We start from the raw sequence: 53,376 nt of genomic DNA on the forward strand, positions 1-53,376 counted from the left end.
CGTCGGCGACGGCGCCGTCGCGGGGAATGCGGAAATAGCGGGGCTGCTCGCCGCCGGTAACGTAAAAGGTGCCATAGGCATAGGCACCGTCCTTCATCGGCACCGAGCTGTCGTCTTCCTTGATGCGGCCGCGCATTTCCGAAAACAGCATCTTCTGCAGCGGCTTGGTGTCTTCCATCGCCGCATTCATATAGGCGTTTTCGGCTTCGAGATGCCGGCGGATCTCGGGATCGAGGATCGACGGATCCTTGAACATCGCCTGCCAGTTATCGGCACGCAGCCAAGCATAATCATCCGTGCGGGTAATGCCGTGGCGCGTATCGGAGACGGGCTTCTTCGGGGCGGCGGGCGGCGTCGGCAGGCTCTTGAAAGCGGACAAGGAATGGCTCCGGATCGGGATATCGGGTTGGCAAGAGATAGAGGCGCGCCGCCGCCGGATCAAGCGGCAAGGCTGCGCCAACAGTGCGGGTGACCTTCCACAGGCAGGGAGGCGGCTCGGCTCGCCCTGCCTTGATGTCACCACAATATTTAAGAATGTCCGCTATCACAGAGCGAAATTTACACGTGCCAAGCCCCCGGCAAGCTGCCCGGGGCAGGGTGAAGAATGGACAACAGCAAGGGATTTTCTCAGCAATGCCGAAACGTCTGCTCCTGTTCGTATCCCTCGTCGGCCTTGCCGCCCCCGCCTTTGCCGTCGATCCGGCCATCAAGAAGCAGCTGGAAAAACTCGATCCCTCGACGCGTCTGGAGCAGAGCTGCGACACCGAGGCGATGAGCCGCATCAACCAGGACAGCACCGGTTTCAAGCCCGACAAGGTGATCGCCTATACTTTCAAGGACCCGATCCCTGGCGACAATTCGCTGCAGGCGCCAGGCGCCGTCTTCCGCAGCAAGGGCGACTGGTACCATCTCTCCTACAATTGCATCACCGGCCCGCAGCATATCAACGTGCGCGAGCTCAACTATCAGATCGGCGACAAGGTGCCGCGGGAGAAGTGGGACAAATATTATCTCTACGATTGATGCGCCGGCCTTCGTTCGGAGGTGACATCCGGCCACATGGCGCCACAGAGAAGCAGCCGCTAAAATCGGCCGACGAAATCGTAGAAGTCCCATATGAACCGTATCCTGCTCGCTTCGGCGTTGCTTTTCGCCGCTCTCTCTGCCGCCATGGCGGATGAAATTCCGCCAGCGCCGCCGGCCGCACTTCCGGCAACAAAGACGCCGGCGGTAAAGCTCGTCGAGCCGCATCTCCATATCGCCCGCTCCAACGTAGCAGGTCATGCCCGCATCGCGCTCACCTTCGATGCCTGCATGGGGCAGGCGGATGAGCGCATCCTGTCGACCCTGGTGCGCGAGCGTATTCCGGCAACGATCTTCGTCACCGCCCGCTGGTTGAAGCGCAACCCCGCCGCTCTTGCCGTGTTCCTGCAGAATCCCGATCTGTTCGAACTGGAAAATCACGGCGAGAACCATATCCCGGCCGTCGATACGCCAACGCTGATCTACGGCATCGCCGCTGCCGGCTCGCCGCAGGCGGTGAAACAGGAAGTCGAGGGCGGCGCCGCGGCAATGACCGCGGCCGGCATTCCCGCACCCCACTGGTTCCGCGGCTCGACCGCCAAATACGATCTTTCCGCCATCGGCGAGATCCGCGCCATGGGCTATCGCATCGCCGGTTATTCGGTGAACGGCGACGGCGGCTCGCTGCTCGGCGCCGTCATCACCGAAAAACGCATCGCTGCGGCCAAAGACGGCGATGTCGTCATCTCCCACATCAACCAGCCGACCCATGCGGCGGGCGAGGGGGTGGCGAAGGCGCTGGTCGATTTGAAAGCCAAGGGCACGGAGTTCGTTCGCCTTGAGGATGTCGAGGATATGGGCGACGACAAAACGACGGAGTGAATTCTGTCGCTGAAGTCGTGCCGTGTGAGCCCCCTCTGCCCTGCCGGGCATCTCCCCCACAGGTGGGGAGATTACAAGTGGCCAAACCTTTCCGCCCGTCTACCGTTCCGGCGGGCTGCCACGTTAGTTGTTTGGGGAAACCGTTGCGCCCAACCAATCTCCCCACCTGTGGGGGGTCCGAAGGACGGGCGAGACCCGCGGCTCGCCCCGGGCCCGGCAGGGCAGAGGGGGCTTGCACGGCACAACAGCCAACGCGAAGCCTCTACCGCAACTCATCCCCACTCCCCAACCGATCCTCCCCAAACCGCCGCAACCCCGGCCCATCCCGATCGAGGGCGAAGTCCTCGAACCAGTCGCGATGTATGCCGGCCAGCATCGCGCCGATCATCTGGGCGGCGAGATAGGAAAAGGTGATGCCGTTGCCGCCGTAGCCGTAGGCGGCCAGCACATGCGGCATGTCGGGCACGGGACCGATCAGCGGCAGGCCGTCGGCGGTTTCGCCGAAGGTTCCGCACCAGGCGTGTTCCACCCGTGTATCGGCTTTCGGCCATAGCCGCTTCATCTTCTCGCGAATTGCCATGATCTTTGCCGGCAGCTTGCGGTCGCGGGCTTCGGGATCGGCCGTGCCGTCATCCTCGCCGCCGGCGACGATGCGGTTGTCCTCGGTCGTGCGCATATAGAGATAGGGGTGGCTGTCCTCCCAGATCAGCGCCCGGTCGCGCCAGAAATGTGCCGGGTCCTGGGGGACGGTGGCGAGCGCCCAGCTCGAACTGGTGCGATGCAGCTTCGGCATGTCGATGCCCGGCATCGAATAGCCGGTCGCAAGCACGGCGCGCCGCGCCTCGATAACATGGCCCGCGTCCGTCTCCGCCGTCACGTGATCGCCTTCGCTGTGAAGTGCCGTGACGGAAGCGTTGACCAGCCGCGCGCCGCGCCGAACGGAGATTCCGAGCAATGCCCAGGTCAGGAGCAGCGGATCGGCCTCGGCCGAACCCGGTGAATAGATCGCGCCATCCCGGTCGAGTTCGAACTGGGTGAAGAGATCGGGATGTTCGAGGTAGACGCCGGGCAGGCCGGCTCGGCGGCGCAACTGGCGCTCGTCCAGAAGCTCGCGCGCCCCTTCCTGGTTGGCGGCGAGATAGAGCGTGTTGCGCGACCGGAAGCCGCAGGCAATCCCGTGTGCGGCGATCAGCTTGGAAAGGCCGGCAACCGCTGCTCCGCTGCGGCGATAAATGCCGGCGGCGCGTTCGAAGCCGTAATAGTCCTCAAGCTCGGTCAGCGTGCTGTCGATTTCCCATTGCAGCATCGCCGTGCTCGCCGCGGTGCTGCCGAAACCGGGTCGCTCCCGGTCGATGATAGTGACGGAAAAGCCGCGCGCCGTCAGATGTTCGGCAACCAATGCGCCGGTGATGCCGCCGCCGATCACGGCGATGTCGGTGGAAAAACTCTCCTCGATCGGACGCCATTTCGGCCGAATGCCGCTTTTCCCCCAGAGGGAACGGCCGCTGACCATTTGGTCGTGATCGGATTCGTTGAGATCGAGATCAGATGCCACCGATATCTCCCCGGCTGATCATTTCGGCAATTGCGGCTGCGGCTTTTCCTCGATCAGCAATTCCTCGATGATCGTAATGACGATCAGCGACAGCGGCAGGGCCAGCATCGCCCCGACGGCCCCCCACATCCATGTCCAGAACAGGATGGCGAGGAAAACGATGAAGGGATTGATTTCCAGCCGCCGTCCCATCACTGCCGGGAAGATCAGGTTTTCCATGACGAGGTGCACGGTAAAGAAGGCCGCGGCCGGCATCAGGCCGATGACGATGTCGTCATGGGTGAGAATGCCGGCGACCGCGACGGCAAACGTCATCAGCGTGATGCCGAGATAGGGAATGAAGCTCGACAGGAAGGCGAAAAAACCCCAGAGCACCGGCGCCGCCAGTCCGCCGGCATAGGCGATGATCGTCATGACGACGCCGAGGCCGACATAGATCAGCGAGGCGGTGGCGAAATAGAAGCCGAGCACCTGCTCGACGGCATTGATGACACGGATGGCCGCCAGGCGCTGCGTGCGGGTGCGGAAGGTCATGATGATCGTCTTGCGCAGGTTGACGCGGCTGGCGAGGAAAAGCAGCAGCGCGGCGAAGAAAATCATCCCCTGCACGACAGCCGGCGTCAGGCTTGTCGTCACCACATGCAGCACATTGCCGGTGTTTTCGAGCAGTGCACCGATCGACATCGGCCCGCTTTCGAAGGTCGCCGGCGTGATATGCAGCCATTCGATGCGCTCGAGATAGGGCATGACGCGGTTGATGGTTCGCTCGGCAAAAGCCGGCCCCTCATTGGCCAGCGTCATCAGCGGGCCGGCGAGCGAGTTGATCAGCAGGAAGATCACCAGAGCCACGCTGCTCGACAACATGAAGGCGTTGGCAAGCCGCGGCACACCCATCCGGCTCAGCTTTTCCGCCGCCATGCCGAGGATCATCCCGACGACAACGGCAAGCGTGATCGGGATCAGGATCAGCGACATCAGGTAGACGGCGGCCAGCCCCAGAATGCCGAAGATGCCGATGATCGCCCAGGCCATGCTGATGTCCAGCCCGTCCTTCTCCAGCCGATGCAGCGGTGCCGGCGGCAGCTCTTCCGCTGCCTCCTTCAGGGTCTGCGCCCAGGCGCTGGTGCGGCGTTCGCCGATCGCGATCTTCTTGGCCTGTTTGCGGATGCCATTGGCGATGCCCATGCGGTGAGGTCCCCCGAAGCCCATTGCTTCGTCACGGAAACGCGCCGACGCGGTTCCGGTTCCGCGAGGCCATGATGCCGTCGAGCCGAGAAGCGTCACCGGCAACCGTGCCGATTTGAAATATCCCGGCGGAACAACCTCGCAGCCCCAGGAGTTCGGGCGTTTGAAGGAGTTAAGGCCATGAAGAATGATCCCGATCAGACAAAAGCCGCCGAGAGTTATACGACTGATCCGCCTTATGCCGACGAGGCAGCGCTTGTAGCCGCCGACCAGCGGCGGTGGTGGGGTTGGACCGTCCTGTTGGCCGGTGCAGCGGTGCTGATCATTGCCGGCGTGAGCGTCGCGATCTGGCCTGATCCTGGCAATAACGATCCGACGGCCACCGCCTCGACAAAACCGGACCCGATCAATGCGCAGCCATCCGGTCCCGGCACCTTCAACGACGATCCGGCCTCCGGCGCTTCAAAGCCTCCGGAAGCGGTAGATCGTTCACCCGCGCCGAGCGGAAATGGTGGCGGAACGACCGGGGTCACGAGCCCGGCCGGCACCGAGAAGGTCCAATAGCGTCGCTGCGGTCAAGCCGAAAGCGTTAGCCCAATCCCCCAGGGATCCCTGAGGAACACGCCGCCGTCGCGCGCCTCGCTCTTGATCTCCAGCGCATCGAGCTTGGCGATCGCCGCATCCAGTGTGGCCTTGTCGTTGAACCGGAGCTTATAGTCCGAAAGCCCGGTCATATTGTCGGCGCGTGCCGTAGCACCCCGGCTGTTCCAGATATTGGCGGCGATATGGTGATGGTAGCCGCCGGTCGCAAAGAAACTTGCGCCGGGACGGCTCGCCATCAGCTTGAGGCCGAGCACGTCGCGGTAGAAGGCGTCAGCTTGTGGAATATCGCCGACCTGCAGATGCAGGTGGCCGATCGCCGTCCCCATGGCCATGCCGTCCCAGCGCTCTTCGGGCGCGCTGTCATAGAGCGCCTGCAGGTCGAGGCGCAGCGTCGCCATATCCACCATACCGTCCTGATCGAACTTCCATTGCTGGTGCGGCCGGTCGGCATAGATTTCGATGCCGTTGCCTTCCGGGTCGGACAGATAGATCGCCTCGCTGACGAGATGGTCCGAGGCGCCGTCGAGCACGACATTGTTGTGCGCCGCGTGGCGCAACCAGCGTGCCAACTCGGTCCGATCCGGCATCAGGAAGGCGGTGTGGAAAAGGCCGGCGGCATTGCGCGGCGCGATGGCGGCATCCTTGGCGGTCGTCAGCGTCAGCAGCGGCAGATCGCCAACCCCCAGCACTTGCCCGCTCGCCGTCTTCTCGATGACTTTCAGGCCGAGCATCGACTGATAGAAGCCGGATACGAGATCGAGGTCCGCCACGACGAGATGCGACTGGTCGACATAGGCGGGCCGCGTCAGCGCATAGGAAGTTTCGGTCGTCATGGATTGTTCTCCTGCTCCTGATCTGGCCTGTAGAATGGAAGGCGCGCCGGCGGTGGCGGCAAATGTGCCGCCCGCAGCAAGGCCGAGGAAGTTTCGCCGGTTCATTCGCCACTGTCTCCTCTGGCCTGCCGTACTTGATGCCTATATGGCCGATTGCGATTGTTCACAGAAGTCCCGTTTTTGAGGATGAACTGTTGAGCAGGCGTTGACGATGACTTGCGCCCACTTGATCGCGGTCAAAGCGCCCATATCTTCTTTAGAGGATACTTATACATCTCAGTCATGGAGGGAGCCATGTACAGGAAGATCATCGTCGCGATCGCGCTCGGCGGCATCGAAAAGGGAGAGAAGATCCTCCGCAAGGCCGCGTCCTTGCTCGACGACGGCGGCGAGATCGTCGCGCTCAATGTCATCGAGGATGTACCGACCTATGTCGCGATCGAACTGCCGGCAAATATGGTCGAGGACGCCATGCAGGACAGCCGCGACCAGCTGAACGCGCTGATCGCCTCGACCGGTATTGCGGCCACCGTCGAGATCCGCAACGGCCCGCCGGCCAAAGCAATCATCTCGACCGCCGAAAGTTACGGTGCCGACCTCATCATCGTCGCTTCGCATGTTCCGGATTTTTCCAATTACTTCATCGGCGCCACCGCCGACCGGGTCGTGCGCCACGCCAAATGTTCGGTGCTGGTCGACCGGCAAAAGATTTGATTTGCGTAAGCCGTCTCGCCGCCAAACAGGCTGTTACGAAGATTGACCGCCCGTGCGCTTTGCCGCAGTTGCGCGCCCGTTCGTTCGATGCGACGATTGCAATCGGGGTCTGAAACGGATTGGCGTGCATGGCCGAGTTCAACGGCATTCGCTGGGCTTATGACAGATACGAACTGATCGCCGACGGTATCGTCCATGGCGTCGGTCTCGTGCTGGCGCTGATCGGGGCCACGGTGTTGATCTTCTACGCCACGCTCTGGAGTTCCTACGGCGCGCTCGCCGCCGCCTGGATCTATGGCGTCGGGCTGGTGCTGACGCTTGCCATCTCCTTCTCCTACAATGCCTGGCCGGTCTCGCGCACCAAATGGTACCTGCGCCGCTTCGATCATTCGGCGATCTTCCTGTTGATCGCCGCCACCTATACGCCTTTCCTCGAACGCGGCGCCGACGATCCGCTGCTCTTCTCCATGCTGGTGGCGATCTGGCTGTTTGCCGCCGCCGGCATTGTGCTGAAATGCGTCTTTCCCGGCCGCTACGACCGTCTTGCCATCCTGCTCTATCTCGCCATGGGCTGGAGCGGCATACTGGTGGCGGGACCCGTGGCGGCGCGCATTCCCACCGCCTCGATGCTGCTGATCGTCATCGGCGGCGTCATCTATTCGCTCGGCGTCATCTTCCATGTCTGGGAGAAGCTGCGCTTTCAGAACGCCATCTGGCACGCTTTCGTCGTCACCGCCGCGGCCGTGCATTATTCGGCCGTCTTCACCTGCTTCAGCCTGTCGGCGCCGGGCGTCTGACAAGGGCTGCTCCGGAAGCCGCCGGCATGCCGCATCCGCCGTTTACATCTTCGGGAGCGGGGCGTATGCCATCCCGGCAGTCAATTCGAACCGGGCCATCATGACAGACGCCGTTCTCCTCCGCGACGCGACCGAAGCCGATCTTTCCGCCATCCGCGATATCTACAATCACGCCGTCGAGCACACGACGGCGATCTGGAACGATACGCTTGTCGATCTCGAAAACCGGCGGGAATGGATGCGGGCGCGCAAGGCCCGCGGCTTTCCGGTCATCGTCGCCGAGCTGTCGGGCAAGGTCGCCGGCTATGCCTCCTATGGCGATTGGCGGACCTTCGACGGCTACCGCCATACCGTCGAGCATTCCGTCTATGTCGACAAGGATTGCCGCGGCGCCGGCATCGGCGAGCGGCTGATGCGCGAGCTGATCGTCCGAGCCGCAGCCGGCAATATCCATGTGATGATCGCCGGCATCGAGGCCGAGAACACCGCTTCGATCCGGCTGCACGAAAAGCTCGGTTTCCGCATCGCCGGCAGATTTTCCGAGGTCGGCACCAAGTTCGGCCGCTGGCTGGACCTGACCTGCATGGAGCTTCGCCTGCCTTCGGCCTGACCCGGCAATCTCTAAGGCCCCCCTCGGCAAGCCATTGTGAACGGCGCTCGCCATCTTTTTATTGTAGTCTGAGCTGTGTAAGAAGAGGAGGCAGCCTGCTTCGCGGGTGGCCTCGGAATGGTATGGAGGTGAACAGTTCAATGGCAATGCATGGATCGTCGCCCGGTCTCCTTGCCCTCGTCCTTCTGGCATTTTCGTCGGTCGTCGCCGGGGCCGCCGATTGCGGCAGCCTAGCCTCGCCCAAGCTCGACTGGCAGGAATGCACCAAGAAGAACCTGATGCTGCAGGGCAGTGATCTCGAAGGCGCCAATCTCTTCGGCACCGATTTCTCGCTGACCGATCTCGCTGGCGCCAATGTCAAATCCGCCAATCTCGAAAAGGCGACTTTGGTACGCGCCTCGCTCGAGGGCGCCCATGCCGAAGGCGCCAACTTCGCCAAGATCGAGGCCTATCGCGCCAGCTTCGCCAATATTGCCGCCGAAGGCGCGTCCTTTGCCGGCGCCGAGCTGCAGCGCGCCAATTTCGCCGGCGCCCGGCTTGCCGGCGCCAGCTTCGAAAAGGCCGAACTCGGCCGCGCCGATTTCGACAAGGCGGTGCTGACGGGCGCGAAATTCGCTTTTGCCAATCTCTCCCGTGCCGATCTCTCCAACGCCACTTTCGAAGGCCCGGCGATATTCGAGCGCGCCTTCATGTTCCTGACCCGCATCGAAGGCCTCGACCTCTCGGCCGCATCCGGCCTCGAACAGGCCCAGATCGACCTTGCCTGCGGCGACACCTCCACCAAGCTCCCCGCCGGCCTGTCGGCGCCGACGAGCTGGCCATGCCCTGCCGAGCATGAGTGATCAGGCAAGACTCGCCAGCCGGATCGTCGCGCTGCAGGCGCGGTTTTGCGCCGAAAGCTGCCCCTCACCCTAACCCTCTCCCCGTAAAACGGGGCGAGGGGACGTGCTTCGCGAGAGCTGCGGGGGACGGAGAGGTCACGGCATATCCCCTTCGCCCCGCGTGCGGGGAGAAGGTGGCGGCAGGCGGATGAGGGGCAGGCTGACTCCTGCGCCGAACGCCTATTCCCCCGGCTCGAACACCATGGAATGGCCGTTGATGCAGTAGCGCAGGCCGGTGGGCGGCGGGCCGTCGGGGAAGACGTGGCCGAGATGGGATTCGCAGCTGCCGCAGCGGATTTCGGTGCGCACCATGCCGAAGGCCGTGTCGCGATGCTCGGTCACGGCATCGGGCGAGACGGCTTCGAAATAGCTCGGCCAGCCGCAGCCGGCGTCGAACTTCGTGTCGGAGCGGAAAAGCGGGGCGTTGCAGCCGACACAGCGGTAAAGCCCGGTCTCGAAGGAATCCCAATAGGGGCCGGTGAAGGCGCGCTCGGTGCCGTGCTGGCGGGTGATGCGGTATTGCTCGGGGGTGAGTTGCTCTTTCCATTCCGCATCGGTCTTGTGGATCTTGGCGGTGGTTGCGGTTTCGGACATGCCATGCTCCTTTCGCCGAGGGGCGGTTCCATTTTGCCAGAAAATGTGGTGCACCGTCGACAGTTCATCAAGACTTGGGCACCATCCTGCCCCATTGACCATGTACCGCTTTTTGGGGAGGACGCTTGCTCTTACATCCGTTAGCGGTTTTCTGTTAGGGTTAATGTTACGTGTATTGGGGAATCACTGGTGTTTGAAGCAGCAATCGTCCTGCTCTACGGCCTCGTAGCCGCAGCCGCCATGGCGGTCACGCTCCTGGAGGGCTGGGCCAACCATGACGGCTTGACGTTCCATCGTCTGGCCGGGCTTTTTGCCTGCCTGCTGTGGCCGCTGACGCTTGTGGTCTTTATCCTGCACGGCTGCGTCGTCCGGCTGCTGACGCGTCTTTCCCGATCTGCCGCCTGATTACGTCGAACATCGCCGGCGGCCGAAATCGCTTGAGACGCCCTCCCGTTTCGCCTAAGTCAGAAGACAGCCCGGTTTTCGCTGGTGCTTCGTTTATCGCTGTTGGGGAGGAGACATGGCCGATGTCACGGCTCTGACATTTCTGGCCCTGTGTCTGCCGCTTGCCGGCGCTCTTGCTGCTCCCTTCATGATCCGGATCTTCGGCGCCAACGGTGCCTGGCTCCTGGCGATCGCCCCCTTGCTCGCCTTCCTGCATTTCCTGCGCTTCGTGCCGGTTGTTGCCAGCGGCAAAGTCGTTACCGGCGGTTATGCCTGGGTGCCGAGCTACAATCTGTCCTTCTCCTGGTTCCTCGACGGCCTGTCGCTCGCTTTCGCGCTGCTGATCACCGGCATCGGCACGCTGATCGTGCTTTTTGCCGGCGGCTATCTCAAGGGACATAAGGATCAGGGGCGCTTCTTCGCGTTTATTTTCCTCTTCATGGGCGCCATGCTCGGCGTCGTCGTTTCCGACAGTTTCCTGATGCTCTTCGTCTTCTGGGAACTGACGTCGATCACCTCCTTCCTGCTGATCGGCTTCGATCACGAGCGCGAGGCGGCTCGCCGCGCCGCCTTGCAGGCGCTTGTCGTGACCGGCGGGGGAGGGCTCTGCCTGCTGGCCGGCCTGCTGCTGCTCTGGAATGTCTCGGGCGTCACGCAGCTGTCGCAGCTTATGGGGTTTGGCGATGTTGTGCGCGAAAGCCCGTTCTATCTCGCTGCCCTCATCCTTATTCTGGCCGGCGCCTTCACCAAGTCGGCGCAGTTTCCCTTCCACTTCTGGCTGCCGAACGCCATGGAGGCGCCGACGCCGGTGTCGGCCTATCTGCATTCGGCCACCATGGTGAAGGCCGGCGTCTATCTGCTGATGCGGCTCAATCCGGTGATGGGGGCAACAGCCGCCTGGGAAATCCTTCTGCCCTTCTTCGGCGGGCTGACGCTGGTGGTCGGCACCACGCTTGCCATTCGCCAGACCGACCTGAAGCTCAAGCTCGCCTATACCACTGTCTCTTCGCTCGGCCTGCTCGTCATGCTGATCGGCTTCGGCTCGGAGCATGCGGTGGCGGCGGCCTCCCTGTATCTGGTGGCGCATTGCCTCTTCAAGGGTGCGCTGTTCATGGTCGCCGGCATCATCGATCATGAAACCGGCACACGCGATATCACCCGCCTCGGCGGCCTGGGGCGGGCGATGCCGCTGACATGGGTCATCGCACTTGCGGCGGCTTTCTCCATGGCCGGCCTGCTGCCCTTCTTCGGCTTCGTCGCCAAGGAGGAGATCTATACGGCACTCGCCGGGGCCGATGTCCGCGCGCTCACCTTCACCGCCATCACCGTCTTCGGCAATGCGCTGATGTTCGCCGTCGCTTTCGCGGTGGGGCTGAAACCTTTTGTCGGCCGGCCGGTGAAGACGCCGCAACATCCGCACGAAGCGCCCGTCCTGCTCTGGCTCGGCCCGGCGGTCCTCGCCGCCCTCGGCCTGGTGGCGGCGCTGTTTTCGACCTTCACTCACACGGTCCTGTCGTCGCCGATCGCAGCTGCTGTCCGCCAGACGCCTGTTGAAATCGACGTCTCGCTGGCGCTGCATCCAGGCGTGCCCTTGGCGCTCTCCGCTTTGACGGCGCTGCTCGGCATCGGCGTCTATTGGCAACTCGCCCGCGCCCGTGCGGTGATGGCCATCTTCCTGCGCGCGGCCGGGCGCGGCCCGGATCACGGTTTCGACCTGGCCGTATCGGGGCTTGTGCGCTTGGCCGGCCGCCTCATGCGCGTCCTCCAGCCAGGGCGGCTGCAGATCTATATCACCGGCACATTCCTCTCGGTTGCCGCCATCCTCGTCATTCCCCCGATCGTCTATGGCGAACTGCCGCAGCTTCCCGCCTGGCCCTCCGATGTCAGGCTCCATGAATGGGCGGTCCTGTCGATCGCCGCCGTCGGCCTTGCCGCCGTGCTCGTCGCCCGCGACCGGCTGACGGCGATCGTCTCGCTCGGCATTCAGGGTTTTGCCGTTGCCATCATTTTCCTGCTGTTCGGCGCGCCGGATCTCTCCTTCACCCAGTTCATGGTCGAAACCCTGGCGGTGGTCATTCTCGCGTTGGTTATGACCAGGCTCCGGCTCTCGCCGGCCGATCGGCGCCCGCTCGGCCGCAGGCTGTTCGACGGCGCACTTGCGCTTGTCTGCGGCCTCGGCTTCACGCTTCTGCTGCTGCGGGCAACGCAGGCGCCGTTCAACGATGCGCTGACGGTGTTCTTCAACGCCTATTCCAAGTCGATCGCTCACGGCGCCAACGTCGTCAACGTCATCATCGTCGATTTCCGCGGCACCGACACGCTCGGCGAAATCGCAGTCGTCGCGGTCACCGGCCTTGCCATCCTGGCGCTGATCCGCATCCGCGCCGGTACCGAGCGCCGGCTTGCCGCCAACGATCCCGTGGTGGAGACAGGGGGCTGATGAATACCCTGATCTTTCGCACCGTCGCCCCGTTCCTCACCGCGCTGATGCTGCTTTTTTCCGTCTTCGTGCTGCTGCGCGGCCACAACGAGCCGGGCGGCGGCTTCATCGGCGGGCTGATCGCCGCCTCGGGACTGGCGATTTACGGCATCGCCCTCGGCGTTGCCGCCGTTCGCCGCGCGCTGTTTTTCCATCCGCTGTCGATCGCCGGTTTCGGCCTGCTGCTGTCGACGCTATCAGGTCTTCTGTCCATCTTCTTTGCCGTTCCCTTCATGACCGGCCTCTGGGTCTATCCGAACCTCTTCGGTCTCGAAGTGCCGCTGTCCAGCGTCATGCTCTTTGATCTCGGCGTCTATCTCGTCGTGCTCGGTGCCATTGCCTCGATCGCCCTGACATTGGAAGAAAAGGAAGTGACATTGGAAGAAAAGGAGGTGGAGTGATGGAGCCGCTTCTGGCGATCCTCGTCGGCCTGTTCTTCGCCGCCGCCATCTATCTGATGCTGTCGAAATTCACCATTCGCATCATGCTCGGCATCGCCATCCTCGGCAATGCCGTCAACCTGCTGCTCTTTACATCAGGCCGGCTGACGCGCGAGGTGCCGCCGATCATCCCGGCCGGTCTCGACGCCTTGCCCGCCGGCACCGCCAACCCGCTGCCGCAGGCGCTCATCCTGACGGCGATCGTCATCTCCTTCTCCTTTCTCGCCTTCCTGCTGGTGCTGACCTACCGCGCCTATCAGGACCTCGGCACCGACGACACCAGCGAAATGCGCGCCGCCGAACCCGACAACCGGCCGCTGCCGCCATTGGGGTATTGAGGATGGAGATGCGGAGCTTGGTTGAAGCGCTGTCGGCTGCTTCCCTCTTCTCCCCAGCGGGGAGAAGGTGCCCGTTAGGGCGGATGAGGGGGGCGAGGAGCAATAGCGACGAGCGTCCGAAGCTCAAGCGAAGGGCAGTATTTTCGGCACAACGAAGGATAGCCCATACCGTGCGGCCCCCCTCATCCGACCCTTCGGGCCATCTTCTCCCTGCTGGGGAGAAGAGGGAGCAAGCCTCGCCGACCGGAAAAGAAACCTGATCGCATGGCCGCTGCCACCTCCACCATCGATCTCTCCGCCGCCCTGGTCACCGCCCCGGTGCCGATCGGCCATTGGTTCGCCATCCTGCCTGTCGCTCACTGCATCACGCTCGGCGCCGTCCTGTTGATGCTGCGCGCTCATCTCCGCCTGCAGGCCTGGCTCGCCATCTCGGGCCTTGCGATGCTGGCGCTGATCGATGCGGCGCTGCTTGCCAAAGTCGCAGCCGAAGGCCCGCTCACCATGGTCATGGGGCGCTGGCTGCCGCCCTTCGGCATCGCCTTCACCGTCGACCTCTTCGGAGCGCTGATGGCCTTCACATCAGCCCTTGTGGCGCTCGCCGCCGGCATCTATGCGCTGGCCGATATCGGCGAAAGCGGCCGCCGATATGGTTTCTTTCCGCTGCTCATGCTGCTGATGGCCGGCGTGACGGGCGCCTTTCTCACAGGCGATGTCTTCAATCTCTATGTCTGGTTCGAGGTGCTGCTGATCTCCTCCTTCGGGCTGATCATCCTCGGCTCCGAACGCCAGCAGATCGACGGCGCGCTGAAATATGCGGTGCTGAACCTCATCGCCACGACGCTGTTCCTGATCGGCGTCGGCATCCTCTATGCCGTCTTCGGCACGCTCAACATGGCCGACATCGCGGCAAGGTCGAGGGATTTGCGGGCCACGGCGCCGCTGATGACGCTGGCAAGCCTCTTCCTGCTCGCCTTCGCCATGAAGGCGGCAGCCTTCCCGGTCAATTTCTGGCTGCCTGCTTCCTATCACACGCCGCGCATCGTGGTCTCGGCACTGTTTGCCGGCCTGCTTACCAAGGTCGGCATCTACGCGCTGATCCGGGTGGTGGTCATGCTGCTGCCGGTGGAGCGCCAGGAATTGAGCCCGCTGATCGCGCTTGCCGCCGCCGCGACCATCCTGGTCGGCGCGCTCGGCGCACTTGCCGAAAACGATATTCGCAGGCTGTTCGGTTATGTCGTCATATCGGGCATCGGCAATATGCTCGCCGGCGTGGCGCTTGGCAGCCCCGGCGGCGGCATCAGCGGCGCGGTCTTCTATGCGCTCCATTCCATGGTGCTGATGACGGCGCTTTACCTTGCCGCCGGCGAGATCGCCCGTCGCGGCGGCGGCTTTTTATTGTCGGGCCTCGGCGGCCTCTATCGGCAAAGCGGCGGCTTCACCGCGCTCTCCCTCGTGCTTTTCCTTGCCGCCTGCGGCCTGCCGCCCTTTTCCGGATTCTGGCCGAAAGTCATTCTGGTCAAGGCCTCGCTCGATAGCGGCGCCTGGTGGCTGGCGGCCGTCATCCTCGTCGGCGGTTTTCTGACGACGATCGCCTTCGGCCGGCTGTTTCTGCTCGCCTATTGGCGCCCGGCGCCGACAGCCGCGATGCCGTCGGCAGCCGTCTGGCGCACCGGCCTGCCGCTGGCCGCGCTGACGGCGCTGATCGTCGGCTTCGGCATCCTGCCGGAACGGCTGCTGGCGCTGTCGCAAGCCGCCGCCGCCGGTCTTGCCGATCCGCAGGCCTATCTCCATTCGGTCTTTCCTGGAGGCGCGCAATGATCGCCTTCCTCTTCAACCTGCTGCTCGCCATTGCCTGGGTCGCGGTCACCGGCAGCGCCTCGCTGCACAATCTCGTCTTCGGCTTCCTGCTTGCCGCCCTTTCGCTCGCCGTCATCCGCGAACCCTTCGGCGGCAAGGGATATCTGCGCCGCGTCTGCCTGGTGCTGTCGCTCGCCTTCCTGTTCCTGAAGGAATTGTCGCTGTCGGCCTGGAAGGTGACGCTGACCATCCTCTCGCCGGATATGAAGCTGAAGCCCGGCATCTTCGCCTTCCCGCTGACGGTGACGAGCGACTTCGAGATCACTTTGCTCGCAAACCTCATCACCCTCACACCCGGCACGCTTTCGGTCGATGTTTCCACGGATCGCCGCACGCTCTATGTCCACGCGCTCGATTGTTCCGATCCCAAGACGAGCAAGCGTGACATCGCCAATGGTTTCGAACGCAAGATCATGGAGGCTTTCCGGTGATGACCCCTGCCGCCATCGTCGCCGCCGCATCCTCGGCCGCCCTCGTCATCCTCGGCCTGGCGCTGATTCTGACGGTCTGGCGCGTCGTTGCCGGCCCGACATTGCCGGATCGCATCCTCGCTCTCGATATGCTGACCGGCATCGCCATCGGCTTCATCGCCGTCATCGCGGTCAAAACCGGCTTTTCGCTCTATATCGATATCGCCATCTCGCTCGGCCTCGTCGGCTTCCTGGCGACCGTCGCCTTCGCCCGATTCGTGCTGTCGCGCGGCAATAGCAAAACGCCGGCCCCTGCATCTCCGGAAAAGGCCGGCGCCAAAAGGCGCCATGCGGGAGGGAAGAAACGATGATGGATTATATCCTGGCTGCCGTCACCGCTTTGCTGCTGATATCAGGTGCGCTCTTTGCTCTTTCGGCAGCGGTCGGCCTGCTCAGGCTGCCCGATCTCTATACGCGCATGCACGCGGCCTCGAAGGTCGGGACGGTCGCCTCCGGCCTGCTGCTCCTTGCCGCCGGCCTCTATTCGCAGGATCTGGCGATTCTCGCCCGCGCCATTGCCGGCTTCGTCTTCCTGTTACTGACGGCGCCGGTCTCCGCCCATCTGCTGGCCAGAGCCGCCCACCTTTCGGGATATGCGCTCGGTGCCGTCTCGGTCCGCGACGATATGGGCGAGCGCTGAGCCCCGTGCTATTTCGCTGCTTTACCAGATTTATGCAAAACTTATGCACAGGAAGATGTGAGTAAAGCTTGCTTCTGAGCGCCTTAATTCTTCATCTGTCATTTTTTCTCAAGAAAAACGACAAATAATAATTGGCCTTTCGACCAAACGATGGTATTTGAAAATGCAAGTAGAGTTCTGATTGTGAATCGCAATCGTACTGCTTCCAAGTCCCTCAGTTTTGATTTTTTATGTCTAAACTGAGGCCATCGCCTGGGGCATGACGTAGTGGTTTGCAGGCAGGCAGTATAAGAACAGGTCTCGCTCTTCGGAATCTAGGGGTGGATTTCGCGTTTTTCGAAACAGAAGGTCGCTTCCGGTGCTTTTGCTGTTCGCTTCTACGAGGCGGGTCTTTGACGTAACAGTCAAAGGCCGTTTGAGCATGCTAACAGGAGAAAAAATATGACGGAAATGGCGACCGGCAATGCGCCGGAGCTGCTTGTGGAACTGACAGCCGACATCGTCGCGGCTTATGTCAGCAACCATGTTGTCCCGGTCAGCGACCTGGCAAATCTGATTTCCGACGTGCATTCGGCACTCAGCAACACGTCCGTACCGCAGCCTGCTGCGGCCATCGTCGAAAAACAGAAGCCTGCAGTCTCTGTCCGCAAGTCCGTTCAGGACGAGCAGATCACGTGTCTGGAATGCGGCGGCAACTTCAAGTCCCTCAAGCGTCACCTGATGACGCATCACTCTCTCTCGCCGGAAGAATACCGCGAGAAGTGGGACCTGCCGACCGACTACCCGATGGTAGCGCCCGCCTATGCCGAAGCGCGTTCGCGCCTGGCAAAGGAAATGGGCCTGGGTCAGCGCCGCAAGCGCGGCCGCGGCTGAGCTTTTTCGAAAGCCACCAACGACAAAAGCCGGGTCTTGTGCCCGGCTTTTCTGTCTGTGTTTGCGGCAGGGCCTCTGCTCTATGCTTTCCCGGCCGCCGTAGAATGTATTCCTATACTATGAGCAAGTGTTAATGTACTGATTCGCGGACAGCGGCGCTTGCCGAATCGCTGCGCACGGCATCTCTCAAAGCCCAACAAACGCCAATGCATGTCGCCCGGAACTGCGCGTTCAGGCCGCGGCGCGGAGCTTTGCTTCTTCGCGGATTCTGTTGACCATCGATCGCAGACCATTCGAACGCTGTGATGACAGGTTCTCCACCAGGCCGATCTTCGAGAAAATCTCGAAGGCATCGAGCCCGGCGATTTCGGACGCCGTCTTGCCGGAATAGGTGGCTAGCACGATGGCGACCAGGCCGCGCACGATATGGGCGTCGGAATCGCCCTCGAAACTCATCACCGGATTGTCGGGATCGCCTGTCGTATGCGTCACCAGCCAGACCTGGCTGGCGCAGCCCATCACCTTGTTTTCGCTGGTACGCTTCTCCTCGGCGAGTTCAGGCAGCGCCTTGCCGAGTTCGATGACATAGCGGTAGCGGTCTTCCCAATCGTCCAGGAAGGCGAAGTCGTCGATGATCTGGTCGAGGGATGCCATGGGAAAGCCTTTCAATCTTAAGACTGCATATAGGTGAAAGACCGGCGGATTTGAACCGTTAAAGCGCGTCGCGTCGAACAGCATTCCTGCGACAGGCTTTGTTTCCTTGTTTCTGCATGTCGTTATCCCTCCCGATGACAGGCATAAAAAAGAAACGCCGTGAGGGATGGGCATCCTCACGGCGCAGCAACATGCTGAAGTAAACAGGGCAGGCACGTCAGGCATGGGGCATTTCCGCGTCATGCGGACCACCGATGCAAGGTCGAAAAATTCAGATTGCCGGCTTCGGCGTCGGCAGCGGGATCGCGCCGGTGACAACAGTTTCAGTGGAGGCGTCATCCTCGACCGGCGGGCGGTAAGGCATCGGCTGGTTCAGCGCGGCCTTTGCCTCGCGCACCTTTTCCTGGATGGCGGGCGCTGCCGGCGAAGGCATGGCGAGAGCCACCGGCGTCTGCGGTTCGGCATGCCTTGCGGTCGCCGGCGCCTCGTCCTTGAACTGGCTGTCGAGCAGTTCATAGGCGACGCGGGCGCCTTCGCGGGCACGGTAGCCGAGTGCGGTGACGGTTTCGGCACCCTTGACGCAGACCTCGGGCTTCTCGGAGCACATGCCGGTGAGATAATCATAGGCGCCGCTTGCCGCCGTAAAGGCGTCGGAAAGCTGCAATTGCGGGCCGTTGGCGAGCTTGTCGGAACCCTCCGTGCTGAAGACGGAAAGAAGCACGAGCACAAGGCCAAACCAGAAGGATCCTTTGATCAGAAACCACATTGTCGTTGCCCATCCTGTTTTCCCGTCCGGTTCTTGTCGCCGAATCAGGCCGGTTGTCCGGTGTGTTTTCACCCTACCGCCAAGTTGCGAATGCCGCTTTTCGAAACTCACGCGCATTTGCGGCAAATTTAGTTCAAATTTTAGCGAACGGTATTTGACCGGCCTTTTAGTCGAATGCGAGCGATCGCCGTTAAGCATCAGGGCAGCACCGCGCTGCAATTGCAGGGCTTTTGCCGGCTCGCCTTGCCACAGGAGTTAACGCAATGCTGAAATATGAGGAATATCCGTCGCTTACCCGCTATTAACCACAAAAGGCAAAGAGCCTTTCAGATGCTTCAAAACGGGATTTTCGGCCCTTTCCGGCTGTGAACAGCGCTTTTGCCTTATCCTTTCTTTAAGTCGCCGGGGCCTATTGTCCGGATCGACAGACAGCCTTTTTGGGCGGGTATTGCGTGCGAGTATTGAGTAACATTGGCGGCTGGGTGACGGCGCTCGTAGACCGGGCGGCGACAAGCTGGCTCTCCCGGACGGGCGGCGGTGAAGCCGTGCGCCAGCGCGAGCTCGCGATCCTGCGCCGCCTCGTGCTGCTCTCCTCGGCCGCTCTTGTTGTTGCGCCCATCGGCCTTTCGGCGGTCACCAGTCCGGCCGTCGCCTTGCCGGCGGGTGTCGCCATGGTCTGCGCCGCCTTTCTCTTTTCCGCCGTCGGCAGCATCGCGCTCGCCCGTCAGGGCTCGTCGGCCGGTATCGCGACGCAGTCGGCCGAGGATTTCTTCCTTGCCGCCACCCCGGGCCTGGTCTTCTTCCTCGACCCGCATGGCAGTGTGGCGACGATCGGCGGCCGCGACCGGCGCGATTTTCTCGCTTGGATGCGCGATCCCAAGGGCAGGGGTTTCCTGGAGCAGGTGCATGTCTCCGACCGCATTCTTTTCCTGCAGGCGCTCGATAGCCTGCGCCGGGGAGAGGATGCGGAGTGCGTCGATCTGCGCATCGACCGCCCCTCGGTCGCGCGCGATCAACGCCAGTTCGCCTATCTTAGAATGGACATGACCGCCCGGCGCGACGCCGACGGAGAGCTTGCCGCCGTCATTGCCCAGCTGTGCGATGTCTCCGTCGAGCAGCAGCTGCGGGCCGAAGCCCAGAACCGCGTCGCCGATGCCGAATCGGCAAACGACGCCAAATCGCGCTTCCTCGCCGCCGTCAGCCATGAGCTGCGCACGCCGCTGAACGCCATTCTCGGTTTTTCCGATATCCTGATCGGTGAATATTTCGGCAAGTTCGAAAACGACCGCCAGCGCGAATATGTCGGCCTCGTGCGCGAATCCGGCGCGCATCTCCTGTCGGTCGTCAACACCATGCTCGACATGAGCAAGATCGAAGCCGGCCGTTACGAGCTGATCCTCGAAGCCTTCGATATTTCAAGCTCGGTCAAATCCTGCGAATCGATGCTGGCATTGCAGGCCAAGACCAAGGGGCTGACGCTGACGAGCCGGATCCAGCGCGGCCTCGGCGAGATCGTCGCCGATCAGCGCGCCATCCAGCAGATCCTCATCAATCTCGTCGGCAATGCGATAAAGTTCACCGAAGCCGGCGGCGTCGTCTCGGTCGATGCGGCGGCGCGCGACGGCATCCTCAAGCTGACGGTCAGCGACACCGGCATCGGCATTGCGGCCGACAAGCTGGCATTGCTCGGCCAGCCCTTCGTCCAGATCCAGAACGATTATACCCGCCGCTTCGAAGGCACCGGCCTCGGTCTCTCCCTGGTCAAGGGGCTGGTGGCGCTGCATGGCGGGCATTTCGCCATCGCCAGCCAGCCGGGTGAAGGCACGATCATCACCATCGAGATCGCGGTGGACGGCTCGGGCGCCGCGTGCGCCGAAGACGCCGGTCATGCCGCGACTGTCGAGTTTCCGCCGCGGCTGAAGGGCGCGGTTCACACGGGTGCAGAATTGGGGGAGGGGCGTTTCGATGGCCGCGCGCAAGCGAAAATCGCCTAAGGGAAAAAGGGGACGGCAGCAGCCGGGCCTCCTGATGTCGGGTGCCGCCGCCCTCGGCGGCCTCAGCCTGCAGGGCGCATCCGTGCTCGGCGGCGTCATCGGTCGCAATCCCTCGGTTGCCGGCGGCACGATCGCCTTCGTCGTCATCTTCTCCTTCGTCGCCGCCAATGCCCTCTGGTATCAGCCGGGCCTGCACCCGCACCCGATTTTCCGCACCCGCGATCCGCAGTCTCCCAATGTGCTCGGCGCCCGCCGCCCGGCCGAGGAGCAGCAGGGCGACGTCACTACCTTCCGCATCGAACGGCCGGAGGATGGCGCGACCACCACCAACGCGACGCCGGCGCCCGCCGCGCCCGGCCAGCAGCCGAGCCAGCTTGTCATGGACATCCAGCAGCAGCTGGTGCGCCGCGGCCTCTATAACGGTATGCCCGACGGCATCATCGGCCCGCGCACCAGTGCCGCCATCCTCTTCTTCGAGGAAACCGTCGGCATGGCCCAGACCGGCGATCCGACGCCGGAGGTGCTGGCGGCGCTGAAGACCGATGCATCAGGCCCTTCGACCGTACCCGTGGAAAAGCCGCCCGAGGATGTGAGTTCGAAGGCGGCGGAGGAAGACCCGGTGGCGGCAGCGATCCGCAGCGCCGAAAAGACCGTGAAAACCGCTCCGTCAGCCGCAAAGCAGGTGCCGTCGAGCGAAATCACCAATGTCGACCTGGTGCTGAAGATCCAGAAGGGCCTTTCCAACATGGCCTATGCCAATGTCGGCGTCGACGGCGTCGCCGGCGAACAGACCCGCGCGGCCATCCGCCATTTCCAGAAGCATTACAACCTGCCCGAAAACGGCGAGCCGACCCAGGCGGTGCTGAAAAAACTCAAGGAAATCGGCGCAATTTAGCCGAAAGCCTGTCGCGCAAAAGTGCGTAGCGCTTTTCCCCGGCACAGCGCGCAGCGCCTTAGAAACACCCTACGATAACCGGAAACCCTAGCAGCCTGGCGATGTCGGCTGGAACACCGCCAATCGCATTGCCGCCGGCGGCAGCCCGGTCTATACCGCGCCGATGAGATTACGCGCCGACATCTTCGTTTCCGCCCTCCTGCGCCGCGTCTTCGCCAGCGGCGATTTTGCCGCCGTCGAGAAGAAGGGGGCGGAGGAGGCGGGCGCGATCTTCATCCGCCAGCATTTTCGCGACGGCCTGGAAACCCTTTATGCGCCGGCGCCGCAGACCGCCTTCGGCGAGGGGGAGGCGGGCGGCCGCCTGTTCGAAATCCGCCTGTCGCGCAGCGAGCCGGAGGCGGTGCGCGCCATGCTGGAGCGTGAACGCCGCTTCGACCCCGATCTCTGGATCGTCGAGCTCGAGGCGGAGGAACTGGGAGATATGATCCCGCTTGCGCGGGATGGCTGAGGACGGCGCTCCCGGTCTTAGCCGGATTGGTCTTAGCGGGATCGCCGGCCCAGGATGCGCATGTCGCGCGGCGCCGGCGCCTGATTGAGGAAGCGGTGGTTCGGCGTTTCCTGAGGGACGGGCGCATTGGCCGCCTCGGGCTTGTAAGTGTAGCGATCGGCGCGGCGCCAGGCTTCCACCCTCTCGTGGCACTCTTCCGGGTCGAGCTGGTCGAGCACCATCCAGCCGCGCGTGACATTGTGCTGCTGTTCGGCAAGATGCGGATAGAGCTTCTCCAGCACGAAGACGGCGTCGAGAAAGCCCATGCCGAGGCTCGTCAACGTCGTCGCGAGCTGCTGGCCGGAAAGATCGAGCATGATGCGCTCGGCAAGCCAGCGGCTGGCCGACAGCGCATCGGCAAGCGCGGTTGCGAAATGCGTCGCCTCGCGCGAGCGGGCGAAGCGCACCAGCAGCGCCTCCTGAATATCGGTGAGCGTGCGCAGGCCAAGCCTGTCCTCGTCGGCCCGGCCGAGATGGCCGGCAAGACCGAGAATACGCTCGCGCAGCGCCTCTTCATTGGCAACCCGCTGTTCCTGCAGCGCATCCGCCTCGTTGGTTTCTCCTGGCGCCGGCGACAGCGACACCGTCTGGGATTCCGTGATGGGCGCCGATGCGGCGGCCGAGCGCGGCTGGCTCTGGCGCAGCGCCACCAGCGCATCGATGACCTTCGGCGAGAGTGAATCGCGGCTGACGATCGCCTTGACATGCGCTGCGCCCTGCATGCGCGCGATGGTGATCAGCGTATCGTCGGCGATGGCCTTGGAGGCGGCAAGAAAAGGGGCGGCGATCTCGATCGGCTGGTTGCCGATGAACAATGCCACGGCCGCCGGCATGTTTTCGCATTGGGAGAGCGCCGCGACCGCCTGGCGCTTGGCCTCGTCGGAGGATGCCTGGAAGAGCGGCATGAAAAGCTCGGCAAATTGGCGCAGTTCGGACCGTGTCGGATGAGACAGGTTCTCGAAACTGCTGACGGTCGCCATCAATACCACGTCCTTTTTCCTGACGGCCAATGGGCCCTCTAGGTCTCGAAACCGGTCACGCACAAGAACACCCCGAAAACGCCGAACCAAGGGGAACCACGGGCCGATATGCACTGGCGGAACGCATGCCGGGCCACATGGTTTATGAACAAATCCTACACCGACAGGGTTAATGCATGCTGAAGATTTTATTAAAATGTAGCAGAAATATACACGCGGCGCGTGTTGCCGCGTGATTGGCCGGCAATATAAAAGTCTTGTTGGAAAAGGCCCCTGCAACGATTGCACATTGCTGGCGTGATGGGGAAAGGTTCAGGCGGCCTTGCGATCGCGTAGCGCGTCCAGCAGCTTTTCGCGGCTGTCGTGGCCGGCCTGGTAGAGGTCGAGTGCTGCCGACGCTGCATACTGCGCCTCGACGCTCTTGATGTCGACGCGCCGTTCCGCGCACCAGGCATCGAGCGCACCGCGCAGCACATCGAGATCGTCAGGCGAGAAAGATGAATTCACCAGCAAAGACACCGCTAGCCTCCGCATTCCGGCAAGAGCTTGAATATCCGCGGTCGACCGGGCTCGGAAATCAGCGATCGACTGGGAGTAAACATACGCGCATCCGAGGTGGTCGCAATTAAATATTTTCATGAAGCATTTTTGCAACATCGCCGCTTTCCCCGCGAGTAGGCTTGCAGCATTCATGCCAACTATATGAATTGTTTTTAAATTTATACATCGGCGCCCCGTCGCGGCTTTGCGCGGGCGGCGTGAAACCAAATCAACTCTTTGCGCGTTACAGAGGAAGTGACGTGAACTGTGTTTGGCTTTCGCCGAATATTAGTAAACTGTTAACTGTCATCTGTCTCAATTCGGATGGGAACGACGCGATTTGAGTGTTTGGATCGTTGAAACTCCTGGTCACGGTATTTCAATCAGGTGCCGTGGGAAAGGCGTGAATGCCCTCGGTCCGGTCACTCCGCCACCGCAGGACGCGCCGGCTCGCACATTAGCGGGCAGGGTGAAATCCATCGCAAGTTCATCCGTCTCGGGCAGTGCATGGAGACGAGAATGGCAATTGTAGTCGCATTGGCGGATCGGCAGCCGCGGGCGCCGCGCCGCTTGGACAAAGAGCCCCGCGAAGCCAAGATCCTATGGTTCACCGGCGTCCGCTACGAGCGGCTGGCCGAGAGCCCCAGGCATGGCCCGGCGCCAGCGCCGCGCGTCAAAAAGAAGTAACGTCCGTTCAACTTCAGCGGGCGCTGAATTGCTCGCAGCCGGCTTCCGTCAGGAAGTTTCGCGCCGCCTCATCAAAACTTGTCTGCGGCGCCAGCGTCCGCAGCACGGCATAACCGTCCGGCCGCGCCATCTCCACCAGGATCGCCTGCTGCAATTCCTGCGGCAAGTTCTTGCGCAGGTCGGTCAGCTGGATCGGACCGCCGGCCAAGACGTCGAGCGCGCCGCCGACCGAAGTCCGGTCGTTCATGCTGAAGACCTCGTTGGAGGCGCTGTCATAGATCGCGATCGACCAGAACGGCACCTTGCCCTTGGCGGTGAAATGCACCGGTGCATCCTCGACGTCGAACGAGCAGACGGCGGTGCGCACGAAGGGATCGCCATTGGCGAGGCCCGCCTCGTCATACTGCCTGCCAAGCAGCGTGAAATTGTTGAGGTCGCCCTCCGCCGCCACGCGGGTCGCTGCATCCTTGCCGGTAAAATGCGGCAGCGACAGGATGATGACGAGGTGCAGCAGCGCTGCGCCGAAAAGGCCGGTCAGGATGGCGAAGAAGATTCTAAGCATTGCCGCATCCGGTCTTGGTGAGCTTCGGCATGGCGAGGTCGATCACCCCGGAGCTGCCGGCGGTCGGTGTATCGAACAGCGTCAGCACCAGCCGGAAGGTGCCGGCCTCCGGCAAGGCCAGCCAGTTGCCCGGCTGCGCCGCGGCCGAGATCTCGATGGAGAAGCTGCTATCCGGCTGGCGCAGCACCGTCCAGGAATTGAGCGCGGCGGGATGCCCGGTTTTTACCGCCGCCGGATTGCCGCTATTGTCGGCGGTAAAGAGGGTCCAGAGCCGGGCAGGCGGCGTTTGTCCGCTGATGCGGTAGCGGCAGCCGGCATTCAGCCGCGCGCCATCGTCGTCGACGCTTGCCGTGAAGGTGAGCCCCTCGGCGCTGCCGTAAAGCAGCTTGCCGGCGCGCGCCCGGTGCGACTTGGCGTAAGGATCGGCATCGACCGTCTGCAGCGCCGGAAAGGCCTCCCAGGCGCCGAGCTTGATCCCCCCGAAACCCTGTGTCGCATCCAGCGCATACAGCGAAATCATGATCCCGCCGCCGAAGGCGACGATCAGCGTGACCAGGATGAAGAGGGGGAATCGAAACACGTCAAGACCTTGGAAACCATATCGGGTGAAAGGGTTACCACTGATTCTGGCAGGGTGGAATGCCGTGCGGCGACATGAGCGCTGATCTGTCCGGTTAACGGCGAAGGCTGCCCCTCACCCTAACCCTCTCCCCGTTTTACGGGGAGAGGGGACGTGCCCTGCGCGAGGTCGATGGGAACGGATAGGTCGCCGCATATCCCCTTCGCCCCGTTTACGGGGGTCCGAAGGACGGGTCGAGACCCGTGGCTCGACCCCGGGCGGTGCCGGCGGGCGGATGAGGGGCGGGTCTCGCCGATCTCCCGGGCATCGTTCGACGCCATCCACCCAGAAACTACTCCGCGCTCGCCACCTTCGCTGGCGCAAGCGGAGCGGCATTTTTCAGCTTTTTGCCGAGATCTTTCAGGACATTGGTCGATTGCACCGAGAGCATGCGCGGCCGGATGAGCTGCGGCAATCCGTCCTGCGGTTTGGCGACGACGGTCTTGGCGACGTCCTTTTCGGAGGGCAGGGGGTTTTCGACGCCGGGAATGGCGCGCAGCGTCACGCCCTGATGGGCATAGTCCATGGCGCGCTTGAAGGTCATCGCCGGCAGCGAGCCGCCGGTCATCTCGTTGGTCGAGGTGTAGTCGTCATTGCCGAACCAGACGGCGCAGGTGTAGTTGCCGGTGAAGCCGACGAACCAGGCGTCGCGATAGGCCTGGGTGGTGCCGGTCTTGCCGGCGGTCAAAACGCCGTTGTCGAGAGCCGCCTTGCGCGCCGTGCCGACATAGGGCACGCGCGACAGCATCTGGTTCATATAGGCGTCGGCCTGTTCCGACAGCACGCGTTTGGCCGCCGGCTCGTCGCGGTCGAAATCGTAGAGCACATCCCCCTCGTAATCGAGGATCTGGCTGATGCCGTGGCGGCGCGACTGGTAGCCGCCGGCCGGAAAGGTGGCATAGGCCGTCGCCTGGTCGAGCACCGTCACCTCGGAGGTGCCGATCGGAATGGTGACGTCGTCGCGGATCGGCGTTTCGACGCCGAGGTTCTTCGCCATCGCCCGGATCGGCTGGATACCGAGCTTCTCCTTGGCGAGCCGGACCGGCACGGTGTTGATCGACTGGGCGATCGCAGTCTCGAGCGTGATGCGGCCGACATAGCGGTTGGCATAATTGTGCGGGCTCCAGTTGCCCCAGGAGATCGGCGCGTCGACGATCGTCGTCTGCGGCGTCATTCCGCTCTCCATCGCCAAGGCATAGGTATAGACCTTGAAGGAGGAGCCCGGCTGGCGCAGCGCCCGGGTGGCGCGGTTGAACTGGCTCTCGCCGTAATCCCGCCCGCCGACCATGGCGCGCACGGCGCCGCCGTTCTCGATCATCACCATGGCGCCCTGCTTGGCGTGATAGGCCTCGCCATATTCGCGCAGCGACGTCTCGACCGAATCCTCCGCTGCCTGCTGGATGCCCATGTCGATCGTTGTGCGCACGATCAGCGAATGCTGGTGGAAGCGCGGCGAAAGCCGCTGCACCTCGTCGAAAGCCCAGTCGAGGAAGAAATCCGGCGATTCCACCTCATTGCGGTCGACGACGGTCGCCGGATTGCGCCTTGCGGCGATCACCTGACCCTCGGTCATCAGCCCGCTCTGTACCAGATTGGTCAGCACCTCGTTGGCGCGCGCACGGGCCGCGGGCAGGTTGACATGCGGCGCATATTTCGCCGGCGCCTTGAACAGGCCGGCGAGCATGGCGGATTCGGCGAGATTCACATCGGTGATGTTCTTGCCGAAATAGAACTGCGCCGCCGCGGCTGCACCAAACGTGCCGCCGCCCATATAGGCGCGGTCGAGATAGGTGGAGAGGATTTCCTTCTTGGAAAGGTTGGCCTCGAGCCAAAGCGCCAGGAACGCCTCGGTGACCTTGCGGTCGATCGAGCGTTCGTTGGACAGGAACAGGTTCTTGGCGAGCTGCTGGGTGAGCGTCGAGCCGCCCTGCACGACTTCGCCGGCCTGGGCGTTGGTGACCATGGCGCGGAACAGGCCGATGACGTCGATGCCGAAATGGTCGAAGAAGCGCCGGTCTTCGGTGGCGAGCACCGATTTGATCAGCGAATCCGGCAGCTCGTCGATCGGCACGGAATTCTGGTGGATGACGCCGCGATGGCCGATGACGTTGCCGTAGCGGTCGGTGAAGGTGACGGCGAAATCGCCGCGGTTGCGCCAGTCCTCCTTGGTCGCCTCGAAGGCGGGCTGGGCAAGCAGCAGCATCAGCACGGAGCCGGCCGCCCCGAGCGTCAGCCCTTCGCCGGCAAGTTCGAAGACCATGCGTTTCCAGCCGCGCACGCGGAAGCGGCGGAAGAAGATGGTGATGTCTTCCCAGATTTCAGCGGCGCGGAAGCCGGCGTTCCACACGGTCGAATCGATCCAGGAGTCGATGCGCAGCAGAATGTGACGGCTCTTCGCCAGACGTTTGCCCGCCGTACCGTTCGCCGCTTTTCCCGGCTCGTTTTCCGAGCCGCTTTCTGGGTTGTCCGGGTCCTGCACGTCCTGTATTCCCGCTTGATCGCACTTCGGTCATATCCTGCCGCCGGAAGGCGACGAAAGCGCGAGGCCTGCATATGGCCGCAAAGCTCGCCGATACCGGGAGACAGTTCTCCGGTACCAGGAGCATACTGAAGAATTGATTGATTTTGCGGCTGATAACAAGAGAGATGCATGAGGGTCACGCGAATTTGCGGGCCGCTGTTGCAAGAAACGAACGATGAACGATCTGCCCTTCTGGAAGAGCAAGACGCTGGCCGAAATGACCGTCGCCGAGTGGGAAAGCCTCTGCGACGGCTGCGGACTCTGTTGTCTCAACAAGATCGAGGAATGGGATAGCGGCGATATCTATTTCACCTCGGTCCGCTGCAAGCTGCTCGACGGCGAAAGCTGTCGCTGCTCCAGCTACGGGAACCGCTGGGATTTTGTACCCGATTGTGTGCAACTGACCAAGGAGAACGTGCCCGATATCGCCTGGCTGCCGCCCACTTGCGGCTACCGGCTGGTCAATGAGGGCCGCGATCTCTACTGGTGGCACCCGCTCGTCTCCGGCGATCCCGAGACCGTTCATGCCGCCGGCATTTCCGCGCGCGGCCGCACGATCAACGAAAACGAGATCGATATCGACGATCTCGAGGATTACGTCGTCGACTGGCCGCTGACCGTCGGCGAGGCGAAGGACGAGGAGGAAGCCTGAGGCGGCTGGCGCCCTCGGCTTTCGCCTGCGGGGCGAATGACCCATTCGCACGGCCGCGTATCTTCGGCGCAAAACGTAAAATTGGCGCCGGCCGCTGCTTGATTATTGAAAAGTGAGACCCCACTTGCGGCTCAACCCGCTGGTCCGGGCCCCTCTGGCGAGAGCTTCGGCACTCTTGCGATGTCGGACCTCTTCTCCGACAACCAGTGCCGACAGGGGACTCTCCGTGAATCCGTCTTTTTTGTTCGTCGAGTGGCTGGGAACGCCGCTCTGGATGTGGTCGAGCTTTTTCGTCCTCGTCATCGCCATTCTGTCGTTCGACCTCGGTATTCTTCATAAGCAGAACAAGGAAATCGGCGTCGGCGAAAGCGTCAGGCTTTCCGCCCTCTATATCGCGCTCGGTCTCGCCTTCGGCGGTTGGGTATGGTGGTACCTCGGCTCCGAGGCCGGCCTTGCCTATCTGACCGGCTTCGTCGTCGAAAAGACGCTGGCCCTCGACAACGTCTTCGTCATCGCCCTGATCTTCTCCTTCTTTGCCGTGCCGCGCCTCTATCAGCACCGGGTGCTCTTCTGGGGCATTCTCGGCGTCATCGTGCTGCGCGCCATCATGATCGGCGTCGGCGCCACGCTGGTCGCCGAATTCGCCTGGCTTCTCTATATCTTCGCCGCATTCCTGATCGTCACCGGCATCAAGATGCTGTTCGTCAAGGAGGCCGAGCCTGATGTCTCGAAGAACGTCCTCGTCCGCTTCATGCGCAGCCGTTTCAACGTCACCGAGGAACATCACGGCGAACGGTTCTTCGTCAAAAAGGCAAACCCCCGGACGGGAGCGATGACCTGGTTCATCACGCCGCTCTTCATGGCGCTCGTGATGGTCGAAGTGGCCGACGTCATCTTCGCCGTGGATTCGGTCCCCGCGATCTTCGCGATCACCACCGATCCGTTCCTCGTCTATACCTCGAACATCTTCGCGATCCTCGGCCTTCGCGCCCTCTATTTCGCGCTGGCGGCGATGATCCATCGCTTCCGCTATCTGAAGCCCGCGCTTGCCATCGTGCTGATCTTCATCGGCTCGAAGATCTTCGTCGCCGATCTGCTGGGCCTGGAAAAATTCCCGGCTGCGCTGTCGCTGAGCATCACTTTCGCGATCATCGCCGCCGGCGTGGTCTGGAGCCTCCTCAAGACGCGGGATCCGCAGCAGCCCACCTGAGCGGGCTCTGCGAGGAATACGTTAACAAAGGAAGGAAACAGATATGATTTCGGATTTTATCGGCTGGATTTTTGCTCTCCTGGTTGTCGGCCCGCTGCAAGCTGAGATACAGCAACAGGCTGAAAGCGCCCGGCTTCCCGTGGAGATCGTCCGCCAGTCCCAGGCCTGCCTGACATCCCAGGGGCCGCGGCTCATCGAGCGCGCCGCCGGCGACTACGTCTGGGCGGCGGCCACGGTCGTCAGCATAGCGATCGGCCATACCGCGCCGGCAGAACTTCTCGACGGCAGCGATCCGCAATGCGCAGCCCTCGCCAGTGCCCTGAAGGGAGACGGCGAGGGTGCGTGACGGCAACCAGCTGAAAATGGAGCGTGTGATTGATCACGACGGAAATAGACACCCGCCGCGCGGTGTCGCCACTGCGCGGCTTCGGGAGATGCTGGAAATCGCCCGGGTGAAAGGCGGCCTCTCCATCGGCGAGGCTCTGGAGGCGATGGGCCAGACGAGCATCGCCTTCACCATTCTGTTCCTGGCAATCCCGGCGCTGACCCCGATCCCCGGGCCGTTCGGAATGGTTTTCGGCACCGCGCTGGCGCTGGTCTCCCTGCAGATCGTCGCCGGTGGCCGAAAGGTCTGGTTGCCCGCCATCCTCAGGGATCGCCGGGTGTCGCCCGCGGCGCTTGATCTTATCGTGGGTCACGCGGTTCCGGTGATCGCCCGGGTGGAAAAGCTCGTGCGCGCCGGCCGGCTGCAGGCCCTCACCGGTCCGACGGTGCAGGCACTTCTTGGCGTTCCTGTCTTCCTGCTTGCCGTGGTGATCGCGCTGCCGATCCCCTTCGGCAATATTCTGCCGGTGGTCTCGCTGGTCGTGCTGGCCGTAGCCCTGATGGAGCGGGATGGTCTCGTCACCTTGATCGGACTGCTGCTCACATCGGCGACGATCGTCACCACCGTCGCCTCGCTTTATTTTATCAAGGCGATGATCTTCACGGCCTCTTAAGCCGAATGGACGGGGACCGCGGCGAGGAACCGCCGCAGCTCCGTCTCCACATATTCATCCACTCGGCCTTCTGCGCCAAAACCCCACCAGGTGAGCGAGCCCTGCCATTGCGACAGCATCAGCCGGGCGATGGTCTCAGGCGCGCTCGCCGATCCGAAACAGCGTGCGATCGCCGCCGTCAGCGCTTTGCCCCAGGCAGCCCCGCGGGCCCGCAGCACCGGATCACGAAAATCCTCACGAAGCACCAGCAGTCCCTCGCCATAGGCGGCGGCATTGTCGCCGTAATCCTGCGACAGGCCGACGAGCAGCGCGATGGCGCCATCCGGCGTTTTCGCCACGCTGCCGGCAAGCCGTGCCGTTTCCGCATCCAGCCTGTCCCAGGCATAGAGCAGTGCGGCGCGCAGCATCGCCGCCTTCGTCGTAAAGCGCTGCACCAGCGTCGAGCCTGAAAGGCCGCTGGCTTTGGCCACCGCCGCAAAGGTTGCCGCATCCGGCCCCTCGGCCTGGATCAGCGCTAGCACCATGGCGAGAAGCTGTTCATCGGAGAGCGTGCGGCGGCGCGGCATATAATTCCTCTTGCATCTGCCTTATTTGTAAACGATCATTCGTTTATATACAATAGGCGGTTTCGGTTCGATCGGGGAGGATGGAGACATGACAGCGGACTTGCGGGAGAAAGTGGCTTTGGTGGCCGGTGCCACACGCGGCGCCGGCCGCGGCATCGCGGTGGAACTCGGCGCTGCCGGCGCCACCGTCTATGTGACGGGGCGCACGACACGCGCGCAGCAATCCGAATATGCCAGGCCGGAGACGATCGAGGAGACGGCCGAGCTGGTAACGGCTGCGGGCGGCAGGGGTATCGCCGTTCGGGTCGATCATCTCGTCGCGGACGAAGTCGAGGCGCTGGTTGCCCGCATCCGAACGGAGGCCGGCCGGCTCGATATCGTCGTCAACGACATCTGGGGCGGTGAAAAACTGTTCGAATGGGACAAATCCGTGTGGGAGCATTCGCTGGAAAAAGGCCTGCGTATGCTGCGGCTCGGCATCGAGACGCATCTGATCACCGCCCATTATGCGCTGCCGCTGATGATCGAGCGGCCGGGTGGGCTGCTGGTGGAGGTGACCGACGGCACGGCCGACTACAATGCCACGCATTACCGGCTGTCGCCCTTTTACGACCTCGTCAAGACGGGTGTCACCCGCATGGCTTGGGCGCATGCCCAGGATCTGACAAAACACGGCGCCATGGCGGTTTCGATCACGCCCGGCTGGCTGCGCTCCGAAATGATGCTGGATGCCTATGGTGTCAGCGAGGAAGACTGGCGCGAGGCGACCAAGGTGCAGCCGCATTTCGCCATTTCCGAAACGCCGCGCTTCGTCGGCCGGGCGGTGGCCGCCATTGCCGCCGATCCCGACCGCGCCCGCTGGAACGGTCAGTCGCTGTCGAGCGGCGGCCTGGCCAAACTCTATGGCTTCGACGATATCGACGGGTCGCGGCCGGATTGCTGGCGTTACATCGTGGAAGTGCAGGAGCCGGGCAAGCCGGCCGATGTCACCGGCTATCGCTGAGGCTGCCGTTACCGCGCAGCTGCAAGCCGCGCCGCGTCGCGAAACGACACCAGCCGCTTCGTCTGTTCGTCCCACAGCACCAGCTTGACGCAGCGCAGGCTGTCCATGAGCGTGATGCGGCCGAGGTCGGCAAGCTCGGGATGGTCCCGCAGCACCTCCGGAAGCCGGTAGTAAGGCACCCGGCTCGACAGGTGATGCACGTGGTGAATGCCGATATTGCCGGTGATCCAGCGCAGCACCGGCGGCAGGTCGTAATGCGAGGCGCCGTGCAAGGCTGCATGCTGGAACTGCCATTCCGGCTTCTTCGACCAATGCGTTTCTTCGAATTGATGCTGGACGTAGAACAACCAGACGCCGGCAGCACCGGCCAAAAGCACGGTCGGCAGATGCACCAGCAGGAAGGGAACGATCCCGACCGCCCAGATGAGCAGTGCGGCGGCGAGTGCGATGGCAAGGTTGGTCGCCATCGTGGAGACCCAGGGCAGGGCGCCGGAGCGCATCATGCCGAACGGCAGGCGCTGCTTGAAGATGAACAGCCATGCCGGCCCGATCCCGAACATTACGATAGGGTGCCGGTAAAGCCGGTAGCCGAGCCGGCCCCAGCGCGACAGCGCATTGTATTCGGCGATCGTCAGCGTCTCGATGTCGCCCACCCCGCGTTCGTCCAGGTTTCCGGCCGAGGCGTGATGCTCGGCATGCGCCCGGCGCCAGTAATCGTAAGGCGTCAGCGTCAGGATGCCGATGATCCGCCCGACCCAGTCGTCGAGGCGGCGGCGGGCAAAAAATGAGCCGTGGCCGCAATCATGCTGGATCATGAACAGCCGCAGCAGGAAAGCGGCGGCGGGAATGACGAGGATCAGGCCGGGCCAGAAGCTGTAATGAACCGCGGCCCATGCGGCGGCCCAGAACAGCGCGAAAGGCACGACCGTGACGGCAAGCTCGAAAGCGCTGCGTCCGGCCCGTGGCTGGCGATATCCGGCAAGGATCTTCAACCAGTGCTTTTCAGCGAAGGCCTCCTTATGCGCATCGGATGGTGCCGGGTTTTCATCGGGCTGGGCCGAAGCGGCAATCTGCATTTCCTCGCTCTCGTTGCGGCGCGCGGCTTCGATCACAGAATGACGCCGTGAAAAACAGCGATGCTCGAAAGGTCGAGGGCGTTCACCACGGCCGAGCGAAGGAGGAGGGGCGGATGATCCAACGGGTGCATTCTTTCAAGAGAGGTCATGGTCGCAGCACTTCCCGTTTTTCTGAAAGCATGTCAATGGGTGATTGTGCCGCGCCGGAGCGCGGCGCGTCCGGCGGCATGTGCCAAAGACGCTCTATCGCTGCGAGGCTGCCGACGATCCATTCCGGAAAATCGATTTCGCTTTGAGGAATTATGCCGTCCTGCCGGCAGCGGGGGCGCAAGCCGTCCCCGCCGCGCAGATGCGAGGCGCTACTTCTTCGGGGCGCTGCCGTGCGGCGCACTATTGGCGGCCGTCTTCATCTGGTTGGAGAATGTGCTGTCCGTCTTCGCCGCCTGCTTGTCCTTCTTCGGCTTGCGGACTTCGCGGTTGCTTCTCATTTGCCCTTTTGCCATGGATGAAATCTCCTCTCTCATTGCAATGGAAAGCTGCGGGCTGCGCCGCAATCGCCCCCGTTTGTCGGTCGCGATCGACGTTCGCGAGATGATAACGAAGGCAACCCGGCAGCGGCGGACCACAGGGAATGGAATGAAAACGCAGGCTCGAACCCGATGCCGGGGCTTTATCCCGGGAAACAGCCGTGCCGGAAACCCCGCCACCGCATATTTCGGTCAATCATCAATGACTTCTTATGGCATGAAAATGAGACGCCATTAAGGCGCTGCCGCAAGAAAGCCATATTTCAGCAGCGCCCGGTCTGCCCGTCCGGCAGAGGCTTCAATGAAGGAAAAGCTTCATCGGTGGAAAATTACCTTTCCAGCCGGCAGATACCAATCAGCCGGCGGCGCGTTTTTCGCGCGGCAATCCCTGTATCGCATATCGGTTGCAGATGGGAGTGATCGGTTTCGGCGGCGCCTTCGGCTTGCCGAAATGGTATTCGAGAGCCTTTGAGAGCAGGACCGGCGAGGTGACGCCCTCCTGGAACAGCCTGATCAACAGGACGGCTGCCACGTTGAAGACGCATTCGTCGTCGGTCGGGATTCTGGCGTCGTAGCCGGCCTCGTCGAGTACGCCCTGCAGCATGTCGAGATCGGACGAGGTCAGATGCGGCTTTGCGGAAGTGGAAGACATCGGCCCTCCTTTCGTCGGGGCGAGGGTATGGAAAACCCTCCGTCGGCAGCGCCCGTACAATGGCTGCCGAAGGCGAGACCATGCTCCTTTCACCGAGGCAAGGCAATGGGATTCTGCTGCTTATATGCGTTTTATCTTATGAAAAGCCCGCACCGGTTCGGGGTGCGGGCCGAAAGCCTCATTCCGCTGCCTGATAGGCCGACGTCCGCGCGGCCGATGTCCGCGGGCCGGCGGCTGCAAGCAGGGTGATCGCGATTGCAAGCAGCGCCACGAAGGCGATGCCGGCGACATAAGGATCCCAACCGAAATGCGGTGCGGCGCCGAATACCGCCGAGGCGGCTGCGAGCACGATGCCGCCGCCGATCTGGAAGGAGGCAAAGAGCAGTCCGGAGGCGAGCCCCGACTTGTCATCCTCGACGTCGGAAAGGGCTGCGACCTGCACGGAAGGGTAGGTCATGGCGTAGCCGAGACCGAGCGGGATCTGCGAGAACAGCACCAGCAGGATCGGGTCGACATGTCCGAGTGCGGTCACCCAGAAGATATAGCTGAAGGCCTGCAGGCCGACACCTGCGGCCATCAGCCCGGTGGCGCCGCGATTTTGCGCAAGGCTCGCAAAACGCGGCGCGAGGAACATCACGAAGACGCCGCCAAGCGCAAAGCAGAAGCCGGTGGTGAAGGCCGACCAGCCGATGACGTTCTGGTAATAGAGCGTCGCCAGGAACTGGAAGCCGACATAGGCGCCCTGGAACAGCGCGGCAATTGCATTGGCATGCCGGAGCTTCGCCCGGCGGAACATGCCGAGCGGCACCATCGGATCGGTATGGCGGGCTTCAACCGCGAGGAACAACAGGATCAGCACCAGCGACGCGGCGAGCGAAGCCCAGGTCGCAAAAGCCTGCCAGCCGGCGGCCGCGGCATTGGTGATGCCGAAGACGAAGAGCAGCAGGCCGGGGGTGATCGTCAGCGCGCCGGCCCAGTCGAAGCTTGGCCGCGGTCCTGTTCGTTTCGGATCGGCCGGCAGCGCCAGCGGCGCAAGCAGCAGCGTCAGGATGGCGACCGGCGCGCCCATCACCAGCGTCGCCCGCCAGCTGAAGATCGTCGCGGCACCGCCGAGCACCATGCCGAGCACGAAGCCGGTGGCGCCGGTGGAGGCGAAGACGCCGAGCGCTTTCGCCCGAGCGGCCCCTTCGCCGAAGACCGAGAGCAGCAGGGCGAGCGCTGCCGGCGCGGTGAAGGCGGCGGCGATGCCCTTGATCAAGCGGGCGGCGATCAGCGTCGGGCCGCTATCGACGAAGCCGCCGGCGATGCTGGCGGCGGCAAAGATCGCCAGTGACCAGAGGAAGACGCGGCGGTGGCCGAAGACGTCGGCGACCCGGCCGCCAAGCAGCAGAAAACCGCCATAGCCGAGCACATAGGCGCTGACGGCCCATTGCAGCGAAGTCGCCTCCATGCCGAGTTCGGCCTGGATGGCGGGCAGCGCGACACCAATGGTGGAGACGTCCATGGCGTCGAGAAAGTTGGCGGCGCAGAGCAGCAACAATGCCAGCCCCGCTCCGCTTTTCGATTTGGAAAGTGTCATCGAAACGTTCCTTCTTTGCTGCCGCCTCGTCGAGGGAGGATGCGCGGACGGCAGGGAACGAGAAAATGTACAGCTTCCTGACCTATTGCAAATTGATAGTAGCCATGCCAGGTATTACTCACGATGATGAATGATGCCACGCTTCGCAAAATCGACCTGAACCTGCTGCTCGCCTTTTCGGTGCTGATGCAGGAGCGCAATGTCAGCCGCGCCGCCGAACGGCTGCTGCTCGGCCAGCCGGGCCTGTCGGCGGCTTTGCGAAGGCTGCGCGAGGCGCTGGATGACGAACTCTTCGTGCGCGTCGGCCGCGGCCTGCAGCCGACGCCACGCGCCCTTTCGATTGCCCCGGCGATCGAGGATGCGCTGTCGGGCATCGAACGCGCCATCCGCCCGCAGGCCGACTTCGATCCGGCGAGCTGGCAGGGCGAGTTCCGCATCGGCATGTGCGACAATCTCGAATCCGCCTTCTTCGGCCCGCTTGCCGCCCGCCTGCTGCAGTTTTCGCCCGGCGCCCGGCTGATCGGCATCGCTTCGGAAAAGCGCGAGGCCGCCCGTCGGCTGGACGAGGGGGTTTTCGATTTCAGCGTTTCCGTGCATGACGAACCGGCCTCCTGGCACATCCGCGCGCCGCTGTTCAACCAGGCCTCGATCTGCATCTACGATGATGCTCAACTCAAGCTGAAGGCGCCATTGAGCCTTGAGGATTTCGCCGCGGTCGCCCATCTCACCGTCTCGTTCGAAGGCAATGCCGCGACCAGCATCGATGCCGCGCTGAGCCGCACCGGTCATGTCAGGCGCGTGGTGGCGACGGTGCCGCGCTTTTCCGCCCTGCCGACGGCGCTGCGGGCGATGCCCGCCATATCAATCGTGCCGGAATCGATCGGCCGCTGCATGGCGCAATTGCATGGCCTGACGATCGCTGCGCCGCCACTTTCGCTGCCGGCCGATCCGGTGACCATGCTCTATCGCCGGGTCGACCAGGCCGATGGCCGGGCGCGCTGGTTCCGCCGTCTGTTCCTCGACGTCGCCGGCGAGGCGCTCGTAGCCTCCGGCTGCCGCGTCTCGATATCGAGAGCTGCGGCCTGATCCTTATTATAGCTCGCCCTTGTGGAAATAGGCTTCGAGGCGGTAGCCGTCCGGATCGATGATGAAGGCGGCGTAATAGAACTGCCCGTAATCCGGCCGGATGCCCGGTTCGCCATTATCCGTGCCGCCGGAGGCGATAGCTGCCGCATGAAAGGCGTCGACCGCGGCTTCATCAGGCGCGACGAAACAGAAATGCAGCCCGGATCGCAGATCGGCAAGAACCGGCTGCTCGACCTGCATCACCCAGAGCCCGACCCGTTCCGGGCCGTAGCCGATCATGGTGTCGGAATTCGACAGGCGCTCATAACCGAGCGGAGCCAGCGCCGCATCGTAGAAACGGCGGGCTCTTTCCAGGTCTTTGACGCCGATGGAGACATGATCGAACATGGGCCGCAAAACTCCTTATATCGCTCGTTCCAGACGGATTTTTCACCTCAACATGGCGCGACCCCACCATCTTTCAACCGCCGTCGCAAGTCAACGAACGGCGCTGGCCGTTGCTGCCTGGAGACTCAGGCGATCCTGTTCGGCGGAAGTCGGTCAGCCGTCCAATCCGGCGATAGGAGTGACTGGCCCCGCATCGGCGGGACCAGTCGCAATCTCAGCCGTCGATCGCAGCCCATTTCGGAGCAATGCCCGTACCGCGGCCCAGGCCGTAACCAAGGCGGATATTGAGCATTCCCAAGGGTTCGAGCAGGCGAGCGGCATCGAGCGAGCCGGTTTTGTCGACAGCAAAGCCGGCGTCCTTGACCAGCGCTGCGGAGGTTTCGACAGCATCATCGTCGCCGGCCAGGAAGACCGGTATGGTGGAGGTGTGTTTTGGGGAGGCCGCGAACAGCTCGGCAAAGATGGTATTGAAGGCCTTGACGACCTTGGCGCCTCTGGCCCGGTGCTGGATTTCCTCGGCTGCCGACGTGTCGTGACCAAACAGCAGACCGGAAAAATCGGGCTTCAGCGGATTGGTGATATCGACGACGATTTTGCCCTGCAATGCCGTCGTTCCGGCAAATTCGAGCGCCGAAGCATAAGGCAGCGCGAGCACCAGAAAATCGGCTTCGGCCACGGCCGAAGAGATCGGTGCGCTCGTGGCGCCGATCTCCTCGGCAAGCGACTTTGCCGCGGCCTCATTGCGCGACGCCAGGATCAGATCGCGCTTGCCTGCCAGGCGACGCGCCAAGCCGGCGCCCATGTTTCCAGTTCCGATAATCGCGGTTTTCATGTGGTCGGTTCCTTTATCGAGTTGAATGACGTCGATATAGCCGACCGCGATCCCATCATGAATGGCATTGAATGGCGGAATATAATTGCATAAAAGTATCGAATGACCGATCTCACCAATTTGAAGACCTTTATAGCCGTGGCGACGGCCGGCAGTTTCGCCAAAGCTGCCGCCAGGCTCAACCTGTCGCCCGCCATGGTGGGCCGGCGCATTCAGGCTTTGGAAACCGACTATGGTGTCAAGCTGATCGAGCGCACCACGCGAACCCAGAGGCTGACCGAGATCGGCCTCCGGTTTCTGGAAAGAGCCAGCAGGGTCATCGATGAACTGGAGCAGTTGAACGACCTCGCCGGCCCCGCCAAGCACGAAATATCCGGCCACCTTCGCATCAGCGGCCCGACGACGCTCGGCGTCAAGCGCTTGGCATCGTCCATTGCTCGCTTTGCCAATCAGCATCCCGCTGTCAGTCTGGAGCTTAATCTGACCGACCGGAACGTCGATCTGATCGCCGAAGGCTATGATCTTGCCATTCGGGTGGCGCATCTGCGGCCATCTTCCTTGATCGCAAGAAGGATCGGCACCTATCGCTTCGTCTGCTGCGCCTCTCCCGGTTATCTCGGCAAGAACGGCGTGCCGACACATCCCGAGCAGTTGCAACAGCACCGCTGCATCCTGAGCCTCAACCTCGTCCCGCGCGATCAATGGCATTTCGAAGATCAGGAGGGACGGGCGCTGGCGGCAAAGATCAACAGCAATATCGGGATCGACAATGGCGAAGCCATGCGCGTTGCCGCGGTGGAGGACGCCGGCATCGTCTACGCGCCGCTGGTCCTGGTCGAGGACGACATCGCCGCCGGGCGGCTGACCGAGGTGCTCGCCGATTGGGAAAAGTACAGCCTGCCGATCCACGCGGTGCACCCGTCGCGGCAATTCGTGCCGCGCCGGGTAAAGGCCGCGATCGGCTGGATCGCCGGGGATCTCCGCCGCTAGAATCGTGCAAGCAGCCGCGGCGCGACCCTACTGCAGTTGCGGCTTCTTGAGAAAGCTGTTGCGGTCGGCGGACTTGATGCGCAGCCAGGCCTCCCGGCCGTTCCTGAGAATCCGCATCGGAATTTCGGCGCCGGCCGGGCCGCTGCTCCAGACCTTGCGGTAGAAATCGGCCAGGCCGTCGACCTCCTCGTCGCGGATCTCCGAGATGATATCGCCCTGCCGCAAGCCCGCCTGGGCGGCCGGACCGCCTTCGGCGACGCTCATCACCACCACGCCGCCATTACTCTCGGCGGAGAATGCGCCGAGCCAGGGCCGCGGCGGCTTGTTGACCTGGCCGCGGTTCAGCAGATCGTCGAGGATCGGCGTCAAAAGGTCGATCGGCACGACCATATTGATATCGGCGACCTCGTCGCCCTGGCTCATTTGCAGGCGAAGCGAACCGATGCCGAGAAGCTTGCCGTCCGAACCGATCAGCGCCGCACCGCCCCAGGAGGGGTGGGCCGGCGCCGTGAAGATCGCCTCGTCGAGCAGATATTCCCAATAGCCGGCGAATTCCTGCCGGGCGACGATGTTCGCCTCGACGAATTCGCCGACGCCATCGGCAAGCACGACGGCATCGCCGGGCTTGGCGCTTGCCGCGTCGCCGAGATCCACTGCCGGCGCATTCAGAACCCCGAGCGCCTGCACCAGGCCGAAACCGGTTTCCTGATCATAGGCAAGCGCATGCGCGGGGACGACGCGCCCGTCACGGGTGGTCAGCCAGACCTCTTCGGCCTCGGTAATGAGATAACCGATGGTCAGCACCAGCCCATTGTCGCGAATGACCACGCCGCTGCCCTCCCGGACGGTGCCCAGCGTCTCCGCTGTGAAGGCATCGTCCGGAATGGAAGAACGAACGGCCACGACTGACCGCAAAATCGGATCGATATTCATGCTTTCATCCCGATAGGCGCCGGCGCGAGAGACCCAAAATCCGGCGCACCCTGTCTTGAATAGGTAAGAAGATGAGTGGGCGGCGGCAAGGCTAAGGCCGATGGAATTTCCTACCTCCTGGAAGCCAAGGCGCCATACATTCAATGGGCAATCAAATCGCTCGGAAAAAGCCGCACCATGCCATCCGCTGCCAGCACCAAAATCCTAGGCGCGATATTTCTGGTGACAGCGCCAATGTGCAACAATATACGGTCAATCCCATCAGGCTCAGGCTGACACGGATTTGCGACATGAAAGACTGGCATCCCGATCTCGGCCGCAGCAGCAGCCCCCGTTACATGGCCATCGCCGATGTCATCGAAATGGATCTGCGCAGCGGCCATCTGGTGGCCGGCGACCGGCTGCCGCCGCAGCGTGAACTCGCCAAGCGGCTGAACGTCGATTTCACCACGGTGGCGAGAGGCTATGTCGAGGCGCAGAAGCGCGGGCTTGTCGATTCGCATGTCGGCCGCGGCACCTTCGTCACCGGAGGCGCGGACAGGGAGCGCCAGGGTTTCGCGGCTGGCGCCGCAGCCGATCCGCGCCGCGCATCTGTCGTCGATTTCTCGATGAACATGCCACCGGAGCCGGATGATCCGGAACTGATCGCCCGCATGCGCGAGGGCATGGCGGCGGTGGCCGCAAACCTCATTCCGCTTCTGCGCTATCAGGGCTTCGGCGGTTCCGGTATCGACAAGGAGGCCGCCGCCGCCTGGCTCAGCCGTCGCGGGCTCAAGCCCTCGCAGGAGCGGATATTCGTCACCCCGGGCGCCCATCCGGCCCTGCTGGCGATCTTCGGCCTGCTGGCAAAACCGGGCGAAACCGTGCTTTCGGAAATCATCACCTATCCCGGCATGCGCTCGATCGCTGCCCAGCTGCGACTCAATCTGGCCGGCCTGGCGATGGATGAGGACGGTGTGCTGCCGGGCGCCTTCGCCGAAGCCTGCGAGCGGCTGAAGCCGAAGGCGCTCTATCTTAATCCGACGCTGCAGAACCCGATGACGCTGACTGTCCCGGCCAGGCGCCGCGAGGAAATTGCGGCGGTCGCCCGCAAATATCACGTGCCGATCGTCGAAGACGATGCTTACGGCTTCATCCCGCAGCAGGGCCCGACGCCGCTCGCGGCAATAGCCCCCGATCTGACCTGGCACATCGGCGGCCTGGCGAAATGCATCGGCGCCGGTCTGCGCCTTGCCTATGTGGTGGCGCCGGATAGCAAGGCGGTCTGGCCCTTCGTCAGCGCCATGCGCGCCAACAATGTCATGGCCTCGCCGCTGACCCTGGCGCTCGTCACCCGCTGGATCGAGGACGGCACCGCCGATGCGATCCTGCGTTTCATCCGCGACGAGACCGCCGCCCGCCAGCGGATGGTCGCCGCCATCCTGCCGGCCGGCGGCTTCCGCGCCGACCCGATCAGTTTCAACATCTGGCTGCCGCTTTCCAACGGCTGGACCCGCTCCACCTTCGGCAGCCATATGCGCTCCGCCGGCATCGGCGTCGTGGCAAGTGATGCCTTCACGGTCGAGGGCGCCGCACCCGAGGCCGTGCGGGTCTGCCTCGGCGGCCCGATCGGCCGCGAGAAACTGCAGGGCGCCCTGGAATTCATGGCCCATGCACTTGAGGGGCCACCGGAAATGGCGGCTTCGTTCTTCTGACCCGGCAACGCCGCGCCGTGCCTTCAGGCAATTACAAGTCCTTCTTCATCATGTCCGTGCAATCCGCGGTCGGCTCGACCTGCGGAAATCTGCGGCATTCTGACGAGTTGACTGGCAATGTCCCGGCAATGTATTTATATTGAATGCATACATTGTTGAGCATTGATTGGTTTAATGCTCGCGCAGAATAAGGTGTGATCATCATGGAGACCGAATATCCCCCGCTTCCGCCGCTGCAGACCGGCATCAGGGGGCGCTGCCCGCGCTGCGGCCAGGGCCATATGTTCAAGGGTTTCCTGACCTTGCAGCCGCAATGCGAGGCCTGCGGTCTCGATTATTCCTTCGCCGATCCGGCCGACGGTCCGGCTTTTTTCGTCATTTGCTTTGCCTGCATCCCGAGCGTGCTGCTCGGCGTCTGGCTGGAGGTGGCTTTCTCGGCGTCGATCTGGGCGCAGCTCCTGATCACCGGCCCCTTCATGCTCGCGACCTGCATTCCGCCGCTCAGGCCGCTGAAGGGCTGGCTGGTCGCCAGCCAGTATTTCTACAAGGCGGAAGAGGGCAAGCTTGCCTAAAGCATTTCGCGCAAAAGTGTGCAGCGCTTTTGTCAGGCAAAGCGCGGAGCGCTTTTGCCGCAACGACATGCGTAAAAACAAAGGGCTAAAGCGCAAGGAGCGAATCTGAAAGATCGCGACGCGCTTTAGGGCTTGTTGAGCGTCGCGCGCAGGCGCGGCGTGGCGAAATCGATGAGCGCCCGCAATTTCAACGGCACCATGCCCTGCGCGGGATAGACGAGATGCACCGGTGCCGGCGGCGGTTCGAAATCGACAAGCAGCGGCGTGAGCAGCCCGGCCGTCTCGGCACGGGCGGCCTGGTAAGACAGCACCCGAGTGATCCCGAGGCCGGCGACCGCCGCATCCACCGCCGCCTCGGCGGTGTTGACGGCAAGCCGTGAACGGATCGGCACGGTGAGATCGCGTTTTCCCTCTGTGAATGTCCAGTTCAGCGTCGAGGCCATGCTCTCGAAGGTGATGCAGTCATGTGTGGAAAGATCGGCTGGGTGCGGAGGCGTGACGTGCCGCCTCAGATAATCCGGGCTGGCATAGGCGGTCCGGCGGATCGCGCCGAGCCTGACGGCGATCAGGTTGCTGTCCGGCAGATTGCCGATCCTGAGCGCCACATCGATATGATCCTCGACGAGGTTCGACAGCCGGTCGCCAAGCATCAGCCGCAGATTGATATCGGGATAGGCTTTGAGGAAATCCACCACGACGGGCAGTACATGCAGCCGCCCGAAGACGATCGGCGCGGTCATCGTCAACGCGCCCTTCGGCGCGCTATATTCACCGGCCGCCGCCCGTTCCGCCTCTTCCACCCGATCGAGAATTTCCCGCGCCGCCTCCACATAGGAACGGCCGGCCTCGGTCAGCGTGACCTTGCGGTTGCTTCGCTGCAGCAAGCGGGCGTTCAGATGCGCTTCCAGTTCGGAAATCTTGCGGCTGACGGTTGCCAGCGGCGTCCGCAGATGCCGTGAGGCGGCCGACAGGCTGCCCTGTTCGACAACGGCGAGAAGCACGGTCATGGCGTCGAGGCGGTCCATTCTTTCCTTCCGAAAATCGGGAATATGCCTTCCAGATTAGCATTCTACTACAATCAAGTGGAAGGCAATAGATTAGCCGCAGATGGCAAGCGGCCATCGTCAATCGCGGCCCGTCGTTCGGGAAGACTAAAGGAAACTGCCAATGAAACTCTACCATCACCCGCTTTCCGGCCATGCCCACCGGGTTCACCTGTTTCTGTCGCTGCTTGGCGTGCCCTATGAACTGGTCGAGGTCGACATGGCGGTGGGCGCCCATAAGGCACCGGAGTTTCTGAAGCTCAATCCATTCGGCCAGGTGCCGGTGCTCGACGACGACGGCACGGTCGTCACCGATTCCTCTGCCATCCTCGTCTATCTCGCGCGCAAATACGGCCGCACCGATTGGCTGCCGGAAGGAGCCTTGGCCGCGGCGCGAATCCAGAAATGGCTGTCGGTTGCTGCGGGTGAGATCGCATATGGGCCGTGCGCTGCGCGATTGGTGGCTGTCTTCGGCGCCGATTTCCGCGCGGACGAGGTGATCGCCCGGGCGCACCGCATTCTCGCGCTGATCGAGGCGGAGCTCTCCGACCGCAGCTTCCTGCTCGGCGACAATCCGGTGATCGCCGACATCGCGCTCTACAGCTACATCGCCAATGCGCCGGAGGGCAATGTCGACATCGCGGCCTATCCAAGCGTCCGCGCCTGGCTTGCGCGCATCGAGGCGCTGCCGGGCTTCGTCGGCTTTCGCAAGACGAAGATCGGCCTTGCCGCATGAGACGCCGCTGGGACGGATCACCGTCCCGGTTTCCCAAATGGTGGCCTTAAGGAGGTCGTGATGCCGGAGCAGACAAGACAAGACGCGACGTCACCCTGGCATCAGGGGGAACTCGCCATGCAGCGCAGCGTCGGCGTCGTCGAACGCATGGATGGGCCCGGACGCAATTTCGTCCGCAAGGCGATGCTGGAGCAGCACCGCGCTTTCTTTCCGATGCTGCCTTTCATAGTGCTCGGCGCCGTCGATGCCAAAGGCGATGTCTGGGCAACGTTGCGGGCCGCGCGACCGGGATTCCTGTCCTCGCCGGATCCGGAAATCCTCGATGTCGACCTACCGCGCGACCGGGTCGATCCGGCCGAGGCCGGCATGGAGCATGGCGACGCGATCGCCATGCTCGGCATCCAGCTCGAGACCCGGCGGCGCAACCGGCTGAACGGCGTCATCCGCAGAACGGATGCCGAAGCTTTCCGCGTGCGCGTCGGCCAGAGCTTCGGCAACTGCCCGCAATATATCCAGCCGCGCTCTTGCGTCTTTGCCCGCGATCCCGACAGATCGACAACGGCGGCGCCGCTGCATTCCGCTCAACTTGACGATCGCATGCGTGGGATGATCGAGGACGCCGATACCTTTTTCGTCGCTTCCTATGTCGACCGCGACTATGGCGAGCGGCAGGTGGACGTGTCGCACCGCGGCGGTTATCCCGGCTTCGTGCATCTCAGCGCTGACGGCGTCCTCACCATTCCCGATTTTTCCGGCAATCGGTTCTTCAACACACTCGGCAATTTCCTGGTCAACCCGAGGGCCGGGCTGGTCTTCATCGATTTCGAAACCGGCGACATGCTGCAGATGGCAGGGAAGGCCGAGGTGGTACTGGATTCGCCCGACATCACAGGTTTTCCAAACGCGGAGAGGCTGTGGCGTTTCACGCCGGAAAAGATCGTGCTTCGCCCGGATGCCCTGCCGCTGCGATGGAGCAAGGGAAGCGCCGATCTGCTGCGCCGTTCCCGCGGGTGACGGGGGCGCCTGGCTGCCTCTCGACCTCCGACGTAAAACGCTGCGGCTGCCTTGCAAACAAATGTACCGATAGGTACAATGATAACTGTTCAGTACAGGAGCGCACCAATGTCCAGCCTCGTCCCGCCTTTCACCCTTGAGGCCGCCACCCGGAAAGTCCGCCTTGCCGAGGACGGCTGGAACAGCCGCGATCCCGAGCGCGTCTCGCTCGTCTATACGCCGGACAGCCGCTGGCGGAATCGCGCTGAATTCGTCAACGGCCGTGCCGAGATCGTCGCCTTCCTCACCCGCAAATGGGCCAAGGAGCTGGATTACCGGCTGATCAAGGAGATCTGGGCCTACACCGATGATCGCATCGCCGTGCGCTTTGCCTATGAATGGCACGATGACAGCGGCAACTGGTTCCGCTCCTATGGCAACGAGAACTGGGAATTCGATGCTGCCGGCCTTATGCAGCGCCGCTTCGCCTGCATCAACGATCTGCCGATCCGCGAATCGGAGCGTAAATACCATTGGCCGCTCGGACGGCGGCCGGATGATCATCCCGGTCTGACCGAGCTTGGCCTCTGACGCAAGCGAGCCCAAGGAACTCCGCCGGTGAAGACCGTCCACGAACGCGCCGACATCGTGCCGCTATTGGCGGAAATTTTCCGCGAACTCGGCTATGAGGGCACGTCGCTCAGTCGCATCACCGAACGCACCGGCCTCGGCAAGGGCAGCCTTTACCACTTCTTTCCCGGCGGAAAAGAGGAGATGGCAAGCGCCGTGCTTGCCGATATCGACGCCTGGTTCGAGCAGGCGATCTATCGGCCGCTGAGACAGGGCGACGCGCACCAGGCGATCGCAGCGATGTGGGTCAATGTGAATGATTACTTCAGATCAGGCCGCCGCATCTGCCTTGTCGGCGCCTTCGCCCTTGACGACACAAGGGAACGGTTTTCGGCGGCGATCGGCGACTATTTCATCCGCTGGATCGCTGCCTTGCATTCGGCGCTGAGCCGGGCAGGCTGTTGCGAGGCGGAGGCGAAAGCGCTGGCCGAGGAAGGTGTCGCCGGCATACAAGGCGCGCTGGTGCTGGCGCGGGCGCTGGCAGACGAAACGATCTTCACACGCTCGCTGGAAACGCTGGCGAAGCGCTTTGAGGCAGCGACGCGATGAGGACTGGCCTTACATCCGCGCCGCTTTGCCTGTATCTCTCAGCGCTGTTGTTGGGGCTGCGGGGCCGGGCGCGGATTTTCCCGTTCAAGGCGAATCTGGCGCCACTCGTTTTCCATCTGGTCGACGAGGTGCTGGGGAATGGTGGTTTGCGTCGTGGCGGGCGTCTGCATCGGAAGTCTCCTCAAGGCTTCAGGGCAGCTAAATGCATTGCACAAGACAAAAGCTGTGTAAATCAGTGGCTTAAACACTTTAAACGATTAAATCAATTTTAATCGATTAAGACTGTTTTAACCATGACATTTCTGGGAAGCGCGGAATGGTTGTCCACATGGACCGAAGTTTCTTTTTCGATGCGGTGAGGGGCGATCTCTTCAAGGGAGAGATGACGCATCCTCAGGTAGTGGGGATCACGGCGATTCTCGATGCCTGGGATGAGCGGTTTTCGCAGGCCGACCGGCGGTGGCTCGCCTATATCCTGGCGACCGCCTATCACGAGACCGCCTATACGATGCAGCCGGTTCGCGAGACGCTGGCGCAAAGCGATGCCCGTGCCGTCGAGATCCTGGAAACGGCCTTTTCCGCCGGCCGGCTTTCCTGGGTAAAGACGCCCTATTGGCGGCCCGATGAAGATGGCCGCAGCTGGCTCGGGCGCGGCCTGGTGCAGCTCACCCACAAGCGGAACTACGAGGCGATGAGCGTGCTGACGGGCATCGACCTCGTTGCCGATCCTGACCGGGCGATGGAGATGGATGCGGCGGTGACGATCCTGATCGACGGCATGCTGCAGGGCAGCTTCACCGGCCACAAGCTTGCCGATCACCTGAACGCGGCGAGCGAGGACTGGGTGAATGCGCGGCGCATCGTCAACGGCACCGACCGGGCGGAAAAGCTCGCGGCTTACGCAATGGCCTTCCATGCGGCGATGCGTCCCAATGCTGCGCATGGCGTGATCGCGCGGTTGAAGGCCTGGGGTTCGCGTGTTATCGCGCGGCTGACCCTCTGAAACTTGACAGGAGCTTCGCGTGATCCGCCATATCGTCTTCTTCACCGTGCAGGAGGAGCATCTGCAGGAGGTGAGGGCCGGGCTGTCGATTCTGACCGCCATTCCGCATGCGCGGCTCCTGGAAATCGGCACCAATGTGAAGACCGATCAGCTGGGCACCGAGATCGATCTCGTGGTCTATGGCGAATTCGACGACGAGGCAGCACTTGCCGCCTACAAGGCCCATCCGGATTATCAGCTCTCGATCGAGCGGGTGCGGCCGCTCCGGGAAAAGCGCATTGCCGCCGATTACGACAGCCGCACGGCGGTGACGCGGCCGCTTTGAATTTCAAAAGCATTCGGCTGTCACATTCCGTTGAAATTTCAAGCGGATGACTGATTTTCCGGAGCGGGAGCGCGCCGCAGCTCAATCAACTTCCGAGCCGCCCGACTCAACTTTCGAAAAAGCGGCGGCAAGCGATTCAAAAGATTCGGCAAAAGCGGCCGCACCGTCGCGATGCGTGGACGGAAAGCCGCTCTCGTCCTGATGCCGATGATAATCAAAACCTATTAAGAAGGGCTGACCTGACTGCCGATTTCTTGAGCGGCGGCCGGACTGGGCTGGGGCGTGTGGGCGCGCACCATCGCCATCAACATCAGCACGAAGGTTAGCGACAAGGCTGCGAGAATGGCACAGGCGATGAGTGCCGGCCCGGTGCCGGCGCGGTCGAGGATGGCGGTGAAGATGACCGGGGCGATGGCATTCGCGAGGTTTTGCGGCAGCGATAGCCGGGCCGATTGCAGGCCGTATTCGCCCGGTGAAAACACTGCCAGCGGCAGAAGCGCGCGGGCGACGGTCATGACGCCGGCGCCGAAGCCGTAAAGCAGAACGAAGGTGACGAGCAGCGGCGGCGACGAACCGGCGACCAGCATGATCGGGAAACTGACCATCATCAGGCCGATGCCCATGGCCGCGCTGAGCATGGGATTGCCGCGCCGGCCGAGCAGCATGTCGAGGAAACGCGCCGAGATGCCGAGCAGGCCGCGTGCCGAGCCGAGCTGCAGCGCGAAGGCCGGCGAAGCGCCGGACTGGCGGAAGATCTCGAGCAGCGATGGCGAGATGCCGAAGGTGATGAAGGTCGAGATCGTCGTCGCAGCCGCAATCAGCAGGAAGGCTTTGCGCCGCGCCACTTTGGACAGCGGCAGCGGCGCGAGGTCCAAGGCGGCGCCTTCGACATGCGTTACGATCGGTTTCGGCAGAGCGAAAAGATGCAGCGGCAGGCAGATGAAGAATTGCAGGCCGGCTGAGATGAGAAAGGTGACGCGCCATCCCACCGTTTCGTTCAGCAGGCTGAGAATCGGCCAGAAGATGGTGCTCGATAGGCCGGTGAACAGCATGAGAATGGCGATGACCCGTTTGCCGTTCGCGCCTTCGCGCTCGACGACGGCGGTATAGGCCGGTGCCGAAAGACCGAACGCGCCGCCGATGCCAATGACGACCCAGGCGGTGGCATAGAGCAAGACGCCGTTTGCCGCGGCAAGCAGAGAGAGGCCAAGCGCAAAGGTGAGCGATGAGGCCGAAAGCACCCGCGCGGCGCCGTAGCGGGCGAGCCAACGGCCGGTCGCGGGACCAAGCATGGCGCTGATCATCATCATGATCGTCAGGCCGGCAAACACCACCTCGTTCGCCAAGCCGAGAGCGGGCGCCACGATGCGGCCCATGACCCCGAGCATGTCGAAAGTCGTGCCCCAGCCGATCAGTTGGGTGACGGCAAGCACGCTAACCGTCTGCGCCGAGCGGAAGCGGTGGAAATTTGGCATGGGTGCTGAAATGGCCTGAATGCGGGACCCAAGGACATAACAGTTTCAATCGGCCGGTAAAAGCTGCGATTGCAATTCCCGCAGCATTCACCAGCAGCCGTGGCATGGATGCTCGGGTCAAGCCTGATGCTCGGGTCAAGCCTGATGCTCGGGTCAAGCCCGATGCTCGGGTCAAGCCCGAGTAGGTGGGGAGCCCAGGGAGAAAATACCGTAAGTCGCAGCGGTTTTGTCGAAATTGCCATCCTTTGTTTTGCGCAAATCCGCTTCCGCGATTTTGATGGAATTCCTCCAGACGTCCCGCCTCTTGCCGGTCGTTACCCCCACTCTCCGTCCTGCTCGGGCTTGACCCGAGAATCCACGCCCAGCCCCCCTGCGCATCTAGCGCCGCAGACTTTTCCCACACGGAGAAGGCCGCTGAACCTGCCACGGCAGCAGCTGTCGCCAGCAGTCGAGAATGGTTCTAAACGACCTGTATTACAGCGCATTCATTTGCCATTCAGGTCGCGTGAGTACATATTCGGGGCACGTTGGCATTACCTTGAAAGCATAGCACATGGCCTTTCCTTTGAGCGTCGCAGCATTGGCCGCCGGACTGGTGGTATCGGCGCCCTCACCGGATGGCGCGGGCACCCTCATTCATAGCGTGGCGGGCGATTGCAGTGCCGCCGCGGCCCAGGTCGTCGAGCAGACGGGCGGGCAGCTGCTGTCCGTGCAGCCGGTGGGCGATACCTGCATCATCACCGTTCTGGTGTCGGGCAACGGCCAGCGTCCACGCAAGGTGACGGTAAAGGTTCCGATGTAGGCGGAATCGGTCTATTCAGGACATAACCGATTTGAAGCGGACGAAGGCGGACCGATGCGCATTCTGGTAGTCGAAGACGACGTCAATCTGAACCGGCAGTTGGCCGACACGCTGAAGGAGGCGGGTTATGTCGTCGACCAGGCGTTCGACGGCGAGGAAGGCCATTTCCTCGGCGATACCGAGCCCTATGACGCCATCATTCTCGATATCGGCCTGCCGGAGCTGGACGGGGTCTCCGTTCTTGAGAAATGGCGCGGCGCCGGCCGCGGTGTGCCGGTGCTGATCCTGACGGCGCGCGACCGCTGGAGCGACAAGGTCGCCGGCATCGACGCAGGCGCCGACGACTATGTGACCAAGCCCTTCCATGTCGAGGAGGTGCTGGCGCGCATTCGGGCGCTGATCCGGCGTGCGGCCGGGCATTCCTCATCCGAGATCGTCTGCGGGCCGGTGCGGCTCGATACGAAATCTTCGAAGGCGACGGTCAATGGCACGACGCTGAAGCTGACTTCGCACGAATACCGTCTGCTCGCCTATCTCATGCATCACATGGGTGAGGTCGTCTCGCGCACCGAGCTGGTCGAGCACATGTACGACCAGGATTTTGACCGCGATTCCAACACGATCGAGGTCTTTGTCGGCCGTTTGCGCAAGAAGATGGGCGTCGATCTGATCGAAACGGTGCGCGGTCTCGGTTACCGCATCCAAGCGCCGAAACATGCGAATTAAGTCGCTCACCGCACGTGTTTTGCTGCTGACCACGGTCTGGTCGACGGTGGCGCTCGTGGTGATCGGCCTCTTGATCTCCACCCTTTACCGCAAGAGCGCCGAGCGTGGTTTCCAGGATCTGTTGCGGGCGCAGCTCTATAACGTCATCAACTCGGTGACGATAGGCGATCAGGGCGCGCTCAGCGGCAGTCCGCAGCTCGGCGACCTGCGCTTTGCCCAGCCGAAGACCGGCTGGTACTGGGTGGTGGAGCCGCTCGGCACCTATACGACGGCGCCGCTGGTGTCGCCCTCGCTCGGCTCGGCGCTCATTCCGGTGCCTTCGGTCGTCGAGGCGCCCTTCGACAAGAATTACGAACGCTACTACCAGGTGACGGATGCCTCCGGAAACCGCGTGCAGGTGGCCGAAACCGAAGTGGTGCTCGATACCGATGGGCGCGCGGCGCGGGTCCGCGTCACCGGCAATGTCGATGTCGTCGAGGACGACGTGCGCACCTTTTCCCACAGCCTCTATCTGGCGCTCGCCGGCTTCGGCGTCGGCAGCCTGATCGTCAATGCGCTGGCGATTCTCTACGGCCTGAAGCCGCTCGACAAGGCGCGCGCCGCCTTGGAGCGCATCCGCGCCGGCGAGAGCGAGCAGCTGAAAGGCGATTTCCCGCGGGAGATTCTGCCGCTCGCCAATGAGGTCAACGCGCTGATCGACAGCAACCGCCGCATCGTCGAGCGGGCCCGCATGCAGGTCGGCAATCTCGCCCATTCGCTGAAGACGCCGATCGCCGTTCTCCTTAATGAGGCGCGCGTGCTCGAAAAATCCCATGGCGAACTGGTGCGCAGCCAGGCGGAATCGATGCAGGGCCAGGTACAATCTTATCTCAACAGGGCGCGCATCGCCGCGCAGCGCGAATCCGTGCTCGCCCGCACCGATGCCGAGCCGGCGCTGGAGCGGCTGGTGCGCGTCATGCGCCGGCTGAACGTCGATACCGAATTCGATCTCGTCGTCTCGCCGCCGCATCTGGCCGTCGCCATGGAGCAGCAGGATCTCGAGGAGACCGTCGGCAATCTCCTGGAGAATGCGGCCCGTTTTGCCAAGAGCAAGGTCCGGCTTTCCGCCGTCGAGGCCGGCGACGACGTCAGGGGGGCTGAGGCGAGCGCGCGCCGCCACTGGGTGGAGCTCGCCGTCGAGGATGACGGGCCGGGCCTGGAGCCCGACCAGATCCGCGAGGCGCTGAAGCGCGGCCGCAGGCTCGACGAAAGCAAGCCCGGAACCGGGCTTGGCCTGTCGATCGTCACCGAGATTTCCGGTGAGTATCAGGGGCGGCTCGAGCTCTCCCGCGGCGAATGGGGCGGGCTCAAGGCGAAGCTTATCCTGCCGGGCATCACAAAGGATGTTGCATGAGCAACTGCTTGATGTCACAAAGATACTGGCAAGCGTATAGCATGCTTTGCCTTAATGCTGACACGGGGACGCTGCACTTCGATCGGCTGAATTTGACCCCTGATCGTGGTTCGACGCAATGATTTTACGCTCGCAAGGCATGATCGCTTCCGCTCTTCTCGTCGCCGTCGCGCTCTCCGGCTGCACGACGACGAAAGGTGCCGCTTCACGCGGCATTTTTTCGAGCAAGCCCTCGGCCTCGGCCGCCTTCCTCACCGCGTTGCAGGGCGGCCTTGCCGGCCGCAGCGGCGTGACGCTGAACGATAGCGACAAGCAGCGGGCGCTGGAGGCGGAATATCGGGCGTTGGAAGGTGCGGCCGTCGGCCAGCCGGTGCTGTGGACCGGCAACGACGTCACCGGCAAGGTGGTTGCCGCCGCACCCTATCAGGTTGGCTCGCAGAACTGCCGGCAATATACCCATACGCTGACCGTCGACGGCAAGGACACCGTGGTGCGGGGCGCTGCCTGCCGCAACGAGGATGGCAGCTGGTCGCCGCTCGGCTAAATCAGGTGAATTGCGGCTTATAGCCTCAAATCTTCGTCATTCCGGCTTTGGCAGTTGGAATGGCGACGCGCTTCACGTATTTGGGCCGATATGCTGTTCTGGATTCTCGTTGCCGTTCTGACGGCAGTCGTCGCTGCCATCCTGCTCTACCCCCTTCTGCGCGGTGCGAAGGCGGCGGAAAACCTCCGTGCGGGTGAGGCGGCGGTCTATCGCGACCAGCTGCGCGAACTTGACCGCGATCTCAACGGCGGGCTTATCACGCCTGAAGAAGCCGACTATGCCAGGGCCGAAATCGGCCGTCGGCTGATCGCCGTTTCCGCCGGCGAGCCGGAAGAGGCGCCGAAGCCCGCGCGGCATCACCGTTTCACCGAGGCCTTCGTGCTGCTCGTGCTGCCGCTTCTCGGGCTCTGTCTTTAT

62 protein-coding genes and 1 pseudogene (2 of these 63 running past the window's edge) are annotated in these 53,376 nt (G+C 62.9%); 40 read left to right on the forward strand and 23 right to left on the reverse strand.

What is annotated here, in order from left to right; translation table 11 throughout:
* Positions 1-379: the start of a S9 family peptidase gene (locus AMK05_RS06530; protein ID WP_064837621.1), read on the reverse strand. Its footprint begins 1,730 nt before the window's first position; only the first 379 of its 2,109 coding nucleotides appear in the window; it begins with the start codon at positions 377-379; its stop codon lies beyond the left edge, outside the window.
* A gap of 254 nt (positions 380-633) precedes the next feature.
* On the opposite strand from AMK05_RS06530, the gene AMK05_RS06535 reads away from it, so the two are divergent.
* Both AMK05_RS06535 and AMK05_RS06540 read left to right on the forward strand, forming a co-directional pair.
* A complete protein-coding gene (locus AMK05_RS06535; protein ID WP_064837623.1) occupies positions 634-1,023 on the forward strand; it encodes a DUF930 domain-containing protein in 390 nt (129 codons plus the stop codon).
* A gap of 93 nt (positions 1,024-1,116) precedes the next feature.
* Entirely contained in the window at positions 1,117-1,905 is a 789-nt protein-coding gene (locus AMK05_RS06540; protein ID WP_064837625.1) for a polysaccharide deacetylase family protein, read from the forward strand.
* A 262-nt stretch (positions 1,906-2,167) separates the two neighbouring features.
* On the opposite strand, the gene AMK05_RS06545 is transcribed toward AMK05_RS06540, so the two are convergent.
* Together AMK05_RS06545 and AMK05_RS06550 are read right to left on the reverse strand one after the other, a co-directional pair.
* Positions 2,168-3,460: an NAD(P)/FAD-dependent oxidoreductase gene (locus tag AMK05_RS06545; protein WP_064837627.1), complete on the reverse strand. Its 1,293-nt coding sequence runs from the start codon at positions 3,458-3,460 to the stop codon at positions 2,168-2,170.
* An 18-nt stretch (positions 3,461-3,478) separates the two neighbouring features.
* Positions 3,479-4,645, reverse strand: coding sequence for an AI-2E family transporter (locus tag AMK05_RS06550; RefSeq protein WP_064837629.1), 1,167 nt, complete (start codon positions 4,643-4,645; stop codon positions 3,479-3,481).
* 180 nt (positions 4,646-4,825) lie between these two features.
* On the opposite strand from AMK05_RS06550, the gene AMK05_RS06555 reads away from it, so the two are divergent.
* A complete protein-coding gene (locus AMK05_RS06555) occupies positions 4,826-5,209 on the forward strand; it encodes a hypothetical protein (protein WP_064837631.1) in 384 nt (127 codons plus the stop codon).
* An 11-nt stretch (positions 5,210-5,220) separates the two neighbouring features.
* On the opposite strand, the gene AMK05_RS06560 is transcribed toward AMK05_RS06555, so the two are convergent.
* Positions 5,221-6,186 (reverse strand): VOC family protein, encoded by a 966-nt coding sequence (locus AMK05_RS06560; RefSeq protein ID WP_171899752.1) that lies wholly within the window; start codon positions 6,184-6,186, stop codon positions 5,221-5,223.
* 189 nt (positions 6,187-6,375) lie between these two features.
* Between AMK05_RS06560 and AMK05_RS06565 the strand changes: the two genes are divergently transcribed.
* The 4 genes from AMK05_RS06565 to AMK05_RS06580 all read left to right on the forward strand — a co-directional run bounded on the left by AMK05_RS06565 (position 6,376) and on the right by AMK05_RS06580 (position 9,044).
* On the forward strand, positions 6,376-6,795 hold the full coding sequence (locus AMK05_RS06565; RefSeq protein ID WP_064837635.1) for a universal stress protein: 420 nt from the start codon (positions 6,376-6,378) through the stop codon (positions 6,793-6,795).
* Positions 6,796-6,923: 128 nt separating this feature from the next.
* Positions 6,924-7,592 carry a PAQR family membrane homeostasis protein TrhA gene (trhA, locus tag AMK05_RS06570; RefSeq protein WP_064837637.1) on the forward strand — a complete coding sequence of 223 codons (669 nt, stop codon included), beginning with the start codon at positions 6,924-6,926 and terminating at the stop codon, positions 7,590-7,592.
* A 100-nt stretch (positions 7,593-7,692) separates the two neighbouring features.
* On the forward strand, positions 7,693-8,202 hold the full coding sequence (locus AMK05_RS06575) for a GNAT family N-acetyltransferase (RefSeq protein WP_064837639.1): 510 nt from the start codon (positions 7,693-7,695) through the stop codon (positions 8,200-8,202).
* Between the two features lie 140 nt (positions 8,203-8,342).
* A complete protein-coding gene (locus AMK05_RS06580) occupies positions 8,343-9,044 on the forward strand; it encodes a pentapeptide repeat-containing protein (protein WP_064837641.1) in 702 nt (233 codons plus the stop codon).
* Positions 9,045-9,263: 219 nt separating this feature from the next.
* On the opposite strand, the gene msrB is transcribed toward AMK05_RS06580, so the two are convergent.
* Positions 9,264-9,677 carry a peptide-methionine (R)-S-oxide reductase MsrB gene (gene msrB, locus AMK05_RS06585; protein ID WP_064837643.1) on the reverse strand — a complete coding sequence of 138 codons (414 nt, stop codon included), beginning with the start codon at positions 9,675-9,677 and terminating at the stop codon, positions 9,264-9,266.
* Between the two features lie 189 nt (positions 9,678-9,866).
* On the opposite strand from msrB, the gene AMK05_RS06590 reads away from it, so the two are divergent.
* The 9 genes from AMK05_RS06590 (at position 9,867) to AMK05_RS06630 (ending at position 17,218) form a co-directional block, all read left to right on the forward strand.
* On the forward strand, positions 9,867-10,082 hold the full coding sequence (locus AMK05_RS06590) for a hypothetical protein (protein ID WP_049734444.1): 216 nt from the start codon (positions 9,867-9,869) through the stop codon (positions 10,080-10,082).
* A 115-nt stretch (positions 10,083-10,197) separates the two neighbouring features.
* On the forward strand, positions 10,198-12,561 hold the full coding sequence (locus AMK05_RS06595) for a putative monovalent cation/H+ antiporter subunit A (RefSeq protein WP_064837646.1): 2,364 nt from the start codon (positions 10,198-10,200) through the stop codon (positions 12,559-12,561).
* Positions 12,561-13,001 (forward strand): Na(+)/H(+) antiporter subunit B, encoded by a 441-nt coding sequence (locus tag AMK05_RS06600; RefSeq protein ID WP_064837648.1) that lies wholly within the window; start codon positions 12,561-12,563, stop codon positions 12,999-13,001. Before AMK05_RS06595 ends, AMK05_RS06600 begins: the two co-directional genes overlap by 1 nt.
* Positions 13,001-13,378, forward strand: coding sequence for a Na+/H+ antiporter subunit C (locus AMK05_RS06605; protein WP_064837650.1), 378 nt, complete (start codon positions 13,001-13,003; stop codon positions 13,376-13,378). The genes AMK05_RS06600 and AMK05_RS06605 overlap by 1 nt, the downstream gene beginning before the upstream one ends.
* A 264-nt stretch (positions 13,379-13,642) precedes the next feature.
* Complete coding sequence (locus tag AMK05_RS06610; protein WP_064837652.1) at positions 13,643-15,196, forward strand: Na+/H+ antiporter subunit D; 1,554 nt, start codon at positions 13,643-13,645, stop codon at positions 15,194-15,196.
* Positions 15,193-15,666, forward strand: a complete 474-nt coding sequence (locus AMK05_RS06615) for a Na+/H+ antiporter subunit E (protein ID WP_064837654.1) — start codon at positions 15,193-15,195, stop codon at positions 15,664-15,666. The genes AMK05_RS06610 and AMK05_RS06615 overlap by 4 nt, the downstream gene beginning before the upstream one ends.
* Positions 15,663-16,016 carry a cation:proton antiporter gene (locus AMK05_RS06620; protein WP_064837656.1) on the forward strand — a complete coding sequence of 118 codons (354 nt, stop codon included), beginning with the start codon at positions 15,663-15,665 and terminating at the stop codon, positions 16,014-16,016. The genes AMK05_RS06615 and AMK05_RS06620 overlap by 4 nt, the downstream gene beginning before the upstream one ends.
* Positions 16,013-16,345 carry a monovalent cation/H(+) antiporter subunit G gene (mnhG, locus tag AMK05_RS06625; RefSeq protein ID WP_064837658.1) on the forward strand — a complete coding sequence of 111 codons (333 nt, stop codon included), beginning with the start codon at positions 16,013-16,015 and terminating at the stop codon, positions 16,343-16,345. Before AMK05_RS06620 ends, mnhG begins: the two co-directional genes overlap by 4 nt.
* 441 nt (positions 16,346-16,786) lie before the next feature.
* A complete protein-coding gene (locus AMK05_RS06630) occupies positions 16,787-17,218 on the forward strand; it encodes a MucR family transcriptional regulator (protein ID WP_003569414.1) in 432 nt (143 codons plus the stop codon).
* Between the two features lie 231 nt (positions 17,219-17,449).
* Here AMK05_RS06630 and AMK05_RS06635 read toward each other — a convergent pair whose 3' ends face one another.
* A complete protein-coding gene (locus AMK05_RS06635; RefSeq protein ID WP_064837660.1) occupies positions 17,450-17,872 on the reverse strand; it encodes a SufE family protein in 423 nt (140 codons plus the stop codon).
* A gap of 271 nt (positions 17,873-18,143) precedes the next feature.
* Positions 18,144-18,638 carry a DUF5330 domain-containing protein gene (locus AMK05_RS06640; RefSeq protein ID WP_064837662.1) on the reverse strand — a complete coding sequence of 165 codons (495 nt, stop codon included), beginning with the start codon at positions 18,636-18,638 and terminating at the stop codon, positions 18,144-18,146.
* A 452-nt stretch (positions 18,639-19,090) separates the two neighbouring features.
* On the opposite strand from AMK05_RS06640, the gene AMK05_RS06645 reads away from it, so the two are divergent.
* From AMK05_RS06645 to AMK05_RS06655, 3 genes are all read left to right on the forward strand, one after another.
* A complete protein-coding gene (locus AMK05_RS06645) occupies positions 19,091-20,632 on the forward strand; it encodes a sensor histidine kinase (RefSeq protein ID WP_064837664.1) in 1,542 nt (513 codons plus the stop codon).
* Positions 20,604-21,527 carry a peptidoglycan-binding domain-containing protein gene (locus AMK05_RS06650; RefSeq protein ID WP_064837666.1) on the forward strand — a complete coding sequence of 308 codons (924 nt, stop codon included), beginning with the start codon at positions 20,604-20,606 and terminating at the stop codon, positions 21,525-21,527. Before AMK05_RS06645 ends, AMK05_RS06650 begins: the two co-directional genes overlap by 29 nt.
* Before the next feature lie 163 nt (positions 21,528-21,690).
* Positions 21,691-22,035: a DUF1491 family protein gene (locus AMK05_RS06655; protein WP_064837669.1), complete on the forward strand. Its 345-nt coding sequence runs from the start codon at positions 21,691-21,693 to the stop codon at positions 22,033-22,035.
* Positions 22,036-22,067: 32 nt separating this feature from the next.
* Here AMK05_RS06655 and AMK05_RS06660 read toward each other — a convergent pair whose 3' ends face one another.
* Together AMK05_RS06660 and AMK05_RS06665 are read right to left on the reverse strand one after the other, a co-directional pair.
* Positions 22,068-23,117 (reverse strand): DUF2336 domain-containing protein, encoded by a 1,050-nt coding sequence (locus AMK05_RS06660; protein WP_082935628.1) that lies wholly within the window; start codon positions 23,115-23,117, stop codon positions 22,068-22,070.
* A gap of 249 nt (positions 23,118-23,366) precedes the next feature.
* The gene (locus AMK05_RS06665; protein ID WP_003578078.1) at positions 23,367-23,573 is read right to left on the reverse strand and encodes a hypothetical protein; all 207 of its coding nucleotides are present in this window, start codon (positions 23,571-23,573) and stop codon (positions 23,367-23,369) included.
* Between the two features lie 540 nt (positions 23,574-24,113).
* On the opposite strand from AMK05_RS06665, the gene AMK05_RS35110 reads away from it, so the two are divergent.
* Positions 24,114-24,281, forward strand: coding sequence for a hypothetical protein (locus tag AMK05_RS35110; protein WP_171899753.1), 168 nt, complete (start codon positions 24,114-24,116; stop codon positions 24,279-24,281).
* Positions 24,282-24,294: 13 nt separating this feature from the next.
* On the opposite strand, the gene AMK05_RS06670 is transcribed toward AMK05_RS35110, so the two are convergent.
* The 3 genes from AMK05_RS06670 to AMK05_RS06680 all read right to left on the reverse strand — a co-directional run bounded on the left by AMK05_RS06670 (position 24,295) and on the right by AMK05_RS06680 (position 27,941).
* Complete coding sequence (locus AMK05_RS06670; RefSeq protein WP_064837673.1) at positions 24,295-24,843, reverse strand: DUF1254 domain-containing protein; 549 nt, start codon at positions 24,841-24,843, stop codon at positions 24,295-24,297.
* The gene (locus tag AMK05_RS06675) at positions 24,836-25,423 is read right to left on the reverse strand and encodes a DUF1214 domain-containing protein (RefSeq protein WP_064837675.1); all 588 of its coding nucleotides are present in this window, start codon (positions 25,421-25,423) and stop codon (positions 24,836-24,838) included. The genes AMK05_RS06670 and AMK05_RS06675 overlap by 8 nt, the downstream gene beginning before the upstream one ends.
* 331 nt (positions 25,424-25,754) lie before the next feature.
* Positions 25,755-27,941 (reverse strand): transglycosylase domain-containing protein, encoded by a 2,187-nt coding sequence (locus AMK05_RS06680; protein WP_064837678.1) that lies wholly within the window; start codon positions 27,939-27,941, stop codon positions 25,755-25,757.
* 217 nt (positions 27,942-28,158) lie between these two features.
* Here AMK05_RS06680 and AMK05_RS06685 point away from each other — a divergent pair, with 217 nt between their 5' ends.
* The 4 genes from AMK05_RS06685 (at position 28,159) to AMK05_RS06700 (ending at position 30,843) form a co-directional block, all read left to right on the forward strand.
* Complete coding sequence (locus AMK05_RS06685; protein WP_064837680.1) at positions 28,159-28,635, forward strand: YcgN family cysteine cluster protein; 477 nt, start codon at positions 28,159-28,161, stop codon at positions 28,633-28,635.
* A 226-nt stretch (positions 28,636-28,861) separates the two neighbouring features.
* Positions 28,862-29,845, forward strand: a complete 984-nt coding sequence (locus tag AMK05_RS06690; RefSeq protein WP_064837682.1) for a TerC family protein — start codon at positions 28,862-28,864, stop codon at positions 29,843-29,845.
* A gap of 43 nt (positions 29,846-29,888) precedes the next feature.
* Positions 29,889-30,191: a hypothetical protein gene (locus AMK05_RS06695; protein WP_064837684.1), complete on the forward strand. Its 303-nt coding sequence runs from the start codon at positions 29,889-29,891 to the stop codon at positions 30,189-30,191.
* A gap of 25 nt (positions 30,192-30,216) precedes the next feature.
* On the forward strand, positions 30,217-30,843 hold the full coding sequence (locus AMK05_RS06700) for an exopolysaccharide biosynthesis protein (protein WP_064841298.1): 627 nt from the start codon (positions 30,217-30,219) through the stop codon (positions 30,841-30,843).
* Here the strand turns inward: AMK05_RS06700 and AMK05_RS06705 are convergent.
* Positions 30,840-31,409, reverse strand: a complete 570-nt coding sequence (locus tag AMK05_RS06705) for a TetR family transcriptional regulator (RefSeq protein ID WP_064837686.1) — start codon at positions 31,407-31,409, stop codon at positions 30,840-30,842. The two genes, AMK05_RS06700 and AMK05_RS06705, sit on opposite strands and share 4 nt — an antisense overlap.
* 88 nt (positions 31,410-31,497) lie before the next feature.
* Here AMK05_RS06705 and AMK05_RS06710 point away from each other — a divergent pair, with 88 nt between their 5' ends.
* The gene (locus AMK05_RS06710) at positions 31,498-32,412 is read left to right on the forward strand and encodes an SDR family oxidoreductase (RefSeq protein WP_064837688.1); all 915 of its coding nucleotides are present in this window, start codon (positions 31,498-31,500) and stop codon (positions 32,410-32,412) included.
* A gap of 8 nt (positions 32,413-32,420) precedes the next feature.
* Here the strand turns inward: AMK05_RS06710 and AMK05_RS06715 are convergent, their stop codons facing one another.
* The 4 genes and pseudogenes from AMK05_RS06715 to AMK05_RS06725 all read right to left on the reverse strand — a co-directional run bounded on the left by AMK05_RS06715 (position 32,421) and on the right by AMK05_RS06725 (position 36,246).
* Entirely contained in the window at positions 32,421-33,488 is a 1,068-nt protein-coding gene (locus tag AMK05_RS06715; protein ID WP_442966261.1) for a fatty acid desaturase, read from the reverse strand.
* 359 nt (positions 33,489-33,847) lie between these two features.
* Positions 33,848-33,991, reverse strand: a complete 144-nt coding sequence (locus AMK05_RS35115; RefSeq protein ID WP_164896004.1) for a hypothetical protein — start codon at positions 33,989-33,991, stop codon at positions 33,848-33,850.
* Positions 33,992-34,370: 379 nt separating this feature from the next.
* Positions 34,371-34,749, reverse strand: a pseudogene (locus tag AMK05_RS06720) (hypothetical protein).
* Positions 34,750-34,845: 96 nt separating this feature from the next.
* Positions 34,846-36,246: an MFS transporter gene (locus AMK05_RS06725; protein ID WP_064837696.1), complete on the reverse strand. Its 1,401-nt coding sequence runs from the start codon at positions 36,244-36,246 to the stop codon at positions 34,846-34,848.
* 123 nt (positions 36,247-36,369) lie between these two features.
* Here AMK05_RS06725 and AMK05_RS06730 point away from each other — a divergent pair, with 123 nt between their 5' ends.
* On the forward strand, positions 36,370-37,332 hold the full coding sequence (locus AMK05_RS06730; RefSeq protein WP_064837698.1) for a LysR family transcriptional regulator: 963 nt from the start codon (positions 36,370-36,372) through the stop codon (positions 37,330-37,332).
* Positions 37,333-37,338: 6 nt separating this feature from the next.
* Here AMK05_RS06730 and AMK05_RS06735 read toward each other — a convergent pair whose 3' ends face one another.
* Together AMK05_RS06735 and AMK05_RS06740 are read right to left on the reverse strand one after the other, a co-directional pair.
* Positions 37,339-37,719, reverse strand: coding sequence for a VOC family protein (locus AMK05_RS06735; protein ID WP_064837700.1), 381 nt, complete (start codon positions 37,717-37,719; stop codon positions 37,339-37,341).
* Positions 37,720-37,933: 214 nt separating this feature from the next.
* Positions 37,934-38,551: an NADPH-dependent F420 reductase gene (locus AMK05_RS06740; protein ID WP_064837705.1), complete on the reverse strand. Its 618-nt coding sequence runs from the start codon at positions 38,549-38,551 to the stop codon at positions 37,934-37,936.
* Between the two features lie 102 nt (positions 38,552-38,653).
* On the opposite strand from AMK05_RS06740, the gene AMK05_RS06745 reads away from it, so the two are divergent.
* Positions 38,654-39,541: a LysR family transcriptional regulator gene (locus tag AMK05_RS06745; RefSeq protein WP_064837707.1), complete on the forward strand. Its 888-nt coding sequence runs from the start codon at positions 38,654-38,656 to the stop codon at positions 39,539-39,541.
* Positions 39,542-39,568: 27 nt separating this feature from the next.
* On the opposite strand, the gene AMK05_RS06750 is transcribed toward AMK05_RS06745, so the two are convergent.
* A complete protein-coding gene (locus AMK05_RS06750) occupies positions 39,569-40,474 on the reverse strand; it encodes a S1C family serine protease (RefSeq protein WP_064837709.1) in 906 nt (301 codons plus the stop codon).
* A 290-nt stretch (positions 40,475-40,764) separates the two neighbouring features.
* On the opposite strand from AMK05_RS06750, the gene AMK05_RS06755 reads away from it, so the two are divergent.
* Positions 40,765-42,168, forward strand: coding sequence for an aminotransferase-like domain-containing protein (locus tag AMK05_RS06755; protein WP_064841299.1), 1,404 nt, complete (start codon positions 40,765-40,767; stop codon positions 42,166-42,168).
* Between the two features lie 203 nt (positions 42,169-42,371).
* Positions 42,372-42,740: a DUF983 domain-containing protein gene (locus tag AMK05_RS06760; RefSeq protein ID WP_064841300.1), complete on the forward strand. Its 369-nt coding sequence runs from the start codon at positions 42,372-42,374 to the stop codon at positions 42,738-42,740.
* A gap of 125 nt (positions 42,741-42,865) precedes the next feature.
* On the opposite strand, the gene AMK05_RS06765 is transcribed toward AMK05_RS06760, so the two are convergent.
* A complete protein-coding gene (locus AMK05_RS06765; protein WP_064837711.1) occupies positions 42,866-43,765 on the reverse strand; it encodes a LysR family transcriptional regulator in 900 nt (299 codons plus the stop codon).
* Positions 43,766-43,907: 142 nt separating this feature from the next.
* Between AMK05_RS06765 and AMK05_RS06770 the strand changes: the two genes are divergently transcribed.
* The 4 genes from AMK05_RS06770 to AMK05_RS06785 all read left to right on the forward strand — a co-directional run bounded on the left by AMK05_RS06770 (position 43,908) and on the right by AMK05_RS06785 (position 46,691).
* On the forward strand, positions 43,908-44,519 hold the full coding sequence (locus AMK05_RS06770) for a glutathione S-transferase family protein (protein ID WP_064837713.1): 612 nt from the start codon (positions 43,908-43,910) through the stop codon (positions 44,517-44,519).
* 60 nt (positions 44,520-44,579) lie between these two features.
* The gene (locus AMK05_RS06775) at positions 44,580-45,533 is read left to right on the forward strand and encodes a pyridoxamine 5'-phosphate oxidase family protein (RefSeq protein WP_064837715.1); all 954 of its coding nucleotides are present in this window, start codon (positions 44,580-44,582) and stop codon (positions 45,531-45,533) included.
* A gap of 108 nt (positions 45,534-45,641) precedes the next feature.
* Entirely contained in the window at positions 45,642-46,103 is a 462-nt protein-coding gene (locus tag AMK05_RS06780; protein WP_064837717.1) for a nuclear transport factor 2 family protein, read from the forward strand.
* A 27-nt stretch (positions 46,104-46,130) separates the two neighbouring features.
* Complete coding sequence (locus AMK05_RS06785; RefSeq protein WP_064837720.1) at positions 46,131-46,691, forward strand: TetR/AcrR family transcriptional regulator; 561 nt, start codon at positions 46,131-46,133, stop codon at positions 46,689-46,691.
* Positions 46,692-46,729: 38 nt separating this feature from the next.
* On the opposite strand, the gene AMK05_RS35950 is transcribed toward AMK05_RS06785, so the two are convergent.
* Positions 46,730-46,861, reverse strand: a complete 132-nt coding sequence (locus AMK05_RS35950; RefSeq protein ID WP_257784956.1) for a hypothetical protein — start codon at positions 46,859-46,861, stop codon at positions 46,730-46,732.
* 146 nt (positions 46,862-47,007) lie between these two features.
* On the opposite strand from AMK05_RS35950, the gene AMK05_RS06790 reads away from it, so the two are divergent.
* On the forward strand, positions 47,008-47,694 hold the full coding sequence (locus tag AMK05_RS06790) for a hypothetical protein (protein WP_064837722.1): 687 nt from the start codon (positions 47,008-47,010) through the stop codon (positions 47,692-47,694).
* A 19-nt stretch (positions 47,695-47,713) separates the two neighbouring features.
* Positions 47,714-48,019 carry a Dabb family protein gene (locus AMK05_RS06795; RefSeq protein ID WP_012557062.1) on the forward strand — a complete coding sequence of 102 codons (306 nt, stop codon included), beginning with the start codon at positions 47,714-47,716 and terminating at the stop codon, positions 48,017-48,019.
* Between the two features lie 224 nt (positions 48,020-48,243).
* On the opposite strand, the gene AMK05_RS06800 is transcribed toward AMK05_RS06795, so the two are convergent.
* Positions 48,244-49,494, reverse strand: coding sequence for an MFS transporter (locus AMK05_RS06800; RefSeq protein ID WP_064837724.1), 1,251 nt, complete (start codon positions 49,492-49,494; stop codon positions 48,244-48,246).
* 553 nt (positions 49,495-50,047) lie between these two features.
* Here AMK05_RS06800 and AMK05_RS06805 point away from each other — a divergent pair.
* The 5 genes from AMK05_RS06805 to ccmI all read left to right on the forward strand — a co-directional run.
* Positions 50,048-50,296 carry a hypothetical protein gene (locus AMK05_RS06805; RefSeq protein WP_064837726.1) on the forward strand — a complete coding sequence of 83 codons (249 nt, stop codon included), beginning with the start codon at positions 50,048-50,050 and terminating at the stop codon, positions 50,294-50,296.
* Between the two features lie 54 nt (positions 50,297-50,350).
* Positions 50,351-51,022 carry a response regulator transcription factor gene (locus AMK05_RS06810; protein WP_064837729.1) on the forward strand — a complete coding sequence of 224 codons (672 nt, stop codon included), beginning with the start codon at positions 50,351-50,353 and terminating at the stop codon, positions 51,020-51,022.
* Positions 51,012-52,415, forward strand: coding sequence for a sensor histidine kinase (locus tag AMK05_RS06815; protein ID WP_064837731.1), 1,404 nt, complete (start codon positions 51,012-51,014; stop codon positions 52,413-52,415). The genes AMK05_RS06810 and AMK05_RS06815 overlap by 11 nt, the downstream gene beginning before the upstream one ends.
* A gap of 118 nt (positions 52,416-52,533) precedes the next feature.
* Positions 52,534-52,959, forward strand: a complete 426-nt coding sequence (locus AMK05_RS06820) for a hypothetical protein (protein ID WP_064837733.1) — start codon at positions 52,534-52,536, stop codon at positions 52,957-52,959.
* A 90-nt stretch (positions 52,960-53,049) separates the two neighbouring features.
* Positions 53,050-53,376: the beginning of a c-type cytochrome biogenesis protein CcmI gene (gene ccmI, locus AMK05_RS06825; RefSeq protein ID WP_064837737.1), read on the forward strand. The gene runs 867 nt beyond the window's last position; only the first 327 of its 1,194 coding nucleotides appear in the window; its start codon is at positions 53,050-53,052; its stop codon lies off the right edge, out of view.

This window comes from Rhizobium sp. N324 (genome assembly GCF_001664485.1).
Taxonomy (GTDB): domain Bacteria; phylum Pseudomonadota; class Alphaproteobacteria; order Rhizobiales; family Rhizobiaceae; genus Rhizobium.

What these genes read in the sequence shown, in the direction of transcription:
- AMK05_RS06535 (WP_064837623.1), top strand. Translation starts at nt 634, where the DNA reads ATGCCGAAACGTCTGCTCCTGTTCGTATCCCTCGTCGGCCTTGCCGCC.
- AMK05_RS06540 (WP_064837625.1), top strand. Translation starts at nt 1,117, where the DNA reads ATGAACCGTATCCTGCTCGCTTCGGCGTTGCTTTTCGCCGCTCTCTCT.
- AMK05_RS06550 (WP_064837629.1), bottom strand. Translation starts at nt 4,645, where the DNA reads ATGGGCATCGCCAATGGCATCCGCAAACAGGCCAAGAAGATCGCGATC.
- AMK05_RS06555 (WP_064837631.1), top strand. Translation starts at nt 4,826, where the DNA reads ATGAAGAATGATCCCGATCAGACAAAAGCCGCCGAGAGTTATACGACT.
- AMK05_RS06560 (WP_171899752.1), bottom strand. Translation starts at nt 6,186, where the DNA reads ATGAACCGGCGAAACTTCCTCGGCCTTGCTGCGGGCGGCACATTTGCC.
- AMK05_RS06565 (WP_064837635.1), top strand. Translation starts at nt 6,376, where the DNA reads ATGTACAGGAAGATCATCGTCGCGATCGCGCTCGGCGGCATCGAAAAG.
- trhA (WP_064837637.1), top strand. Translation starts at nt 6,924, where the DNA reads ATGGCCGAGTTCAACGGCATTCGCTGGGCTTATGACAGATACGAACTG.
- AMK05_RS06575 (WP_064837639.1), top strand. Translation starts at nt 7,693, where the DNA reads ATGACAGACGCCGTTCTCCTCCGCGACGCGACCGAAGCCGATCTTTCC.
- AMK05_RS06580 (WP_064837641.1), top strand. Translation starts at nt 8,343, where the DNA reads ATGGCAATGCATGGATCGTCGCCCGGTCTCCTTGCCCTCGTCCTTCTG.
- msrB (WP_064837643.1), bottom strand. Translation starts at nt 9,677, where the DNA reads ATGTCCGAAACCGCAACCACCGCCAAGATCCACAAGACCGATGCGGAA.
- AMK05_RS06595 (WP_064837646.1), top strand. Translation starts at nt 10,198, where the DNA reads ATGGCCGATGTCACGGCTCTGACATTTCTGGCCCTGTGTCTGCCGCTT.
- AMK05_RS06600 (WP_064837648.1), top strand. Translation starts at nt 12,561, where the DNA reads ATGAATACCCTGATCTTTCGCACCGTCGCCCCGTTCCTCACCGCGCTG.
- AMK05_RS06605 (WP_064837650.1), top strand. Translation starts at nt 13,001, where the DNA reads ATGGAGCCGCTTCTGGCGATCCTCGTCGGCCTGTTCTTCGCCGCCGCC.
- AMK05_RS06610 (WP_064837652.1), top strand. Translation starts at nt 13,643, where the DNA reads ATGGCCGCTGCCACCTCCACCATCGATCTCTCCGCCGCCCTGGTCACC.
- AMK05_RS06615 (WP_064837654.1), top strand. Translation starts at nt 15,193, where the DNA reads ATGATCGCCTTCCTCTTCAACCTGCTGCTCGCCATTGCCTGGGTCGCG.
- mnhG (WP_064837658.1), top strand. Translation starts at nt 16,013, where the DNA reads ATGATGGATTATATCCTGGCTGCCGTCACCGCTTTGCTGCTGATATCA.
- AMK05_RS06630 (WP_003569414.1), top strand. Translation starts at nt 16,787, where the DNA reads ATGACGGAAATGGCGACCGGCAATGCGCCGGAGCTGCTTGTGGAACTG.
- AMK05_RS06635 (WP_064837660.1), bottom strand. Translation starts at nt 17,872, where the DNA reads ATGGCATCCCTCGACCAGATCATCGACGACTTCGCCTTCCTGGACGAT.
- AMK05_RS06640 (WP_064837662.1), bottom strand. Translation starts at nt 18,638, where the DNA reads ATGTGGTTTCTGATCAAAGGATCCTTCTGGTTTGGCCTTGTGCTCGTG.
- AMK05_RS06650 (WP_064837666.1), top strand. Translation starts at nt 20,604, where the DNA reads ATGGCCGCGCGCAAGCGAAAATCGCCTAAGGGAAAAAGGGGACGGCAG.
- AMK05_RS06655 (WP_064837669.1), top strand. Translation starts at nt 21,691, where the DNA reads ATGAGATTACGCGCCGACATCTTCGTTTCCGCCCTCCTGCGCCGCGTC.
- AMK05_RS35110 (WP_171899753.1), top strand. Translation starts at nt 24,114, where the DNA reads ATGGCAATTGTAGTCGCATTGGCGGATCGGCAGCCGCGGGCGCCGCGC.
- AMK05_RS06670 (WP_064837673.1), bottom strand. Translation starts at nt 24,843, where the DNA reads ATGCTTAGAATCTTCTTCGCCATCCTGACCGGCCTTTTCGGCGCAGCG.
- AMK05_RS06685 (WP_064837680.1), top strand. Translation starts at nt 28,159, where the DNA reads ATGAACGATCTGCCCTTCTGGAAGAGCAAGACGCTGGCCGAAATGACC.
- AMK05_RS06695 (WP_064837684.1), top strand. Translation starts at nt 29,889, where the DNA reads ATGATTTCGGATTTTATCGGCTGGATTTTTGCTCTCCTGGTTGTCGGC.
- AMK05_RS06705 (WP_064837686.1), bottom strand. Translation starts at nt 31,409, where the DNA reads ATGCCGCGCCGCCGCACGCTCTCCGATGAACAGCTTCTCGCCATGGTG.
- AMK05_RS06710 (WP_064837688.1), top strand. Translation starts at nt 31,498, where the DNA reads ATGACAGCGGACTTGCGGGAGAAAGTGGCTTTGGTGGCCGGTGCCACA.
- AMK05_RS06715 (WP_442966261.1), bottom strand. Translation starts at nt 33,488, where the DNA reads ATGCAGATTGCCGCTTCGGCCCAGCCCGATGAAAACCCGGCACCATCC.
- AMK05_RS35115 (WP_164896004.1), bottom strand. Translation starts at nt 33,991, where the DNA reads ATGGCAAAAGGGCAAATGAGAAGCAACCGCGAAGTCCGCAAGCCGAAG.
- AMK05_RS06725 (WP_064837696.1), bottom strand. Translation starts at nt 36,246, where the DNA reads ATGACACTTTCCAAATCGAAAAGCGGAGCGGGGCTGGCATTGTTGCTG.
- AMK05_RS06730 (WP_064837698.1), top strand. Translation starts at nt 36,370, where the DNA reads ATGATGAATGATGCCACGCTTCGCAAAATCGACCTGAACCTGCTGCTC.
- AMK05_RS06735 (WP_064837700.1), bottom strand. Translation starts at nt 37,719, where the DNA reads ATGTTCGATCATGTCTCCATCGGCGTCAAAGACCTGGAAAGAGCCCGC.
- AMK05_RS06740 (WP_064837705.1), bottom strand. Translation starts at nt 38,551, where the DNA reads ATGAAAACCGCGATTATCGGAACTGGAAACATGGGCGCCGGCTTGGCG.
- AMK05_RS06745 (WP_064837707.1), top strand. Translation starts at nt 38,654, where the DNA reads ATGACCGATCTCACCAATTTGAAGACCTTTATAGCCGTGGCGACGGCC.
- AMK05_RS06750 (WP_064837709.1), bottom strand. Translation starts at nt 40,474, where the DNA reads ATGAATATCGATCCGATTTTGCGGTCAGTCGTGGCCGTTCGTTCTTCC.
- AMK05_RS06755 (WP_064841299.1), top strand. Translation starts at nt 40,765, where the DNA reads ATGAAAGACTGGCATCCCGATCTCGGCCGCAGCAGCAGCCCCCGTTAC.
- AMK05_RS06760 (WP_064841300.1), top strand. Translation starts at nt 42,372, where the DNA reads ATGGAGACCGAATATCCCCCGCTTCCGCCGCTGCAGACCGGCATCAGG.
- AMK05_RS06765 (WP_064837711.1), bottom strand. Translation starts at nt 43,765, where the DNA reads ATGGACCGCCTCGACGCCATGACCGTGCTTCTCGCCGTTGTCGAACAG.
- AMK05_RS06770 (WP_064837713.1), top strand. Translation starts at nt 43,908, where the DNA reads ATGAAACTCTACCATCACCCGCTTTCCGGCCATGCCCACCGGGTTCAC.
- AMK05_RS06775 (WP_064837715.1), top strand. Translation starts at nt 44,580, where the DNA reads ATGCCGGAGCAGACAAGACAAGACGCGACGTCACCCTGGCATCAGGGG.
- AMK05_RS06780 (WP_064837717.1), top strand. Translation starts at nt 45,642, where the DNA reads ATGTCCAGCCTCGTCCCGCCTTTCACCCTTGAGGCCGCCACCCGGAAA.
- AMK05_RS35950 (WP_257784956.1), bottom strand. Translation starts at nt 46,861, where the DNA reads ATGCAGACGCCCGCCACGACGCAAACCACCATTCCCCAGCACCTCGTC.
- AMK05_RS06790 (WP_064837722.1), top strand. Translation starts at nt 47,008, where the DNA reads ATGGTTGTCCACATGGACCGAAGTTTCTTTTTCGATGCGGTGAGGGGC.
- AMK05_RS06800 (WP_064837724.1), bottom strand. Translation starts at nt 49,494, where the DNA reads ATGCCAAATTTCCACCGCTTCCGCTCGGCGCAGACGGTTAGCGTGCTT.
- AMK05_RS06805 (WP_064837726.1), top strand. Translation starts at nt 50,048, where the DNA reads ATGGCCTTTCCTTTGAGCGTCGCAGCATTGGCCGCCGGACTGGTGGTA.
- AMK05_RS06810 (WP_064837729.1), top strand. Translation starts at nt 50,351, where the DNA reads ATGCGCATTCTGGTAGTCGAAGACGACGTCAATCTGAACCGGCAGTTG.
- AMK05_RS06815 (WP_064837731.1), top strand. Translation starts at nt 51,012, where the DNA reads ATGCGAATTAAGTCGCTCACCGCACGTGTTTTGCTGCTGACCACGGTC.
- AMK05_RS06820 (WP_064837733.1), top strand. Translation starts at nt 52,534, where the DNA reads ATGATTTTACGCTCGCAAGGCATGATCGCTTCCGCTCTTCTCGTCGCC.